Source organism: Aeromonas sp. MaB10011B (assembly GCF_017939325.1).
GTDB lineage: Bacteria > Pseudomonadota > Gammaproteobacteria > Enterobacterales > Aeromonadaceae > Aeromonas > Aeromonas caviae.
Window position 1 is genome coordinate 57,476 of sequence record NZ_JAGKRK010000002.1, and the last position, 57,671, is coordinate 115,146.

Here is a 57,671-nt window from a genome sequence, read left to right on the forward strand (position 1 = left end):
GCCAGATGAAGCTCACCAGGGTGGCACCATCCTTAATTTGTGCGATTTCGGCCTCGGTCGGCGCGTTGACCTTGAAGACAAGGTCGGCTTGCCAGACGTTCGGTACCACGCTGGCACCGGCAGCCTCGAAGGCGGCATCATCGAAGCTGGCTCGCAGGCCGGCACCGGCCTCGATGACAACCTCGAAGCCGAGCTTTTTCAGCTGCTCGACAGTGGCCGGGGTCGCTGCGACCCGGGTCTCACCGGCGAGACTCTCTCTCGGTATTCCAATCTGCATGACTATTCCCTGATGGTTAATAAACAATCATCGCCAAGTCTCTCATGTCTGAGAGGACAAGGCATGATCAAAGTGCAGGTCACGGGCCCTTTGTTATGAAAATCAGCAGGCTTCACCTCGACCTCCTGTCACGGTCAGGCCCCCGCTTTTCAGGCGCGAGGGTGATTAGTATCAAATTTTGGAGTTTTATTACAACCACGGCCCCGGGCGGGCGGGTACAGAATTCAGCCCATCCCGGACCATGATTAAAAAAAACAAACCAAATTAGGGGCTTATACCAGCAAAAAGCGCTAAAAAAAGTGATCCAACCAGTCAAAAAAAATGTTTAACCCGGCCTCTACCTTAGCGTTTTTTGTTCTTACGAAATCTGCCGTTGGCTCATCTGATGAGATGAAAAGGGAAAAAGTAACCATTTTGCAACGATCAGGGGGCCGCGTCCCCGCCTGCTGGCGGGTTCGGGCCCCCTGGTGCAACCGGGCCTTGGGCCCGGTTCAGGCGTGCTCTGCTTACCAGGCAGCCTCATAAATATGCCGGCTCTGGGCCAGGTCGATGTCGCCGTGCTCACCCAGGGCGGTCATGCCGTGCTCTTCGAGCTTGGCCAGCAGGGCGTCGATCCGGGCGTCGGCCACGTAATCCCGCAGCCGGGTCTTGATCCCCATCCGCTCGAAGAAGTCGCGGGTGGCGGCGATGGCCCCGTCGATACGCGCCTCGTCACTGCCGCTGCGCAGATCCCAGACCCGCTCGGCGTATTGCAGCAGTTTGGCGCGCTTCTGCTCGCGCTTGGCCTGCAGCAGGGCGGGCAGCACCACCGCCAGGGTCTGGGCGTGGTCCAGACCGTGCAGGGCGGTGATCTCGTGGCCCAGCATGTGGGTGGCCCAGTCCTGGGGCACGCCGGCTCCGATCAGGCCGTTCAGTGCCAGGGTGGCGCTCCACATGATGTTGGCACGCACATCGTAGTTTTCCGGCTCCACCAGCGCCTTGGGCCCCTCTTCCGCCAGGGTCAGCAGCAGCCCTTCTGCAAAGCGATCCTGCACCTTGGCATCCACCGGGTAGGTGAGGTACTGCTCCAGGGTGTGGATGAAGGCATCCACCACCCCATTGGCCACCTGACGGGCGGGCAGGGTGTAGGTGAGCACGGGGTCGAGCACGGCGAAGCGCGGCATCACGAAGGGCGAGAAGAAGTGCTGCTTGTCCCCAGTGCTCTTGCGGGTGATGACGGCGCCCATGTTCATCTCGGAACCGGTGGCCGGCAGGGTCAGCACGCTGCCCAGGGGAATGGCGGAGGCCACCTCGCCCCCGACGGTCTCGAGGATGTGCCAGGGATCCCTGGCCGGATCATAGTGAGCGGCCGCGGCGATGAACTTGGAGCCGTCCAGCACGGAGCCGCCACCCACTGCCAGCAGGAAGTCGACCTTCTCGGCGCGGGCCAGTTCGACGGCGCCCATCAGGGTCTCGTAGGTGGGGTTGGGCTCGATGCCGCCAAATTCAAACAGGGTCAGGCCGGCCAGCTCGCGGCGGATCTGGTCCAGCAGGCCGCTGCGCACCACGCTGCCACCGCCGTAGGTGACGAGGATGCGGGCGTCGCTGGGGATCTGGCCGCGCAGCTGGGCCACCTGGCCCTTGCCGAACAGCACCTTGGTGGGGGTGTGCAGGATGAAGTTGTTCATGGGATCTCCCGGGGTGGTCGTAGTCGGTAAGGTATGGGTTGCATTTTTCTCTTATAACCTCCTACCATCAAGGGAGCTTTCTGCCGATTTCTTGCCTATTTCTACTGAGCCTGGATAAATGAGTACAAATCAGCCCATCGCGGCGACCCACCAGTCCGCCCTCGCCAGCCGACTCGCCGCCCTGGCACCCCACCCGGGGATCACCGCCGCCCCCGTGCCCGGCGTGCACCTCATCTACACCACGGAGCATCACGACCGCATCCCGGTGTTCTACCGCCCGCGCATGATCATCATCCTGCAGGGGCACAAGGTGGGCTATCTCTCGGACTTCACCTTCCGCTACGACCCCGAGCACTACCTGATGATGACCCTGCCGCTGCCCTGCGAGTGCGAGTGTTTCGCCTCCCCCGAATCCCCTCTGGTGGGGCTCTCGGTGGAGATCGACGTGGCGGCGCTGCAGGCCCTGCTGCTGGAGATGGGGGACGCGGCCCCCGCCCCGGCGGAACCGGGTCGCGGCGTCGTCTCCGTGCCCCTCTCCGAGACCATGCTCTGCGCGGTGGAGCGCCTCATCGACGTGATGGACAAGCCGCTCCACGCCCGGGTGCTGGGGCCCCAGATCGTGCGCGAGATCCTGTTCCACGCCCTGCACGAAGGGGGCGCCCCCGCCCTGCTGGCCATGGCCAGCCGTCACAGCCAGGTGAGCCAGATAGCCCGGGTGCTGCGTATCATGGAGCAGCGCTTTACCGAGAACCTGACGGTGGAGGAGCTGGCCCGGGAGGCAAACATGAGCGTCTCGGCCTTCCACCACCACTTCAAGGCGGCCACCGCCACCTCGCCCCTGCAGTACATCAAGACCCTGCGCCTGCACCGGGCGCGGCTGATGATGCTGCACGACGGCCTCAAGGCCGGGGTGGCGGCGGACAAGGTAGGCTACGAGAGCGGCTCCCAGTTCAGTCGCGAATACAAACGCTTCTTTGGCAACACCCCGAGCGAACACGCGGCACGCTTCCGCTCGGGACAACTGCGTATCGTGGAGGGATGACATGCGCACACTGATCCTGCTCGTTCTGACCCTGTTGGCCACCGCCTGCACCGGCATTCCACCGGGACACCAGGTGGTCAAGCCATTCCAGCTCGAGCACTATCTCGGCACCTGGTACGAAATCGCCCGCCTCGATCACGGCTTCGAGCGCGGCCTGAACCGGGTCACCGCCAGCTACAGCCTGCGGGATGACGGCGGCGTCAGGGTGCTCAACCGGGGGCAGGACGAACAGGGGGAATGGCGCGAGGCCGAGGGGCGCGCCTACTTCGTGGGCGACAGCGACGAGGGGCGCCTCAAGGTGAGCTTCTTCGGCCCCTTCTACGGCAGCTACAACGTGCTGGCGACGGACTATGACCTCTCCCTGGTGAGCAGTTACAACCTCCAGTACCTCTGGATCCTCTCCCGCACGCCCCATCCCCCCAAAGAGAAGGTAGAGGCCCTGGTCGAGCGGGCCCGGGGGCTCGGCTTTGCCACCGACCGGCTGATCTGGGTCAGCCAGGATCCGGCGGGGAACGCCCCATGAGGATCTTCCAGGCCACCCCCGGTGACATTCCCCGGGTCACCCCCCTGTTCGTGGAATACCGGGCGTTCTACCGGCTGCCTGCCCGGCCCGAGGCCGCCGAAGCCTTCCTGCTGGAGCGCTGCACCGCCGGGGAGTCGGTGCTCTTCGTGGCCCAGAGCGAGGAGGGAGAGGTGCTGGGATTTGCCCACCTCTATCCCCTGTTCTGCTCCCTCGCCCTGAAACCCATCTGGCTGCTGTACGATCTGTTCGTGGCGCCGGCGGCCCGCCAGCAGGGGGTGGCCCAGGCGCTGCTGGCGCGGGCCGATCGCCACGGCCAGGAGACGGGCGCCGCCTTCCTGATGCTGAGCACCGCCACCGACAACCGACAGGCTCAGGCCCTCTACGAAGGGCACGGCTACCAGCGGGACAACGAGTTCTACAGCTACATCAAGCCCCTCTGAGCCTCTGCCTGCGCCCGTTGCAGGGCCAGGACCCGGCATTATTCAGCGGGTGCATGACGAATTAATATCCATACACAGGATGAATAAAGGCGACCCCGGGGTCGCCTTTGTCACATCCGGGTCGCAGCCTAGAGCCGGAAGCGCCCGATCTCCTGCTCCAGCCGCTCGGTGAGAGACTTGAGCTGGGCCGCCTGGGCAGCCTCTTCGCCAGCCTGGGCCGCCAGCGCCTGGGAAACGTGGCGGATATTCTCGGTGTTGCGGCTGATCTCGCCGGTCACCGAGGTCTGCTCCTCGGCCGCCGCCGCGATCTGGGTCGCCATGTCGCTGATGGCGCCGATGGCCTCGTTGATCCTGCCCAGGCTGAGATTCGCCGCTTCGGCGTCCTCCACGCTGGTGCCCGCCAGCTGGCGACTGGTCTCCATGCCGCCCACCGCCTTGCGGGTGGTCTGCTGCAGCGCCTCGATCATCTGCTGGATCTCGGCGGTGGAGTCGTGGGTGCGGCGCGACAGCACCCGCACCTCGTCCGCCACCACGGCAAAACCGCGCCCCTGCTCCCCGGCCCGGGCCGCCTCGATGGCGGCGTTCAGGGCCAGCAGGTTGGTCTGCTCGGCGATGCCGCTGATGGTGGCCAGAATGCCGCTGATCTGCTGGGCGTGGCCATCCAGCTCGTGGATGGTCTGGCTGGCGTCGGAGACCTCCCCCGCCAGCCCCGTGATGCTGCGCTGGCTCTGGCCGACCTGGGACTGGCCGGCCACCGCGAGGCGCACCGCATCGCCGGCGGTGTTGGCGGCAAACTCGGCGTTGCCGGCGATCTCCTGGGTGGCGGAAGCCATCTCGGTCACCGCGGTCGCCACCATGACGATCTCGTCCTGCTGCAGGCGCACCCGCTGACTGCGGGCCTCGGCCCCCGCCGCCTGGGTGCGGGACTGGGCCGCCAGCTCGACGGTGACGTCCCGCAACCGGCTGACGATGCCGTGCAGTCGCGCCACGAACTGGTTGAAGTTCTGGGCCAGCTGCCCCACCTCATCCTGGCTGCGGGTGGCGATCTGCACCGTGAGATCACCCTCCCCGTGGGCGATGTCGGCAAGCGCCCTGGAGACCCGCCCCAGATCCGCGAACAGGTAGTTGAACATGGCGATGAGCAGGGCACCGAACACCAGCAGCAGCACCAGGGTCAGCCCCACCAGTTGCCACAGCAGGGAGGCGAGCGGCGCCTCCAGCACCTCCTTGTACATCACCATGGCGAGCAGCCAGTCGGTGCCGGGCACGCCTTGCACCGAGAGCAGCACCTCGCGCCCATTCAGGTTGGCGCCGTGCAGTTCGCCATCGCGGCTCCACGCATCCAGCGCCGCCCCGGTGAGACCGGGATCCAGCTCCGCCACCTGCTTGAGCGCCAGCTCCTTGTTCGGGTGGCCGACGATGAGACCGGTGCGGTCGAGCAGCATGGCGTAGCCCTCTCCCTGCACCTTCATGGCCAGCACCTCGTCGATGAGGGCGTCGAGGGAGAGATCCGCCCCGGCCACCCCGATCACCCGGCCCTGGTGGCTCACCGGCTCGGCCAGGGTCACCACCATCTGCTGCATGGTCACGCTGACATAGGGCGGCGTGACGATGAGCTTGCCCGCCTTGTCGGCGTTCTGGTACCAGGGGCGGGCCCTGGGGTCATAGTTGGCGGTGTTGAGGGCGGGATCGTGGCGGGTCATCTCCCCCTGCGCCGAACCAAAATAGGTGAGGCCGAAACCGCCGGAGGTGCGGGTCTGCAACAGGTGGGGCACCAGGGCCGTGTCGGGGTCGCGCGCAATGACAGCGGCCAGGGCGTTGACCGCGTGCTTGCGATCCTCAAGCCAGTTGCCGATGGCCACCGAGTGGGCGTGGCCGTAGTTGACCGCATCGCTCTGGATGGCGTCAAGGGTGCGGGATTTGAGGGTGTGGAAGGCGACAATACCGAGCAGGGCTGCCATCAGCAGCACTACCCCCAGGCTGGCCGCGAGCAGCTTGCCGCGCAACGAGAGAGTCATGACAACGAATCCTTGTGGTAGCCGGGGGCCGGGAATACCCCCATCTTGGTAGTTCTATCGGCACAATGATGAACGGTCTTTAGTGAATCCTGATATTTTTTCATCTATCAACAACAGAACGCACTACCAGCAACAGACTGTTCACTATTCCATGCTGACACCCGCAGGCACCACAAGGCCGCCCTAAGGCGGCCATGAGGCGGCCATGAGGTCATATCGCGGATGACGGGCAGGCCAGGCCAGCACCCGCTGACCTGTCTCTTGAGGGCGGTTTCAGGTGCCTGCAAAGAGGGTTGGCGGGCAGGGTTGAGCATCCATCAGGAACCGAGCTGGTACTCCCCCTGTTGCTCCCCTCTCGACAACGTGGACTGTGCTAGATTGGGTATCCCGTCTTCAAGGAGAGCCCGCTGCCATGCCACGAAATATCGAGATCAAAGCCCGCATAGCCGGGGTCGATGACCTTATCCCCAAAGCCGCGGCCATCGCCGACAAGGGCCCCGTCGACATCGCCCAGGACGATACCTTCTTTCGCTGTGAATCGGGCCGCTTCAAATTGCGGACGCTCTCCCCGTCGGCAGGCCAGCTCATCTTCTACCGCAGGCCTGATCAACAGGGTCCGAAGGAGAGCTACTACCACATCACGCCAACGAACGAGCCGGACAAGCTGCGGGAAACGCTCACCCTGGCTTGCGGCCAGATTGGCAGAGTGCGAAAACAGCGGACCCTGTTTCTGGTGGGCAGAACCCGGATCCATCTCGACCGGGTTGAAGGGCTGGGTCACTTCCTCGAACTGGAAGTGGTGCTGGAAGATGACGAACCGCGCGAGGTGGGGATGCAGGAAGCTCACGACATCATGGCGCGTCTCAGTATCGAGCACTCCCGGTTGATCGAAGGCGCCTATCTGGATCTCCTGCTGCAACGACAACCCTGAGGGATTCACAACAGCGAGGCCGCCCGAAGGCGGCCTTTTACTGTCCGGCGGCTGGGTTATTTGACCCGCGCCAGCGCCGTGTTGATCCTCAGGTTGGTCGCCTCCAGCCCCGGCTGCTGGCCGTAGAAGTCGAACGCCAGCTCGACCCCGGGGCGAAACAGCAGGCAGTGGGTGGAGCCGCCGAAGTGGAACATGCCGAGCTGCTCCCCCTTCGCGATCCGCTGCCCCGGTTGCACCGTCACCTCGCAGCTCGACACCTCCGCCATGCCCACCGGCACCACGCACATCAGGCCGATTTTGGGGTTGTCCGCCTCGATGAAGATGAGTGCCCGGGTCGCCACCGCGGTCAGGAAGGGCTGGGACTGGTTCGGGGCGCTGGGTCGGGCCCCGCCGGGCTGTCGAAACCCTGGTGGCGGTTGGCCAGGTAGTAGCTGCCGTTGACCACCTTGACCGAGCGCACCGTGCCGCTCACCGGGCTGTGCCAGCGGTGATAGCTGAGGGCGCTGAGGAAGGCCTGATAGAGGGTGCCCCCCTCGAACGCGGCGGCTCGCGGGTCGAAGTCCAGCAGGTTGTCCAGGGAATAAGGCTGCCCCTTGATCCAGAAGGCGTCCTGCCGCCGTACCCCGGTCACCACCTGCAGCGGGGCCGACTCACAGGCGTTGGCGATCACGCTGTCATCGTCCGGGGCCGTCACCGGCCGCACGCCGGGGCAGAAGCGGCGGGTGAAGAAGTCGTCCCAGCTGGCGAAGCCCTCGTATTCCTCTCCCGGCGCGGTGTGGAAGATCCCCCCGAAGCGCTCTGGGGTGGGGTTGTCGCCGGCCCCGAGCGCCCCCTGCGCCACCTTGACCATCTCCTCCTTCGCCACGTCACCCAGCCAGGGGACGATCAGGGTCTGGCGATCCAGGGGGCTCACCGACTCCGTCAGCACATAACGGGACGCGGGACTTTGCAGGAAGTCGGCCCAGTAACCGAGGATCTTGCGCAATTGCTGGTTCACCAGCGCATTGGCAAAGAAGTCGTACCCGGCGGCCGTCGCCATGGGCCAGTTGAGCAGGGCATTGATGGGGAATCCGATCAGCCCGGCGGGCTCCTGGGTCTGCACATCCTGATAGGCTTCCGGGGCCGTGGTCATGATGCCGTTGAGCAGCTGCAGGAACTCATCGAAGCTGCGTACCTGGACCTGACCGAGCGGCGTGCTGTGCTCATGCTGCCACGCCTCGTCAAACATCCCCTGTGCCTGCTGATGCAGGAGAGGATCCTGCTCCACCAGCGCCTTCAATCCGGCGATCGGGGCCACCAGCGGGCGAGGCTGGCGGGTGACCGCCTGACGCAGCCGCTGTACCCAGCGCGCCACATGGGCCTGATCCCGGGGGACCCAGCCACCGGCATGGGCATGGGGGGGGCGCGTATCCACTGCCTTGTTCATCGCTCTCTCCTTGTTGAAGCGCCTTGGGCCCGCCGGATGCGATGCGCCTGAGGGCGCCATCTGGCAGGAAGCAAGGTGTAGCACAGGGGAAAAGCGGCCTCCATTGACAGAAATGGCAGCGGCGAAGCGGGGAAAAGAGGCTAACGGAGGCGGTGGCAAACGCCGGAAATGCGAAAGGCCAGCTCAATGAGCTGGCCTTTCTGAAAAATGGCAGGGGCGGCAGGACTCGAACCCGCAACCATCGGTTTTGGAGACCGCTGTTCTACCAATTGGAACTACGCCCCTGCAACAAACGAGGCGTAGTATACAAAGCGGAGGTCAAAGGTAAAGGCTTTTTTTCTCACTTTCGATGCGATCGAACAAATGACGAGCAGATCCCCGCAATTCCAACAAGGAGCGGGGGTAAGCTGCTGTATTTGCAGCCCCGACGGGGTAGGAATGGGACACAAATGGGGGTAGGGTGAAACCAGGCTCAGGGAGGCTGCCCATGCTCAATTACCGACTGCTGCAACAGCTTGCGCCCCTCAACTTCCGGGATGAGCGCAAGACGGAGACCCTGACCGACTATCTGGACAGAGTCTCTCCCCTGGTGCCCTCCATTCCTTCCAATGTGCTCGCCCAGTGGATTTACCGTCATTGGCGCGGTTTTGAATCCAACTGGAGCTTTATCGATCTCGCCAGCCACCAGTTCGAGTGCGAGCACTGGCCCACCGCCCAGATTATCGAGCAGATAGACTCCCGCCACATGGAGGTGATCGATCGCTGGGGCGAGATGCTGCGCAGCAACCGCTACGTGCGCCGCTCCTGGCTCGGCGATGACATGCTGCACCGGGGCACCTGGTCCGAGCCTGTCATCGTCCTCGCCACCGCCCCGGGAACCTGCTACCCGGACGGTCACCCCCTGCCCCATCCCTACTGCCTGCTGGAGGGGCACCACAGGCTCGGCTACCTGCGCAGCATGGCCGCCGATGGCGCTCCCTTGCAGGCGCAGCACGCACTCTGGATTTGTCGACCCGTTCGCGGCACTTAAACGTTTTTCTGGGCAAATCCTGCCTCTGAAATAAATTTTTGACAATTCAAAAACCAGCCCTATAATCGGTGCGGTTTTGAAAAAGGTCGGGACAGGACGATGCCGTTTTTGATGAAAAAAGCAGCCTTGCAGACGGGTGGAGCGCACCAGAGCGGCCCCGTTGTTTCCGGTTCCCGTCCCACAGATCCCCCGTTTTTTTTGAAAAGAGCCCCTGTTTCAGGGGCTTTTTTTTGTGCCGGAAAAACCTTCATTGATGCCAAAGGGAATGCAGACGATGACCAATCCACTCTATAACAAACACGTCATCTCCATCTCGGATCTGACCCGGTCCGACATGGAACTGGTGGTCGCCACCGCACAGCGGTTGAAGGCCGAACCCGACAGCCGCCTGCTGAAAGACAAGCTGGTCGCCAGTTGCTTCTTCGAAGCCTCCACCCGCACCCGTCTCTCCTTCGAGACCGCGGTCCAGCGCCTGGGCGGCAACATCATCGGCTTCGCCGACGGCGGCAACACCAGCGCCAAGAAGGGCGAGACTCTGGCCGACTCCATCAAGATCATCAGCTCCTACACCGATGCGGTGGTGATGCGCCACCCGAAGGAAGGGGCAGCCCGTCTGGCCTCCGAGTTCTCCCGGGTGCCGGTCATCAACGGCGGTGACGGCTCCAACCAGCATCCCACCCAGACCCTGCTCGACCTCTTCTCCATCCACGAGACCCAAGGCAAGCTGGACGGCCTCAACGTCGCCTTCGTCGGTGACCTGAAGTACGGCCGCACCGTCCACTCCCTGGCCCAGGCCCTGAGCCTGTTCAACTGCCGCTTCTTCTTCATCTCCCCGGAGGCGCTGGCCATGCCGGACTACCTCTGCGAGGAGCTGGAAGAGAAAGGCATCCGCTTCAGCGTGCACGAGACCATGGAAGAGGTGATGCCGGAGCTCGACATCCTCTACATGACCCGCGTCCAGAAGGAGCGCTTCGACGAGACCGAGTACAAGCACATGGCCGCCAAGTTCGTGCTGGAGCTGGCGACTCTGGAAGGGGCCAAGCCCACCATGAAGATCCTCCATCCCCTGCCCCGGGTTGACGAGATCGAGGTCGCCGTCGACAAGACCCCCCACGCCTACTACTTCCAGCAGGCGGAGAACGGGGTCTATGCCCGCCAGGCACTGCTGGCACTGGTACTGAACGAAACCGTCTAAGGGAAAGGGGAACATCATGTCCGAGAAGAACCAACTGCAAGTCGAAGCCATCCGTCACGGCTCCGTCATCGACCACGTCCCCGCCGGCCAGGGCATCAAGATCCTCAAGCTGTTCCAGCTGATCGAGACCCAGGAGCGGATCACCGTCGGCTTCAACCTCAAATCCGGCGCCCTCGGCAAGAAGGATCTCATCAAGATCGAGAACACCCGTCTGACCGAGCAGCAGGCCAACCAGCTTGCCCTGTTCGCCCCCAAGGCGACCGTCAACATCATCGAAGACTTCGTGGTGGTGAAGAAGCACCAGCTGGCGCTGCCGGAGTTCATCGAAGGGGTCTTCCACTGCCCCAACTCCAACTGCATCTCCCACAACGAACCGGTGGAGAGCTACTTCCGGGTGCGCGAGGTGAAAGGGGCGGTGCGGATGAAGTGCAAATACTGCGAGAAGTCCTTCACCCAGGACATCGTCAGCGAACGCTACTGATTTCCTGCCGACAAAGGATATCCATGTGGGCCCCGTCGGGCCCATTTTTGAACCCTGTCACATCACTTATTCCCCCTTTGGTTATAATTTGCCATCCCGTAATGGATATACCTCGCTCATCCCCTGCTTGAGTGCTCCTCATTAGTGTTTTTCGCTATGAAAAGCCGGAACGACAGACTGGGCGAGACCGCCATCGCTCATCGCCAAAGGAAGTCGCCATGGTCAACACCCTCAGCCGCCCAGCAGAACCAGAGTCCGACCTGGCCCAGCTAGACGCCTGCCGCCAGATCATCGGCCAGCACTGTTACAGCACCCAGGAGGAGATCCGCCGCGAGCTCTCCGCCCGCGGTTTTGCGGACATCAGCCAGTCCACCATCTCCCGCCTGCTGCGCCGTCTCGGGGTCGCCAAGGCCCAGAACGCCAACGGCAAGAAGGTCTACACCCTGGTGGACGAGCAGCTGGAGCCCGCCGGCAGCACCCGCTCCATCCACGACATGGTGCGCGCCGTGGTCCACAACCAGCAGATGGTGCTGGTGCATACCACCCCGGGGGCCGCTACCGTGGTGGCTCGCCTGCTGGATCGAAACGCCAATCCCGAGATCCTGGGGGCCGTGGCCGGCAACGACGTGGTACTGATCGCCCCGCGCCACATCAGCCGAACCCGCCAGGCTCACGCCGCCGTGGTGCGCACCCTGGAAAACGCCCGCTGACCCCTGCTGGATGCCAGAAGGCGACCCTGGGGTCGCCTTTTTGTTGCCCGCGCGGCAAGGAGCCAGACCACGGGAGAGCCCGGGCGCCCCGCCTTGCCAGCCATCAAAAACGGGAGCCCCAGGCTCCCGTTGTTGTCCCTATGTCTGTCGGCATTCATGCCAGCACGGCACCCAGGCTCAGGCAGAGCACGATCAGCACAGTCAGCATGCCGAGCAGCGGGGCCACCCACTTCAGCCAGCGCACATAGGGCACCTTGGCGATGGCCAGTCCCCCCATGACCACGGCGGAGGTCGGGGTCACCAGGTTCACCAGGCCGGAAGCGGACTGATAGGCGGTGACCACCAGCTCGCGGCCCACGTTGGCGAAGTCGGCGAGCGGCGCCATGATCGGCATAGTCAGCACCGCCAGACCGGAGGAGGACGGCACCAGGAAGGAGAGCACCACTTCCAGCACGAACATCACGTTGATGAAGACGATGGTGGAGAGGCCGGTCACGATCCCCTCTGCACTGTGCAAAATGGTGTGGGTGATCATGCCGTTATCCATCACCACCACGATACCGCGGGCGATACCGATGATGAGGGCCACGCCGAGCAGATCGCGGGCACCATCGATAAAGTTGGAGGTCAGCTCCTCCTCGCTCATGCGGGAGATGACGCCGACGATGATGGCGGCAGCCAGGAACACACCGGAGATCTGCGCCATCCACCAGCCCAGCACGGCCACCCCGTAGATCATCACGGCAAAGGCGGCGACGAAGATACCCAGCACGATCTTGCGGGTGGTGGTGAACTCCAGCATCTGGTCGCTCTTGTTGCCAAGGAACTGGGCACGGTTCTCTTCCCACTTGTCAGCCACCAGGGACTTGCTGGGATCGCTTCGCACCATCTTGGCGTAACGCATCACATAGGCCACGCAGATCAGCCAGCCGGCCACCAGCATGGCGACCCGCAACCAGATGCCGTCGGTGAAGGAGATGCCGGCCGCGTTGGCGGCGATCACGGTGGCGAACGGGTTGATGGTGGAGCCCAGGGTACCGATACCGGCTCCCAGCAGCACGGTCGCGGCAGCCACGACAGGGTCGAAGCGGGCGGCCATCATCACCGGCACCAGCAGGGTGTAGAACGGCAGGGACTCTTCCGCCATGCCGTAGATGGTACCCCCTGCGGCGAACAGCGCCATCAGGATGGGGATCATCCACTCTTCACGGCCACGCAGGCGATCGGTGACGCGCTCGATACCAGCATCGATGGCACCTGTCTTGGTCACGATGCCAAGGAAGCCACCGATGATCAAGATGAAGAGGGAGACGTCGATGGCGCCAGCCTCGTAGGTGTCGTGGTTGTAGAGACCGTCGATAGGTGCCAGCAGCACGTCGACGATCCCCTGGGGATTGGCATCCACCAGTTTGTAGGTACCGGCCACCGGCACTTCCTTGCCGAGGGCCTCGTTCATGGTCATCTCGTATTTGCCGGCCGGCACTATCCAGCTCAGGGCGGCCACCAGGGCGATCAGCACAAACAGTATCGTGTAGGCTGACGGGAACTTGAATTTGGTCATGGTCCAGCTTCCTTCTGTGGGTGTGGTATCCATGCAGGCTGCGGGTCGTAGGGTTGGAGGTATTATGCCGCTGTCACATGGTTGAAAAGCCGGGGGTCACCCCCCGGCACCACTGACGACGTCAGTCGCCCAGCGTAGCCACCATCACTGCCTTGATGGTGTGCATCCGGTTTTCCGCCTCGTCGAACACGATGCTGTGCTCGGATTCGAACACGTCCTCGGTCACTTCCAGGCCCTTCATGCCATATTTGTCGGCCACTTCCTTGCCCATGGTGGTCTCGTCGTTGTGGAACGCCGGCAGGCAGTGCATGAACTTCACATCCGGGTTCTTGGTCGCGTTGATGACGTCCATGTTGACCTGATACGGGGTCATCAGCTTCACCCGTTGATCCCAAGCTTCCTTCGCTTCACCCATGGAGACCCAGACGTCGGTGTAGAGGAAGTCGGCACCCAGCACACCCTCTTTCACGTCTTCGGTCAGGTGGATGCGCGCACCGGTCTCTTCGGCGATGAGGCGGCAGGTGGCAACCAGCTCCTCTTCCGGCCAGAAGGCTTTCGGCGCCACCAGACGGATGTCCATGCCCATCTTGGCGGCGCCCACCATCAGGGAGTTGCCCATGTTGTTGCGGGCATCACCCAGGTAGGCGAACTTGATCTGATCCAGACGTTTGCCCTTGCCGTGCTCCAGCATGGTCATGAAGTCCGCCAGGATCTGGGTCGGGTGGAATTCGTTGGTCAGGCCGTTCCAGACCGGCACACCGGCGTGGGCCCCCAGCTCTTCGACGATCTCCTGGCCGTAGCCGCGGTATTCGATGCCGTCATACATGCGGCCCAGCACCCGGGCGGTGTCCTTCATGGACTCCTTGTGACCGATTTGGGAACCGCTCGGGCCGAGGTAGGAGACTTGCGCGCCCTGGTCGAAGGCCGCCACTTCAAACGCACAACGGGTGCGGGTGGAGGTCTTCTCGAAAATCAGGGCAATGTTTTTGCCGGTCAGGTGTTTGCGCTCATAGCCACCGTATTTGGCTTTTTTCAGGTCGATGGCCAGATCGATCATGTATTGGATTTCGCGCGGGGTGAAGTCCAGCAGTTTCAGGAAGTTACGGTTACGCAGATTAAAAGCCATGATGAGTTCTCTCTATATTTGTTCAGACCAATTTGGCAGTGTTATTGACTACGCAGTTGTTCAGACCAGAGCCTTGGCTCAGGCATTGACGGTATTGGTGGCGACGATGTTGGTGCCGGCTTCCCCCTTGAGGATGGCGAGGCCATCTTCCAGGGAGCCGATGCCGACCATGCCGCCGGTCGCCTTGACGAATTCGCAGGAGGCTTCGACCTTGGGCCCCATGGAGCCGGCATCGAACTTGACGCCGGCCAGCTCGTCCGGGCTGGTGACCCGCAGCGGACGCTGGGTCGGTTTACCCCAATCCAGATAGACGGCATCGGCATCGGTCAGGATCAGCAGGGCGTCGGCCTTGATCTGCTTGGCCAGGTAGGCGGCTGACATGTCCTTGTCGATGACGGCTTCGATGCCGGTCAGGCTCTGGCCATCCCAGGTCACCGGGATGCCACCACCACCGGTACAGATGATGAGGTGACCCTGGGCGATCAGGGTTTCGATGGCGTCGCCTTCGACGATGCGCTGGGGCAGCGGGGACGGCACCACGCGGCGGAAGAACTTGCCGTCTGCCTTGACCACCCAGTGCTTCTCGGCAGCCAGGGTGTGGGCTTCCGCCTCTTCGTAGACGGGGCCGATGAACTTGGTCGGGTTGGCAAACGCCGGATCCTCGGGATCGACCTGCACCTGGGTCAGCAGGGCGGTGACGTTGCGGCTCGGCATCAGGTTCTTCAACTCCTGGATCAGCATGTAGCCGATCATGCCCTGGGACTCGGCACCCAGCACATCCAGGGGATAGGGGGAGACCTTGGTGTAGGCGCTGTTCTGCAGGGCCAGCAGGCCGACTTGCGGGCCGTTGCCGTGCACCAGCACCACGTTGTACTCCTGAGCGATCAGGGCGATGGTCTTGGCGGCAGTGGCGATGTTCTTGCGCTGGATGTCGGCTTCCAGAGGTTCACCGCGGCGGAGCAGAGCATTGCCCCCCAGGGCGACGACGACAGTTGGTTTTTTCATGGGTGTTACTCTCGAATTCGGGTGTGTGTGGCGCCAGCCTCTGCCGGCGCCACGCCGTCTTGTCAAATGCCGTCACGTTCCATCGGGCAGCTCATGCAGCGGGCGCCGCCGCGACCACGTCCCAGCTCTTCACCCGGGATGGGCAGCACAGTGATGCCGGCCTTGTCGTACTTCTCGTTGGTGTAGGTGTTGCGCTCGTAACCCACCACAACGCCGGGGCGCACGGTCAGCACGTTGTTGGCGTCGTTCCACTGCTCCCGCTCGGCCTCGAAGCTGTCGCCGCCGGTGGTGATGAGCCTGAGCTGATCCACCCCCAGCGCCTTCTCGATGGCGGTCACGAAGTAACCCTCTTCCTTGATGTTCATCCCGGTGGCACCGCCCGGGGTCAGGCTCCAGCAGTTCACATCCTTGCGGATGACTTCCGGATAGACGGAGAAGGTGTCGACATCCATGTGGGTCATGACGGTGTCGAGGTGCATGCAGCTGCGGTGTTTCGGCAGCTCCATGGCGATGACCTGCTTGGCCTGACCGTGCTTGAACAGGCTGCGGGCCAGATGCTCCACCCCTTGCGGCGTGGTGCGCTCGGACATGCCGATGAGCACGGCGCCACGGCCGATGACCAGGACGTCGCCCCCTTCGATGGTGGAGTTGTCGTAGTCGCGCTCCTCGTCACCGAAGTACTTGATGAACTCCTGACCGGCAAACTGCGGGTGCCAGCGGTAGATGGCCTTCACGTGGTTGGTCTCGCGACGACGGGCGGCCTTGGCCATGGGGTTGATGGAGACGCCGCCATAGACCCAGCAGGAGGTATCGCGGGTGAAGAGGTGGTTGGGCAGCGGTTCGATGATGAAATCGGTCGGGGCATGCATGCCGACCACCATGTTGACGCCGCTGTAGGGCATCTCGGAGTAGGTGAGGCCGCCGGAGAGGATGCGGGCCAGCTCGCGGTGAGGCATGTCCGCCAGGAAGCAGCGCACGTCGTTGGCCAGGGCAGTGCCGAGGCGATAGTCGGAGACCTGGTGTTGCAGCAGCCAGGCTTTGGCTTCCGGCACGTCCAGGGTTTCCGCCAGCAGATTGGTCAGGAGGAAGACTTCGACATTCTGATCGCGCAGTACCTGAGCGAATTTGTCGTGCTCCTGACCGGCACGTTCCACGGACAGGACGTCGTCAAACAGCAGATCCTGGCAGTTGGAAGGGGTCAGACGCTTCAGACTGAGGTTGGGGCGGTGCAACATGACACGGCGCAACTGGCCAACTTCAGAACCTACATAAAATTTGCTCATGATGATATTCCGTCTAGCAGTGGTCCCTGCGAGTGATTGAATAGATTCCTTCTATTCAGGCTCGTGGCTAAGGCGGGATATTCTTTATGTAGGGTACTCGGCTTGTGTTCTATCCTGCCCTTGCCTTTCGACGCAGAGATTAGGTCTGGCAACTCCACCAAACTTGGACATTGATCACATTCACTCGAGACTGCATAAATTCAGAAGTTAATTTATGATGGAGTTTACATATCTGACATTTCCCCTCACCCTCCATCCGGCATAAATACGCAATAAAGCCCCAATATATTCCACAAAGAACGCAATTCCATTCATCCACGATATCCACAAATGGATAGCCACAAATAAAAAACACCAAATAAATCATTACATTAAAATCAAAATGCTCGTTTTTTGAATAAAGCTCACCCAACTTTGAATTTATCCTCGCTTATCATCCCGTTTGCTCCCACATAAATAATCACCTGCCCCTTTATCGCTGAATAATCCATCTCTTGTCCCAGGTCATGGCGGCCTGCCCGGGCCAGATGGCGAGCCTCATTGCCAAGTCGTGTGCACTATCTCTTTTATATGGATATGCATTTTGCACGCATCCTGATGGCGACTTTTTCACCGACCGGAGTGCAACCGGGATTCAAAGTTTTTTCATTAGTTGAATTTTTTCAGTCACCTTGCGCCGATTTCGGGTTCGCCTTAACTCAAAAAGTGATGCTTGTCACATTCGTTCCCGTCACCAAGGAGATAACCATGAAGATCCCGTCGCTGTTTCTGCTCGTCGCCCTGGTCCTGCCCATGACACCGGCCCTGGTGCATGCCCAGGGAGCCCCCGCCATGCCGCTGGTGGTCTGTCACGTTGACCAGGCACCCCAGATGCTGGTACCCGCCTACCTATGCCAATGGTACGGTGGCAGCCAGCACCCCTGACCCTCTCGCCCAAGGGGAGGCGATCTCCTCTTGGGTCACCCCCGCTTTCCCTCCTTTATCTCCTGAATGGGATCCGGACCACGCCACCTGCATCATGCCCGTTGCCCTCCTCCACCCTCATCTGCGATCGACACTGACCGGTCTCCCCGGATTCTGAACCGCAGTTAAACACCTTGTGAGACATTCGCCATCGACTGCGTAAGCAAAGTGCCAACAAAATTCTCGCCATAGTCGGAAGATGCGCGTGAAAAAACAGCATGAGAGATCATTAAAACCATGATTTTAAAAAAGATAACTTCATTATCCTTTCGCGGGAAACCAGTTTGAATAAAACGTTTTTCAGCATGTCATTGTCGCCCTGCGCGAAATCCTTATAGTTACTCCTGCACGGACGCAATGAAGTCGGTCAGGAAGACTGGCTGCCAGGGTTGGGCAAATGGACTCACCACAGGATGTGGTAAAGGACACCTCCCAGGACGGAGAAAGTGCGACGGGAACGGATGACTCGTCAGGCCATGATGGCTAAAGGACACCCCAAAGGATTGGGAAGGGGAAACCTAAAGGAAGAGGTATAGTCAGGGATTGCAGGGAGCAACTTCGTTCAAGGATATGAGCGATAAGACTATCGGGGGCGACGCAAGTCGCCCCCATCTTTTTTGGGCCTTTTTCACGTCAGCCCGCTGATGGGTCACCCCGGCCACGATATTGCTGGCCAGGGTACCCGGGACTCGCCCAGCCGGCGCTATTCCAGCCGGAAGTGCCCCACTATCTCCCGCAGCCTGTCATAGGTGCGCTGCATGGCGTTTGAGCTGTCCACGGTGCGCTCGCCATTCCCCTTGAGCTGGGTGATCACCTCGGCGATGGCACTCATGTTGCGATTTATCTCCTCGGCGACGGCACTCTGCTCCTCCGCGGCCGTGGCGATATGGCTGATGAGATCGTTGATCTCCACCACTTCTCCCGCCATCAGATCCAGCGACGCATTCACCTTGCTGGTGTTTTCCGCCGCATCCTGGCAGCTCTGCCGGGTGTTGCCCATGGCGGCCACCACGGTCTGGGTACCCCGTTGCAGCCGGGTCAGCATGGTCTGGATCTCGGCAGTGCTCTTCTGGGTGCGTCCCGCCAGAGAGCGCACTTCGTCCGCCACCACCGCAAACCCCCGCCCCTGCTCACCAGCCCGGGCCGCCTCGATGGCGGCGTTGAGGGCCAGCAAGTTGGTCTGCTCTGCGATGCCACCGATGACCCCGAGAATCGAGCCTATCTGCTGCACATCCTGCTGCATGGCTTCGATGGAGTGTGCCGTGGCCTCCACCTCCGTCACCAGCGCAGTGACGCTGGCCATGGCCTGATCCACCACCTGACGCGACTGGTTGGCCAGTTGCTGGCTCTGGCCGGTCAGCTGGGCAGTATTGGCCGCGCTCTCCGATACCGAGACGGCAGTACGGCTCATCTCGTTGATGGCGGTGACCACCTGTTCGGTCTCCCGCACATGCTCCGCCAGCAGGCCCTGGGCCGACCCCGTCTGCCTCGCCAATGCCGATATCCCTTCATTGAGCTGGCCGCTCGCTTGTCTCACCTCCCCCATCATGCCCTGCAACTGCTCGATGAAACGGTTGATGCCCGCCGAGATCTGGCCGAGATCATCCTTGCTGGTCACCGTGAGCCGGCGGGTCAGATCCCCATTGCCCTGGGAGAGCTCCTGCACCAGGTCGCGCAGGGAGAGGATGGGTCTATAGGCCAGATTGAGGGCCACCATGGAGAGGGCCAGTACCAGCGCCGCCACTCCGAGCAGGGCCAGGGTGATCTTGCCGTTGAGCGCCTGGGTCATGGCCCGGATATAGTCGAGATCCACATAACCGGTCAGGGTCCACTCGCTGCCGCGAATATCCAGCTTGTTGGGGCGGCTCTCGCTCTCTCCCTGGGGCTTGCTGCTGTAGAGCACCTGTCCCTGACTGTCGGTGAGGGAGAAGTAACGCCCTTCCCCGCTTACCTTGGTCAGCAGCGTCTTGAACTCGCTCATGTCGAGGTAGTAGAGGTAGGCGGAGTCGGCACCGCGCGGCACCAGGATGGAGATGACGGGTTTGCCGTCCAGCTGCTCCAGCGGGCTGACGGTGATCTGGTTGTTGGCGGCGGGGATCAGCTTGCGCAGGGCGTCAACCCTGGCCTTGTCGTCGATGACCCCGTTCGCGTCGAATGCCATGTCGCCAATGAGCTTGACGATGTTGTGAAAGCCGGTTTCCTGCAGCGCCTTCTTGACGCTGGTCACCCCGAGGTTGAGGTTGGCGGCCAGCAGCACCTTCTGGTTGATGTCACCCGCCAGCTTCTCCCTGACCAGGGTGATCTGCTCGTTGATGTTCTGGGTAGCCTGGGTGCGGATGTAGCCGCTGATGAAGTGATTGACGCTGAACCAGGCGGTACCGATGGTGACCAGAATGGCGAGCAGCAACAGTACGTTGATTTTGACTTTGAATGCCATGGTATGGGTCCCTCCAAAGAGAAAGGGCCGGGATGACCCGGCCCTCCCTGCCAATGCTTACTTCTTCTTGGCGTACTTCATGGAGTCCAGGGCTACCGCCAGGATGATGATGCCGCCCTTGATGATGAACTGCCAGTAAGGGCTGACACCGATGTAGGTCAAACCATAGTTGATCAGCGTGAAGATAAGTACGCCGGTGATCACACCCGCGACAGTTCCCACACCGCCGGCAAACGAAACGCCCCCCACCACGCAGGCCGCGATGGCATCCAGCTCGTACATGAAGCCGAGGTTGTTGGTGGCACTGCCGATCCGCCCCGCTTCCAGCATGCCGCCGAAGGCGTAGAAGACACCGGCCAGGGCATAGATGACCACCAGGTTGACGGCGACGTTGACGCCGGACACCTTGGCCGCTTCCGGGTTGCCACCGATGGCGAAGATGTTCTTGCCAAAGCGGGTCTTGTTCCACAGCACCCAGACGAAGACGCTGGCGATGGCCGCATAGAAGGTCAGGTACGAGAGCTTGAACCCGCCAATCCGGATGAAGCCCTGCGCAAAGTTGGAGAAGCGAGGATCAAACCCGGCTACCGGAGAAGCCCCCACGGAGTCGAAATAGAGGGAGTTGATGCCGTAGACGATGATCATGGTGCCCAGGGTGGTGATGAAGGGCGTCACGTTCAGGTAGGCGACAATCAGGCCGTTGACCAGACCAATCAGGGCCCCCACCACGCACACCAGCAGGATCACCGCCGGAATGGGCACCTCCCCCAGGGTGGGGAAGACCTTGTTGACGTTGGTCAGGGCCTGCAGCATGGTGGCCGCGATCAGCGCCGCCAGGCCGACCTGACGACCGGCCGACAGGTCAGTACCCTGGGTGATGATGATGCCCGCCACCCCGAGGGCGATGATGACCCGTACCGAGGACTGGGTCAGGATGTTGCTGAGGTTGGTGAGGCTGAGGAAGGAGGGCTCCTTGATCACGATGATCATGAGCAACACCAGCAACACCACATAGATGCCGTTCTCTTTGAGCGCCTGCATCAGATTGAAATTTTTAGCCGACTCCATAATGTCTTCCTGTCTTTATAGGTACAGAGATGCCAGGCGCAGGATCTCGCTCTGGTCAGTTTCTTTGGTGTTGACGATCCCCGCGACCCGGCCATTGCTCATGACCATGATGCGGTCCGTGATGCCGAGCAGTTCCGGCATTTCGGAGGAGATGATGACGATGCCCCTGTCCTTCTTCGCCAGCTCCAGGATGAGCTGGTAGATCTCGAACTTGGCGCCGACGTCGATACCCCGGGTCGGTTCATCCAGCATCAGGATCTCGGGCTGGGTCAGCAGCCAGCGACCGATGATCACCTTCTGCTGGTTGCCACCGGAGAGGGAGCCGATCTGGGTCTGCTGGGTCGGTGTCTTGACCCGCATGGAGTCGATGACCCACTGGGTATCGCTCTTCATCTTGTTGTCGCTGAGCAGCCCCATGGATCCCTTGTAGTTGTCCATGTTGGCGATCAGGGAGTTGAAGGCGATGTCGAGGCGTGAATAGATCCCGGTGGAGCGGCGCTCCTCGGTCACCAGGGCGAAGCCATTCTGGATCGCCTCGTGGGCGTTGTGGTTCGCCACCTCTTTGCCGTGCAGCTTGATGGTCCCTTCGCTGCGATCGCGGATGCCGAACAGGGTCTCCACGATGTCGGTGCGCTTGGCCCCCACCAGACCGGCGATGCCGAGGATCTCCCCCTTGTGCAGGTTGAAGGTCACGTCCTTGATGGAAGGCTGGTTCTTGGCCGTCAGGTGCTCGACCTCGAGGATCACCTCTTTGGGCTGGTTGGTTTTTTCCGGGAAGCGCTGGGTGAGCTCGCGGCCGACCATCATGCCGATGATCTGATCCATGGTCATGCCCTTGAGGGGCTGGGTCGCCACCCACTGGCCATCCCGCAATATGGTGATCTCGTCACAGAGCTGGAAGATCTCTTCCATCTTGTGGGAGATGTAGACGATGCCGCACCCCTTCTCCTTGAGCTTGTTGATGATCTTGAAGAGGTGGTTGACCTCTTTCTCGGTCAGGGAGGAGGTGGGTTCGTCCATGATGACGATCTTGGCGTCATAGGAGAATGCCTTGGCAATCTCGATCATCTGCATCTGGGAAACCGACAGGGTGCCGACCTTGACCCTGGGGTCGATGTCGATGTCCAGCTCCTCGAAGATATGCTTGGTGTCCTGATACATCTTGCCGTGGTCGACAAACAGTCCCTTGGTGGGATAGCGGCCGAGCCACATGTTGTCCATCACGGTGCGTTGCAGTACCAGGTTCAACTCCTGATGCACCATGGAAACGCCATTCTCCAGCGCCTCTTTGGACGAGGTGAAGTTGATCTCCTGTCCCTTGAAGAAGATCTTGCCCTGATCCTTCTCGTAGATGCCGAACAGGCACTTGAGCAGCGTGGACTTCCCTGCGCCATTCTCGCCCATCAACGCATGCACAGAATGAGGACGGACCCGTAAATTGACATTATCGAGTGCCTTGACGCCAGGAAAGCTCTTACTGACGTCAATCATCTCCAACAGCCATTCTGATTGTTGCCGTGTTGTCATATCAGCCATCACATCTGGTTGAAAAGAGGGCAAGGGGATCTCCCTTGCCCTGAGGGGAGGAATTACTCGAATTGGGACAGGTTGTCTTTGTCTACGCCCACGTAGGCAACGCGGACGACCTTGTTGTCGATCTTCCAGTTGGTGCCTTCACCGGCCGGCTTGCCTTCGGCCAGGTTCTTGGTCAGCTCGAAGGTGGCCTTGGCCTGGTTGGCCGCATCGTTCAGCACGGTACCAGCCATGGCACCGCTCTTGACCATGGCCAGGGCTTCCGGCAGGGCGTCAACACCGAACACCGGGATGGCGGTCTTGCCCTGGGCCTTCAGGGATTCCACGGCGCCCATCGCCATGCCGTCGTTGTTGGCGATGACCACTTCGATCTTGTTGGCGTTCGGACCGGAGATCCAGGCGTCCATCTTGTCCTTGGCCATGGCGGTATCCCACATACCGGTATCCATGTGCAGCTGCTCGGTCTTGATGCCGCCATCGTTCAGGGTCTTGACGACGTAGGTGGTGCGGGCTTCCGCATCCGGGTGGCCAGGCTCACCCTTGAGCAGCACGAACTGGATGACGCCATCCTTGTTCAGATCCCACTCGGGGTGCGCTTTCCAGTGCTTGGCGATCAGCTGGCCCTGAATGATGCCGGACTCCTTGGAGTCTGTGCCAACGTAGTAGGCCTTGTCATAGCTGGCCAGGTCGGCCGCGCTCGGTTCCTTGTTGTAGAAGACCACGGGGATCTCGTCCGCACGGGCTTTCTCAATCACGACAGGGGCCGCCGCCGGGTCAACCAGGTTGATGGCCAGAGCCTTCACGCCCTTGGCCAGCAGTACGTCGATCTGGTCGTTCTGCTTGGACTGGTCGTTCTGGGAGTCGTTCATCAGCAGTTCCACACCCGGGGTGGCCGCCGCTTCTTTCTCGATGGCCTTGCGCACCACGGCCATGAAGTTGTCGTCGTACTTGTAGACGGTGACCCCGATACGGGTATCGGCCTGGGCTTGGGCTCCCGCCATCAGTCCCATCAGCAAGGTGGCAACTGTCGTGAGTTTTTTCATTGTTATGCTCCGATCTCTATCTGTTTTTTGTAGGGAATGCTGTACACCGTTTGAGCTGGCGCCAGCCTAATGTAATCAGTTTGTTGTGAGGCGGTCTGTGATCCTGGCAACAAAATGAAAACGTTTACACTCTGTTACATAGCCGTAATATTGTTAAAAATTAAATAGTTACGTGAGAAACTGCCTTTGGGTCTCGCCATCTCGCGACGGCGGGTCCGGCTAGCTCAGACGGCAGTGCCACTGATAACGCCCCGGCAACAGCCAGAACTCGGGCCGCACGCTCTGGCTCCAGGAGTCGTCGCCTCCTACCCCCATGTGGAAGCCATCGAGGCACAGGTGCGTGCCCCCCAGAGCCACCAGATCAGTCTGGTGACGGGCTTCGGCCAGCTGCTGCTGACTGTAGCGGCTGACGCTGAAGTGGAAGCGCCCCTCCACCGCCAGATCCCCCAGTTGCAGTGCGCGGGTATCGCAGCGCAGTCCGTTGTCGGTGGGGAAGACATAAGGGGTGTGCAACGCCTCGATGGGCAATTGCCAGCGACCGAGATCGGCGGCGAGCCGGCGATCCGGGTAATTCTCGTGGGGGCCAAGCCCCAGCCAGCTCACCGGGGCACCTTCGGCCGGTTCATCAGCCAGCCAGAGCCGGGCACCGATGCGCGGCAGGGAGGGCATGTCGGCGGCCACCTCCACCTCGATGGCGAGGTGCATGGCGCCCTCCCCGTCCATCCTGTGATGCCAGCGGGTCAGGATCTTCGGCTCGTCACCCACGAAGTAGCCGTGGTGCGCAGTGATAAGACCCAGCTCCGGACTCGCCTCCAGGCCGAGACAGCGGTGCTGCAGATCATTGAGTCCGGCCTCCTGCCAGCGGGCAATCCAGGCGTTGGGATCGGCGTGATCCGCCTCGCTGGTGCCGATATCGTTGTCGAGCGGCGCCCGATAGAAGTGATCGGCGATGGCGTCGCGCAGCCGCTCGCGGCCCTGCTTCTGCCAGCTGACGATGCGACCACTGGCCTTGTCGAGCTGCCACAGGGAATCTGCGGCGCCAAGCACCCAGTGATCGCGCTGCTCGGTCAGGCTGACCGCCGGGCAGGCCGACGGCAGCGCCAGGGGCGCGGGCAACAGGCATTGCTGGCGAGCCACCTCGTGACCCGCTCCGGCCCAGGCCGTGGCGGTGGGCTGCACGATGGCGAGATCCAGCCAGGCGAGCGCCCCCGGCGCAAAGGCCGGCAGTTGCTCCAGCAGGGTCAGCGTCACGCTCCCCCGGGGAGCCAGCTCGAGCGGGCATTCACCCTGGCTCACCACCACGCCGTCTTCACACAGACGCCACTGCAGAGTCTCGTTATCCGTCTCGCGGAACAGGTATTCGCTGCGGATCTCCACCGTCAGCGGCTGGCGACCCTGCAGGGTAAGAACAAAGGGCTGCTGGGCACGCCGGGCTTCAAACAGGGAGGGATGGGGGGTGCGATCGGGGAACAGCAGGCCGTTGCAGCAGAACTGGCGATCGTTGGGAGTGTCGCCGAAATCGCCACCATAGGCCCAGAAATGGCGGCCATCGTCGGCCTGCTTGTCCAGCCCCTGATCGACCCAATCCCAGACAAACCCACCCTGCAGCCGCGGATGATCGCGAAATGCCTGCCAGTAATGGGCATAGCCCCCCAGGCTGTTGCCCATGGCGTGGGCGTATTCGCACAGGATCAACGGCCGGGTCTCTTCCGGCAGGCCGATCCACTTGGCCAGCGCCCACTTGGGCACCGCCGGGAAGGGTTGATCCTGATGGGTACGGGCATACATGGGGCAGATGATGTCGGTGGCCGGGGTGTCGGCCCCGCCCCCTTCGTACTGCACCGGACGGCTGGGATCCGCCCCCTTCACCCAGCGATACATGGCGTCGTGGGCCGGGCCATAACCTGATTCGTTCCCCAGGGACCAGATGATGATGCAGGGGTGGTTGAAGTCCCTGGCCACCATGCGGGTGACCCGCTCCAGGAAGGCGTTGCTCCAGGCGGGATCCCGCGCCAGCCGCCCCATGGGGGTCATGCCGTGGGTCTCCAGGTTCGCCTCGTCCACCACATAGAGGCCGAGCCGGTCGCACAGGCGATAGAGCTCGGGGTGATTGGGATAGTGGGAGCAGCGCACCGCGTTGAAGTTGTGCCGCTTCATCAGCAGCAGATCCTGCTCCATGTCGGCCGGGGTCACCACGTGACCCGTAGCGGGATGATGTTCATGGCGATTGGCACCACGAATCAGCAGGGGTTGGCCGTTGACCCGCAGCAGGCCGCCACGGATTTCCACCGCCCGAAAGCCCACGTCATGGGCCTCGCTCTCGAGAGCGCTTCCCTGCTCGTCCAGCAGGGTCAGGGTCAGGCGATAGAGGTGCGGGGTCTCGGCGCTCCACTTGTGTGGCGCCGTTACCGTCAGCCACAACTCGGCACGATCGTCATACACCCCTTTCTCGTCGATGGCCTGGGTGCCGATCCGCTGGCGCAGGGTCGCCACCCGCTCGTCGCCATCATAGAGGTTGGCCTCCACCGACAGACCGGCCCCGTTGGCCGCCTGCAATTCAACCTTGAGGCGGGCATCCCGGTAGCAGGCGTCGAGCTCGGGCGTCACCCGGATATCCATCAAATGACGGGCCGGTTTGTGCAGCAGGCTGACGGAGCGGAAGATGCCGCTCATGCGCCACATGTCCTGATCTTCCAGATAGGAGCCGTCAGACCAGCGCAGCACCAGGACGGCGAGGCGGTTGGCCCCGGCCTGAAGGAAGGGGGTCAGATCGAATTCCGCCGGCAGCCGGCTGTCCTGGGAGTAACCGACCCAGCGGCCGTTGCAGAAGAGGTGAAACGCGCTGTCCACCCCGTCGAAGATGATCCGGGTCTGCCCCTCGGCCAGCCTGTCCGCAGCAACGGTGAACTCGCGGGAGTAGCAACCGGTGGGATTCTCGGCAGGCACCCGGGGCGGGTCGCAGGGAAAGGGGTACTTGATGTTGGTGTAGATGGGCACATCCGTGACGGGCCGCGCCCCCGGGTAGGCCGCAGCCAGTTGCCAGTTGCCCGGCACCTTGATGGGGCAGGCATCCGGCAGATCCTCCACCAGCCACTGCTCCGGCACCCGCTCCGGGGCCTCGAACCAGGAGAACTGCCACTCGCCGTCCAGCAGCAGGCGGGAAGGTGACAACCCCCCTATCCTGGCTTCCCCTTCACTGCGCCAACTGGACAAGGGGGTATGGGCTGGCAACCGGTTCACGGCGGTGATCCCCTGGGTCTGCCAATCCTGACGGGCCACTATCTCCCTGAGCATGCTTCACTTCTCCCTGCATTCACGCTGAAAACCACTGCAGTGTAGGAGAGTTTTGCCCGGTGATCGGCGATCCCGCTCACACAGATGTAAACGATTACACTCGTTTTGTTAAGTAAAACGGAGTAAAAATCGGATAAATCCGGGTAAATGACCCCAAGGGGGGAAAAGCGGACCTTCGGAAGGGCAGAAGATGCCCGGGAGTGTGAAACCGGGAGGCAATGGCCGAACCAGCGGAGCAAGCCATGGCAAAGACCCGACATCGTGCCCCCTCGCCTCAACCCGGTTCCGGGCACACAGCCCGGTCTCTCGAAGGAGTGTGCAGGGACCACGAGAGCCCCTGCCCGGCGCAGAGAAAAGCCATGGCGAGCGTCTGGCAGGATCTGGCCGGAAGTGAGGCTCGGCAGGCCGGGGGAGAGGGGCTCGTGACAGACGAGCGGGAAGAACTGGCGAGTTCGGCAGGCAGGGAGCGTGAGGGGACGGTTGTCACTCCTCAGACAGTCCTTTATGGTCTGCGCTAGCCATGCTTTCAGCTATCCATGGTCTGAGCTATCTATCGTCTGAGCTATGGGGGCGCTTTATATGCTGCAGTACGGGTTCGCCAGGTGCAGCGCTTGCGCCGACGGGGCGCAAGCGCTGCGATCAGGACCTGACGGGAGCGACCGAATGGCGGTTGATCAGGGTGGGGGTATAGATGCGGCTCTGCACCGATTCGCTCTCCCCTGCGGCGAGTTGCAGCGCCAGCTTGGCCGCCTGGGCCGCCATCAGCTCGATGGGATAGCGCATGGTGGAGAGCTTGGGTCTCAGGTATCTGGCGTAGATGATGTCATCGAAGCCTACCACCGACACCTCTTCCGGCACCTTGAGGCCGTTGTCCGCCAGCACGGAGATGGCCCCTGCCGCCATGGCGTCGTTGTAGGCCACTACCGCCGTGATGGGCAACCCCTTGGCCAGCAGGTTGAGCATGGCGCGCTCGCCCCCCTCTTCATTGGGCATGCCGCTCTCCACCAGCTCGGGATCGGCGAAGACCTCCGCCTCCGCCAGGGCATCCTGATAGCCCTGGTGGCGCAACAGCGCATCCTCGATGGCGTGATCCGAGCTCAGGAAGGCGATATGGCGGTGGCCGAGATCCAGCAGATGACGGGTGGCGGTCGCCGCACCCTGACGGTTGTTGAGAGCGATGCAGCGCCCCCTCAGACTCGGAATGTCGCGGTTGATCAGCACCATGCCGGGGGCGCGCAGGGCGTAGTCGACCAGCTCCTCGTCGCCGAGCGCCTTGCTGTGCACCACCAGTGCCTCGCAGCGTTTGCCGATGAGCAGCTCGATGGCCTCCCGCTCCTGCTGGGCGCGGTGAAAACCATTACCCATCAACAGGTGCAAGCCCTGCTCCACCGCCACTGCCGCGACCCCTTTGACCAGGGCGCCGAAGAAGGGATCCGCCACGTCCCCCACCACCACTCCCATGGTGTCACAGGTCTGGCTGACCAGGGCCCGCGCGTTGGCGTTGGGGGTATAGCCCAGCTCGGCCATGGCCTTCAGCACCACCTCGCGGGAGGCGGCACTGGCCTTGGGTGAGTTGTTCATCACCCGTGAAACCGTTGCCACTGACACATTGGCCAAACGGGCGACATCCTTGATGGTGCTCATACTGTTTTCACTTATTTCACGCTGCGACTGGCCGCATTATACCGTTCAATGTCACTGATAACAGGGGGAAAAATCAGAACTTGCCACATTGGTCGATGAAAACAAGTGTAATCGTTTACACATATTTGTTAAGCAGCTCACAGTTTGCCCGTCAGCCCCTCGGCTAGACTCCTGCTCAGGCTTTCCTGATGCGAGGAGTTGAGGGTGGAACAACGGATGAAAGTACTGGTCACCGGCGGTTGCGGCTACATCGGCAGCCACACCTGTCTGGCCTTGCAGGCCGCAGGCATGGAGCCCGTGGTGGTGGACAACCTCTGCAACAGCAAGGCGGGCGTCCTGACCCGTGTCGCCGCCATCAGCGGGCGCGAGCCCCGTTTCTACGAAGGGGACATCCGTGACCCGGCCCTACTGGATCGCATCTTCAGCGAGCAGCACATCGACGCCGTGATCCACTTCGCCGCCCTCAAGGCGGTCGGCGAGTCGACCCGCATCCCGCTGGACTACTACGAGAACAACCTGAGCGGCACCCTGGTATTGCTGCAGGCGATGAAACTGGCCGGGGTACGCAATCTGGTGTTCAGCTCGTCGGCCACCGTCTACGGCGATCCCGCCAGCACCCCGATCCGGGAAGATTTCCCCCGCAGCGCCACCAACCCCTACGGCCGATCCAAGCTGATCATCGAGGAGATCCTCGAGGATCTGCAGCGGGCCGAGCCCCACTGGAGCATGACCCTGCTGCGCTATTTCAACCCCGTCGGCGCCCACGAGTCCGGCACCCTGGGGGAGGATCCCCAGGGCATCCCCAACAATCTGATGCCGTTTTTGACCCAGGTCGCCATCGGCCGGCGCGACTGCCTCTCGGTCTTTGGTAACGATTACCCAACCGTCGACGGCACCGGGGTGCGCGACTACATCCACGTGATGGATCTCGCCGAAGGACACGTCAAGGCTCTGGAACACTGCGCCGGACGGGGCGGTGTCCACGCCTACAACCTGGGCACGGGCCAGGGCCAGAGCGTGTTGCAGATGGTCGCGGCGTTCGAGGCCGCCTGCGGTCGGCCCCTTCCCTACCGGATCGAGCCACGGCGCCCCGGCGACATCGCCGAGTGCTGGGCCGATCCCGCCAAGGCCGCTCGGGAACTGGACTGGCACGCCAGCCGGGATCTCGCCGCCATGTGCGCCGACAGCTGGCGCTGGCAGTCCGCCAACCCCAATGGTTACGAGGCGTAGGCCCTGGCCTGCGCCTTCGGATGTATTCAATTCACACACTGGAGTGATGATGTTCAACCCCGTTGATCACCCCCACCGCCGCTTCAACCCGCTCACCGGCCAGTACGTGCTGGTCTCCCCTCACAGGGCCAAGCGCCCCTGGCAAGGCCAGGTCGAGAAGGTGAGCCTGGCGCCGAGCCAGGCCCATGATCCCGACTGCTTCCTCTGTGCGGGCAACACCCGGGTGACCGGCGATATCAACCCCGACTATCAGGGCACCTTCGTCTTTACCAACGACTTCGCCGCCCTGATGCAGGACACCCCGGCCGCTGACGCGGCGCCGGATCCCCTGCTGAAGCTGGAAGCCGCCCGGGGCACCAGCCGGGTCATCTGCTTCTCGCCGGATCACGGCAAGACCCTGCCCGAGCTGCCCCTGCCTGCCATCGAGCAGGTGATCACCACCTGGATGGACCAGGTGGCCGAGCTCTCTGACCAGTGGGAATGGGTGCAAGTCTTTGAAAACAAGGGCGCCGTCATGGGCTGCTCCAACCCGCACCCTCACGGCCAGCTCTGGGGCAGCGACTTCCTGCCCAACGAGATTGCCCGGGAAGAGGCGCACCAGCGCGCCTGGCTGGCCGAACACGGCCGCCCCCTGCTGCTGGACTATGTGGAGCGGGAGCTGGCGGATCGCTCCCGCATCGTGGTGGAGACCGCTCACTGGCTGGCGGTGGTGCCCTTCTGGGCGGCCTGGCCGTTCGAGACCCTGCTGCTGCCCAAGGCCCATGTCCCCTCCATGCTGGATCTCACCCGGGAACAGCAACAGGACCTGGCCATCGCGCTCAAGGAGCTCACCAGCCGCTACGACAATCTGTTCCAGTGCAGCTTCCCCTACTCCATGGGCTGGCACTTCGCCCCGCCCCGTTCCGACTGCCCCGAGGCGTGGCAACTGCACGCCCACTTCTATCCGCCCCTGCTGCGCTCCGCCACGGTGCGCAAATTCATGGTGGGCTTCGAGATGCTGGCCGAAACCCAGCGCGATCTCACCCCGGAACAGGCGGCGGAACGGCTGCGCGCCCTCAGTCCCATCCACTACAACGACCAGAACCAGTCCAACGAGGAGGCCCTATGACCCCGAGCCAGCGCGTCAGCGCCGTGTTTGCCGAACAGTTTGAGCAACAACCCGACCTGCTGGTACGGGCTCCAGGCCGCGTCAACCTCATCGGCGAGCACACCGACTACAACGACGGCTTCGTGCTGCCCTGCGCCATCGACTACGAGACCTGCGTCGCCATCGGCCTGCGCGGCGACAACCTGGTCGAAGTGATCGCCGCCGACTACGACAACCAGCGCGACCGGTTCAGTCTCGATCACCCCATCGAGCACCACCCCAGCCAGCGCTGGAGCGACTACATCCGCGGCGTGGTGAAACACCTGCAGGCACGGGGCCACGCCCTGCGCGGCCTCAATCTGGTGGTCTCCGGCAACGTGCCCCAGGGGACGGGTCTCTCCTCCTCCGCTTCCCTGGAGGTGGCCATCGGCCAGGCCTTCAAGGAGGCCCAGGGGCTGGCCATCAGCCAGGCGGAAATCGCCCTCAACGGCCAGCAGGCGGAGAACCAGTTCGTCGGCTGCAACTGCGGCATCATGGATCAGATGATCTCCGCGAGCGGCAAGCAGGATCACGCCCTGTTGCTCGATTGCCGTTCCCTGGAGACCCGGCTCATCCCCATGCCCACCGATCTGGCGGTGCTCATCGTCAACTCCAACGTGCGCCGCGGCCTGGTGGACAGCGAATACAACACCCGTCGCCAGCAGTGCGAAACCGCCGCCCGTCACTACGGGGTCAAAGCCCTGCGCGACCTGGATCTGGCGACGCTGGAAGCGGGCAAGGCCGGTCTGGACGAGGCCTGCTATCGCCGTGCCCGCCACGTGGTCGGCGAGAACGCCCGCACTCTGGCGGCGGCCGATGCGCTGGCACAGGGCGATCTGGTGCGCCTCGGTGAGCTGATGGGCCAGTCCCACGCCGCCATGCGCGATGACTTCGAGATCACCGTGCCCTCCATCGACGGCCTGGTGGAGATCATCAAGGCCCGGATCGGCAGCGAAGGCGGTGTGCGCATGACCGGCGGCGGTTTTGGCGGCTGCGTGGTCGCCCTGCTGCGCCCCGAGAAGGTGGCCGAGGTGATCGCCGTGGTGGAGGCGGAATACCCGGCCCGTTTCGGCCTCAAGGCGGACTGCTACGTCTGCCGTGCCAGCGCAGGGGCCGGCAGACTGTAACGCACGCCTGACAACGGGTGACGCCCCCTGCCCGGCACTCGCGACGCCGGCAGGGGGCGACGGGATCACGACGGGGAACCGCAAACCATGATGAGATTCGAGCTGGAAAACGAGGAGGGACTGCGGCTGCGCGGTCTCACATACGGGGCCACCCTCACCTCCCTCACCCTGCCGGTGGCGGGAGAGCGGCGGGAGGTGCTGCTGGGCTGCGCCGACGAGGCCTACCTCACCCAGCAGGTATGGCTGGGGGCCGTGGCGGGGCGCTTTGCCAACCGCATCGGCGGCGCCCGCCTTGAGCGGGAAGGCCAGTGCTGGACGCTGGACGCCAACCAGGGGGCCAACTGCCTGCACGGCGGGCGCGACGGGTTCCATCGCCGCACCTGGCAGATCAAGGAGCAGGAGGCGGACAGGGTCAAGCTGGCGCTCCTCTCCCGGGCGGGGGATCAGGGCTTTCCCGGCAATCTGAGGGTGAGCCTGGAGTATCGGCTGGAGCAGTGCGATCTGGTGGTCGACTTCTGCGCCAGCACGGACGCCCCCAGTCCGGTCAGCCTCACCAGCCACGCCTACTTCAACCTGGATGGCGGTGGCGACATCCGCCACCACACCATCAGCCTCGACGCCGACCGCTACCTGCCCACGGATGACCAGAGCCTGCCGCTGGCCATCGCCCCGGTGGAAGGCCCCTTCGATCTGCGCGCCCCCCGCCCCATCGGCCAGGCGTGGCTGGACCACCCTCAGCAGCAGTTGGCCAAGGGGTACGATCACGCATTTCTGCTCAACAACAGCGATTTTGAGCCTGCTGATGAGCCGTTTGGTGGATCCAATCAGCCATGGGCCGCCCGGGTGATCTCGGGGGATGGCAAGCTGACCATGGCGGTCTACACCAATCAGCCCTCCCTGCAGTTCTACAGCGGCAACTGGCTGACCGGCACACCGGATCGTCAGGGCCGACCCTACCGGGATTACGACGGCTTCTGCCTGGAGGCCCAGCAATTGCCCGACAGCCCGAACCGGCCCGCCCTCGGCGATCCCTGGTTGCTGCCGGGGCAGCGTTATCGCCACCAGACCCGTTATCGCTTTATTCCTGCCCCCTGACAGCCCCGCTCGGGCAGACGAAGGGGCCCGGGCGCGCCGCCACGTCATGGCGGCCCCGATGGCACCGCCGAATCAGCCGGAGTGAGGCCCGCCGCAGGGCCCGTCGCTCCTCATTGCACACCAGCCCAAGGAACCGCACCGTGATGGATGACAACTACCTCGCCGCCCCCGACCGCTACCAGCGCCAGCCCTACCGAGCGGCGGGCCGCCACGGCCTGCGCCTGCCCGGCATCGGTCTGGGCCTTTGGCACAACTTCGGCGCCGGGAGCGATCCCGCCACCGCGAAGGCCATGGTGCACCAGGCGTTCGATCTGGGGATCACTCACTTCGATCTCGCCAACAACTACGGGCCGCCGCCGGGATCTGCCGAACTGGCCTTCGGCACGCTGCTCAAGAGGAGCCTAGCTCCCTATCGGGACGAGCTCATCATCGCCAGCAAGGCGGGCTACGTGATGTGGGACGGCCCCTACGGCGATGGCGGCAGCGCCAAGTACCTCTTCGCCAGCCTGCACCAGAGCCTGCGCCGTCTGGGCCTCGACTACGTGGACATCTTCTATCACCACAGGCCGGATCCCCGCACCCCGCTCGAGGAGACCTGCCAGGCCCTGGCCCTGATGGTGCGCCAGGGCAAGGCGCTCTACATCGGCCTATCCAACTACCCGGCCCCGCTCGCGGCCAAGGCTGCCGCCCGGCTGGCGGAGCTCGGCACCCCCTGCCTGGTCAACCAGCTCAAATACTCCCTGTTCCAACGCGATATTGAGCCCGACACCCTGCCGGCCTGCCGGGAGCACGGCATGGGGGTGGTCGCCTTCTCGCCCCTGGCGGGGGGGCTGCTGAGCGATCGCTACCTGGCGGGCATTCCCGCGGATTCCCGCGCCGCCAGTGCCAGCCCCTTCCTCACGGCGGACCAGATCACCGAGGAGAAGCTCGCCACCGTCCGCGCCCTGCATGCACTGGCCCTGCAACGGGGTCAGTCCCTGTCGCAACTCGCACTGCAATGGGTGCTGCGCGACCCCGTGGTGAGCTGCGCCCTGATCGGCGCCAGCCATCCCCAACAGATAACGAGCGCCGTCGACGCCCTGGGGCAGCCCCCCCTGGACGATGATCTTCAACAGAAAATCCTGTCCATACTGGCCTGACAGCACAAAGAGATCATAAAGCAGATGTCAACAGGCGTGACTGACCTGTCAGAACGTGACGGGGCAGTCATGGCTTCTGACAGCATGCGGCAAGCCGCGCCCTGCATGGTCCGCCAGCGCCCTTTCCCGGCCGGAACAGGGCGCTGAAATCCCCAATATTCACTGGTTGCCCGCGCGATTTTCCGCCATCATTGGCCGCCCCGACCCGTTCGGGGTTGATTTTATCCAGACCCCATAACCAAGAGATCTGCACCATGACCGAATCCTACGCCCTGTTCGTCGCCTTTGTGTTGGGCATAGTGGAAGGCCTGACCGAGTTCCTCCCCGTCTCCTCCACCGGCCACATGATCATCGTCGGCCACCTCCTCGGGTTTGAAGGACCCAAGGCCGCCACCTTCGAGGTGGTGATCCAGCTCGGCTCCATCCTGGCAGTGGTCGTCATGTTCTGGCGCCGCCTGTTCGGACTCATCGGCATTCACTTCGGTCAGAAACCGACCCCGGGCCACGCGACCCTCTCCCTAGTGCACGTCATCCTCGGCATGCTGCCCGCCGTGGTCGTCGGGCTGGCTATCCACAGCTGGATCAAGGCCAATCTGTTCGGGCCGGAAACCGTGATGTATGCCCTGGTGGCCGGTGGCATCCTGCTCATCATCGCCGAAAAGTTCCGCCCCGCCGTGACCGCGGAGACCCTGGACGACATCAGCTACAAGCAGGCCTTCGGCATCGGCCTGTTCCAGTGCCTGGCACTCTGGCCCGGTTTCTCCCGCTCCGGTGCCACCATCAGCGGCGGCATGCTGATGGGCATCAGCCGCCACGCGGCAGCGGAATTCTCCTTCATCATGGCGGTGCCCATGATGATCGCGGCCAGCGGCCTGGATCTCTACAAGAGCCGCGATTTCCTCTCCATGGCGGACTTCCCCATGTTTGCGGTGGGCTTCGTCACCGCCTTCGTGGTGGCCATGGTCGCCATCAAGACCTTCCTGGCGCTGATCCGTCGTCTCGACTTCATCCCGTTCGCCATCTACCGCTTCCTGCTGGCCTTCGTCGTCTACCTGGTCTTCGTGGCCTGATGGGCTTCGCCCCCAAGCAACACAAAAGGGACCCGAGGGTCCCTTTTTTCATGCCGTGATACCGCCTCAGTCGCGCGGCAGCCCGCTATCGCCGAGCAGCCGTGAGCCCGACTCAATAGAGGTGCTGACTGATGCCGTTGAGCAACCGTGACAACCCCTTGGTGAACTGCACGGGGGCATCTTGCACCGTGTAGCAGAGGCAGCCGTCCGGGGTGTGGGGGCTGTGGGCGTGGCTGGCGTCGCGCCAGATGAAATCCCCCGCCTGATAGCGGGTGTCGCCATCCTCGATGGTGCCCGCCAGCAGCAGGGTCAGCTCATATCCCTTGTGGGTGTGCTCGGGGATCCGGCCCCCCGCCTCGATGTGGAGCAGGTTGGCCCGCGCCCCCATCTCGTCCAGCGGCAGGCTGACCTGACGGATGGCCCCGAGATGACGCCACCTGGGGGCATGATGCCGTGCCAATGCCCGCGGCAGCCGGTAACTGTGACCCGCCACCCTGAGCTCTGGCCTCGGGCTCTCGGCAAGGGCGAGCGCCGCCTCCGTCGCCACCGGCTGTTGCAGTATGCCCGCCAGCATGGCATCGAATCCGGCGGGCAGCGCCTCATCCGGCGCGTCAGGGGCGAGATGCTGGCACGCCAGCGCCTCTTCAAATTCCTTCACCCGGGCGGCGCACTCGGGGCAGAACTCGCAATGGGCGGAGACACCGACGGCCAGCGGCAGAGGCAGCTCGTCGGCGGCGAAGGCGCGCAGCATGGGTTCAGTCGGATGGGTCTTAATCATGGCCTTGCTCCACTTGTTCCTTCAGTTTCTGTAGTGCCAGCCGCAGCCGGGACTTGATGGTGCCAAGGGGCACGCCGAGCCGGTCGGCCAGCTCCTGCTGGGAGAGCTCCTGCAGGTAGATGCCGCGCACCACCTGCTGCTGCGGCTCCGGCAGCGTGGCGACATAGTGGGCCATCTGGCGGGTCAGCACCGCGTCTTCACCGCCGCTCAGGTGCTCCTCTTCGGCCCGGAACTCCAGCAACGGCCAGATCTCCTCGGCGCAGAGCTCCTCCTTGCTGGCGCGGCGGCGGCGCAGCATGTCAAAGCTCTGGTTGCGCATCACTGTGTAGATCCAGGTGGTGGCGGCGCCCTTGTCGGGGTGATAGAGCCGTGCCTTCTGCCAGACCAGCAGCATGGTCTCCTGCACCAGTTCCATGGCGTTGGCTTCGCTGCCGAGGTGGCGCAGCCCGTAGCTGCGGATGCGCGGCGCGAAGTGGTGGAACAGGGTGGCGAAGGCAGCCTTGTCGGCACGCTCGGCCACCCGGACCAGCAAAGATGTGAGGTCGCCGTCTGGGTTGTCCATGGGGGGCGATGTCCTGCGTGGAGCCGATTGTGGTTGGCCAGTATATGCCATTGCGCCATCCCTCGCGTGTGGTGTTCACCCCCAATACGGTGAGCGAGGAAAAAGGATCACCGGGAAGGGGAATTCAATGGCTCGCGACCAGCAGACCGCTCAGCAGGGAGAGGGTGGGCTGGTTGTCCTTGGCCGCCACCAGCCACTGTTTTTGTTCCACCGGGATGGGCAGCACCTCCAGCCAGCGCTGGGCGACCCAGCTCGCATCCTCCCAGTCCGGCTCCGGATAGAGGGCCGCGTACTCCGGATAGTCGTTGAACACGTCCTGCAACGCCTTGGCCAGGGAGTGCTGATCCGCCTGGAGCCTGCCGCTCTGCCAGGGGGGCAGGGGCTCCACCTCGCCGACCCGCAGACCGTCCTCTTCCTGCCAGAGATCCGTGATACGCACCCGCTCCACCCCGAGTACCGTGATGCCGAGCAAACCATCGGGCAGCAGATCGAAATCGATGATGCGCACCCGAGTGGCGATGGGGTACATGTTGCGCAGCGCGTCGGGCTGGCGGGGGTCCAGCATGCAGAGCGCGAACTCCCGCTCCCGGGACTCGGCGATCATGCGCTGGTATCTGGGCTCGAAGATGCGCAGCGGCATGATGCCGCCCGGCAGCAGGTGAGCGGAGAGTGGAAACAGTACCAGTGTCATGGGAATCATCCTCCAACGGCGTCCTCAAAGGATACGACCGCCACGGGAAGCGGGATCATTCAGATCGAATCGCTATAAATAACCCTGCCATAATCAGGGGAAAATAGCCTGGACAAGCCGTTTCGTTATGCAGTAGAAATGGATAACCACCACTTATCCAAATCAATATCCTGCAATGTGGTGGAAAACGCAGTGAAATATCCGCCACACCTACGGGTGCGGGCCGTTCCTATAGTTTTCTCGGCCCGATGCGGGTAAAATTCACGCCCTTATCCAGTCAGTCACTTTTCGACGCGCAACCTCGGTGGTCAGTTATGAAAGAGCATATTCATCATCTACTTGAACAAACGGTAGCCAATCTCAAGTCCGCAGGCGTCTTGCCGGCCGACCTGGAAGCCCGGGTGCAAGTAGACCGATGCAAGGAGAAGGCTCACGGCGACCTGGCCACCAACCTGGCCATGCTGCTGGCCAAACCGGCCCGCAAGAATCCCCGCGAGCTGGCCGCTGCCATCATCGAGCACCTGCCCGCCTCCGATCTGATCGCCAAGGTCGAGATCGCCGGCCCCGGCTTCATCAACTTCTTCTTCGACCCGTGCTGGCTGGCCGGTCAGGTGAAAGCCATGGTGACCTCCGACAACGCCAACGTGAAGCTGCCGGCGCCGCAGACCGTGGTGGTGGACTACTCCGCCCCCAACGTGGCCAAGGAGATGGCGGTGCACCACATCCGCTCCACCGTGCTCGGTGACGTGGCCGCCCGCGCCCTCGAATTCCTGGGCCACAAGGTGGTGCGTGCCAACCACATCGGCGACTGGGGCACCCAGTTCGGCATGCTGATCGCCTATCTGGAGAAGATGGCCAACGAGCACGCCTCCGACATGGAGCTCAAGGACCTGGAAGCCTTCTACACCCAGGCCAAGCGTCACTATGACGAAGACGAAGCCTTCGCCGAGCGCGCCCGCAACTACGTGGTGAAACTGCAAGGTGGCGATGAGTACTGCCGCACCATGTGGAAGAAGCTGGTCGACATGACCATGGAGCAGAACCAGCGCAACTACGACCGTCTGAACATCTCCCTGTCCAACAAGGACATCATGGGCGAGTCCATGTACAACGACATGCTGCCGGAGATCGTTGCCGACCTGAAAGCCAAGGGGCTGGCGGTCGAGAGCGAAGGGGCTACCGTGGTCTTCCTGGACGAGTTCAAGAACAAGGATGGCGAGCCCATGGGCGTCATCATCCAGAAGAGCGACGGCGGTTTCCTCTACACCACCACCGACATCGCCTGCGCCAAATACCGTTACGAGAACCTGGGCGCCGACCGGGTCATGTACTTCATCGACTCCCGTCAGCACCAGCACCTGATGCAGGCCTGGACCATCACCCGCAAGGCGGGCTATGTACCGGAGTCCGTGCCCCTCGAGCACCACGCCTTCGGCATGATGCTGGGCAAGGACGGTCGTCCCTACAAGACCCGCTCCGGCGGCACCGTCAAGCTGGTCGACCTGCTGAACGAAGCGGAAGAGCGCGCCAGCGCCCTGCTGGAGAGCCGCAACAGCGACCTCTCTGCCGAAGAGAAGGCCCAGGTGGTGCACGCCATCGCCATGGGCGCGGTCAAGTATGCGGATCTCTCCAAGAACCGCACCACCGACTACATCTTCGACTGGGATCTGATGCTCTCCTTTGAAGGCAACACGGCGCCGTACCTGCAATACGCCTACACCCGTATCCAGTCCATCTTCCGCAAGGCCGGCGTCGATGCCGACACCCTGAGCGGCAAGGTGGTCCTGAGCGAAGATGCCGAAGAGACCCTGGCCCAGAAGCTGATCCAGTTCTCCGACGCGGTCAACGGCGTGGCGGACAAGGGGATGCCGCACCTGCTCTGTACCTATCTGTACGAGCTCTCCGGCAACTTCATGACCTTCTACGAAGCCTGCCCGATCAACAAGGACGGCGTGGACGAGGCGACCCGCCAGAGCCGTCTGCTGCTGTGCGCCGCCACCGCCAGGGTGCTCAAGCTGGGCCTGGGCGTGCTGGGCATCCACACCCTGGAGCGCATGTAATAGATGGCGACCCGGGATTACGTCGGCAACAGCCCGAGACGACGGGCGGGTGGCCGTAACATCAAGAAAGCGGCCCCTCGCCGCTTTCCTGTTATCCCGGCACTGCTGGCCGGGGCCCTGGTCGTCGGTTTCGGCGCCTTCCTCTACCTCATCAACGGCAAGGGCGCCGATGCCCCCACCATCGAAGAGCAGGTGAAGGCCAACAAACCCAAGGCACAGGGCAATACCCTGCCCCAGGAGAAGTGGAGCTACATCGAGCGGCTGGAGAACAAGCAGGTGGACATCATAGAGCCGCCGCCCCAGCCGGGCGTGCTGCCGCCCCCGCCTGCCGAGACCATGACCCTGCAACCGGAGAAGCTGCCCAAGCCGGTCGCGACCGACATTCCCCAGCCGGGAACCCCCATCGGTCAGGTGAAGCCCTATCAGCCGCAACCGGTGCAACCGGCCAAGCCGGCCACCGGTGCCCCGGTCGCCAGCGCCCGGGAGCAGGTGATCGATCAGAAGGCCGAGCGTGAGCGGATGGAGCGGGAGATCCGCGCCGAACTGGAGCGGGAGCGTGCCGAGGCCGCCAGGGCCAAGGCGGCGACCCAGACTGCACAGACCGCAGCCGCCGACGGTGGTCGCTACATGATGCAGTGTGCCGCCCTGCGCTCCCAGGATTCCGCGGAATCCCTCAAGGCGCGCATCGCCTTCACCGCCGGGCTCTCCTCCAGCCTGCAGGTAGTGAACGGGGCTGGTGGCGCCGTCTACAAGGTGATGGTCGGTCCCTTCAACGGCAAGGCGGCGGCCGATGCGGCCAACCGCAAGCTGCAGGGCTCGGGCATCAGCGGCTGCATCCCCAAGAAGGGGTGATCGCCGCGTCCATGCACAGGGCCGGGTGGCAACACCCGGCCCTGTTTCTTTTGGCGCCATCCCGCGCCCACCCGATCCCTCCCCCGCGATCCGTGCTCGGCACAGGCTTGAAAAGCCGTTTTGCCATCCCCATCTTTTCCTCCATGCACAGTCAGGCCGTCATTCGGCTCAAGCGAGGTAAGTAAAGTGACTACCATAGTTTCAGTTCGCCGCAACGGTCAGGTCGTCATCGGTGGCGATGGCCAGGTTTCTCTTGGCAACACCGTCATGAAGGGCAACGCCCGCAAGGTTCATCGCCTCTACAACGGCAAGGTACTGGCTGGTTTCGCCGGCGGCACCGCCGACGCCTTCACCCTGCTCGAGCGCTTCGAAGCCAAACTGCAGGCCCATCAGGGCAACCTGGAGCGCGCCGCCGTGGCGCTGGCCAAGGACTGGCGCACCGATCGCGCCCTGCGCCGCCTCGAAGCCCTGCTGGCCGTCGCCGACGAGCACAAATCCTTCATCATCACCGGCAACGGTGACGTGGTGCAGCCGGAGCACGATCTCATCGCCATCGGCAGCGGCGGCAACTTCGCCCAGTCCGCCGCCATCGCCCTGCTGGAGAACACCGAGCTCGACGCCAGGACCATCGTCGAGAAGTCCCTCAAGATTGCGGGCGACATCTGCGTCTTCACCAACGGCAACCACACCATCGAAGTGCTGGATTATTCAGCCAAATAAGCCGGCGAAATAGGGCTGCCAAATAAGGCCGCCAGCCAAACCCCATTTTCCAAGGGGTGGGCCCTGCCCGCCCCGGATACAGGAACGCCATCATGTCCGAGATGACCCCGAGAGAAATCGTCCACGAGCTGGACAGACACATCATTGGTCAAGCCGACGCCAAGCGCGCGGTCGCCGTCGCCCTGCGCAACCGCTGGCGCCGGATGCAGCTCTCCGAGGAGATGCGCCACGAGGTGACCCCTAAGAACATCCTGATGATAGGCCCCACCGGCGTCGGCAAGACCGAGATCGCCCGTCGCCTGGCCAAGCTGGCCAACGCCCCCTTCATCAAGGTGGAAGCGACCAAGTTCACCGAAGTGGGCTATGTGGGCAAGGAAGTGGACAGCATCATCCGCGATCTGACCGATGTCGCCATCAAGCTGGTGCGCGAGACCGAGATGGAGAAGATGAAATACCGCGCCGAGGAAGCCGCCGAAGAGCGCATCCTCGACGCCCTGCTGCCCAACCCGCGCAACAGCTGGGGTGAGGAAGAGAAAGCCGACAACTCCAACACCCGCCAGATTTTCCGCAAGAAACTGCGGGAAGGTCAGCTGGATGACAAAGAGATCGAGCTGGATCTGGCCGCCTCCCCCATAGGTGTCGAAATCATGACCCCGCCGGGCATGGAAGAGATGGCCAACCAGTTGCAGGGGCTGTTCCAGAACCTGGGCCAGAACCAGAAGAAGAAGCGCAAGATCAAGGTCAAGGAGGCCATGAAGGCGCTGATCGAAGAAGAAGCAGCCCGCCTGGTCAACCCGGAAGAGCTGAAGCAGAAGGCCATCGCCTCCGTCGAGAACAATGGCATCGTCTTCCTCGACGAGATCGACAAGATCTGCAAGCGCGGCGAGAGCTCGGGCCCGGACGTTTCCCGTGAAGGGGTTCAGCGCGACCTGCTGCCGCTGGTCGAGGGCTGCACCGTCAACACCAAGCACGGCATGGTCAAGACCGATCACATCCTGTTTGTCGCCTCCGGTGCCTTCCAGATCGCCAAGCCGTCCGACCTCATCCCCGAGCTGCAGGGCCGTCTGCCGATCCGGGTCGAGCTGACCGCCCTGACCACCGAAGACTTCGAGCGCATCCTGACCGAGCCGAACGCCTCCCTGACCGATCAGTACAAGGCCCTGATGGCCACCGAAGGGGTCAACATCGAGTTCACCCAGGATGGTATCCGCCGTCTGGCCGAAGCGGCCTGGCAGGTCAACGAGCGCACCGAGAACATCGGCGCCCGTCGTCTGCACACCGTGATGGAGCGGCTGATGGAAGACATCTCCTATGACGCCTCCGAGAAGTCAGGCGAGACCTTCGTCATCAACACCGACTACGTCAACGCCCACCTCGGCAAGCTGATTGAAGACGAGGATCTGAGCCGCTTCATTCTGTAACCGGTTGATCGATAACGAGGAGCTGAGCGGTTTACTATCCTGCTCAATCCCATAGCAAGACGCCTCCCCTGTGGAGGCGTCTTCGTTTTCAGCGTTCTCCCGACTCGCAGCCGTCCCGGGCCACATCACCCTGCACGGCACGCTCCCCCCTTCCCGCCAGCCAGAGCGCACTCATCAGCAGCAAGCCCGTCAGGGCGAAGGTGGCCCGTGTGGCAAACGCCAGCTCGTCCGCCGTCGCGAGGGCGAGATCGGGCCGCCCTACCAGGGCGGCGAACAGGCCCCCCAGCCCCGCCGCCCCCGTCAGCTGACCCAGGTTGCGCGACAGGGTCAGCAGCCCGGCCACGGCGCCACGGCTCGCCCCCTCCGCCTCCCCCACCACGGCGCTGTTGTTGGCGGTCTGGAACAGGGCATAACCGGCGGTGAGCAGCAGGATGGGCAGCAGGTAGCCGAGGGGCCCGAGCGCCCTGTCAAGCAAGGCCAGCAAGACGGCGGCCACCACCATGAGCCCCAGGCCGAGGCGCACCACAGGGGTCGCCCCCACCCTGTCCACCAGCCAGCCGGCGGGCATGCCGGACAGCGCCGCCAGCAGGGGCCCCATGGAGATCATCAGCCCCACCGTCCCCATGTCGAGGGCAAAGGCGCCGTGCAGGTAGAAAGGACCGATCAGCATCGTCGCCACCATGACGCTGGCCACCAGCGCACTGGCGATGATCCCGCCTCTTCGCCTGGATGCCCCCAACAGCGCCAGGGGCAGCAGGGGGCGACGGGCGCCCGAGTCGGCACGCACGAAGAGCACCATGGCGGCGAGCGCCCCTATCCCCGGCCAGACCCCGAGTGGGCTGCCCCGGGTCAGTGCCAGCCCGTAGCAGAGCAGCGCCGTCACCAGCAGCAACAGACTGGTGAGCGGGAGGCCTCCCTCGGCAGAGCCCGCCTCATCCCGGGGCAGATCCCGCCAGGCACACCCCAGCGCAAGCAACGTCAGGGGGAGCAGCAGCAGGAAGGGAGCCTGCCAGCCAAATCCGCCGATCAACAGGCCGCCAAAGGAGGGGCCGAGCGCCGTGCCGCAGGCCGACAGGGTGCCGAGCAATCCCATGCTCCAGCCCCGTCGGGCTGGCGGCACCAGCTCTCCTGCCATGGCCAGGGAGAGCACCAGCATGCAGGCCGCACCGGCCCCTTGCAGGGTGCGAGCGGCAATGAGCCAGCCAATGGAAGGGGCCAAGGCGCACAGCAGGGAAGCCAGCGCAAAGACCCCGGTCCCCCAGAGCAGCAAGCGACGCCGCCCCAGACGATCCCCGAGCCGGCCCGCCACCACCGTCAGACTGGTGATCCCAAGCAGGTAGGCCACCAGCACCCATTGCAGGCTGGCGAAGGGTACGCCGAAGTCCTGCCCCAGGGCAGGCAGCACCAGGTTGGCCATGCTGCCCGCCAGCATGGGCAGCAGGGTGGCGAGCCCGAGCCCCACGAGGCCAAGACGGCGCGTCACAGGAGGGGAAACAAGAAGTGGTGTGGACATGGCAGTCTCTCCGGCAAGTGATGATGCACTCAGGCTAGCGGGGGAGATGACAAGGCGGAAGACGCACGGATTGCAGCTTATAGTTGCATCAGACGCCATATGAAGAGACGGCAACTCGCGTATCATGAAGGGGTCGGCCCGTCAGGCGCCGCCTGCGAGGAGACGACCATGACCCCGGATTTCAACCTGCTGATCACCCTGGATGCCCTGCTGGAAGAGGGCAGTGTGGCGGGCGCCGCCAGACGGCTAGGCCTGAGTGCTTCCGCCATGAGCCGGGCCCTGGCAAGGCTGCGGGAGACCACGGGGGATCCGCTGCTGGTGCGGGCGGGACGCGGCCTGATCCCCACCCCCCGGGCGCAGACCCTGCGGGATGAGGTCGCCCGCCTGGTTCAGGAGACCCGGGCCGTGCTGCGCCCCCAGCAGGAAGTAGACCCGGCGAGCCTGGAGCGCACTTTCCGCCTGCGATCCAGTGACGGCTTCGTGGAGGCGGTGGGCCCCGCCCTGCTGGCGCGCCTCGCCGTCGAGGCCCCAGGGGTGCGGCTCCACTTTCTGGCCAAACCCGACAAGGAGAGCGGCCCCCTGCGCCGTGGCGAGCTGGACTTCGAGACCGGGGTGATCGGCGCCACCACGGCCCCCGAGCTGCGCACCCAGGCCCTGTTCCAGGACCACTTCGTCGCCGTGGTGCACCCGGACCACCCCCTCTGCGACGGCACCCTGACCGTGGCGCGCTATGCCGCCGCGCGCCACGTGCTGGTCTCCCGCCGGGGGCAGCCTCACAGCCCCATCGACGAGATCCTCGCAGGCCAGGGGAAGAGACGCACCATCACCACCCTGGTTCCCGGGTTTGCGACGGCGCTGGCCCTGGTCAGGGAGAGCAATCTGGTGGCGACGGTGCCGCACCTGCACTGCGCCAGCCTGCTCGGCGATCTGGTCACCCTGCCCCTGCCCTTCGCTCTGCCAGGGATCCGGGTCGCCCTGCTCTGGCACCCCAGTCAGGATGCCGATCCGGGCCACCGCTGGCTGCGCGCCCTGATACGGGACACCTGTGCCCGGCCCCCCTATCACACCGGGGCCACCGACACCCCCTGATCCGGGTCAGGCAGCTCCCGGCTCCATCACCAGCCTCTTGTGGCCCGGGCACCCGCACCCGGGGCCTGAAGCGCCTGTCACCACCCCGTCACACCGACATGTCTGTGGCTTGGGCACAAGTGGTGGATCCTTCCCCCTGCCGGACGGGGATCACGGCCCCTCAGAGCGGGGCGGATCACATTGCGGGCAAAAAGATCCTGCCGCCCGCTTCCGCATTTTTTATACGGTCGTATAATTGCGTACAAAATGCATACACCAGGAGCGCCAGCCAGATGCACCCCACCCGTCAGAAACTGCTCGATACCGGCCTCGCCATCGCCACCGAGAAAGGGCTGCGCGGCCTGACGGTGCGCGAGCTGGCGGCGGCGGCCGAGGTGAACCTCGGCTCCTTCGTCTACCACTTCGGCAACCGCGACGCCTTTATCGACGAGTTGGTGGAGCTCTGGTACGCCCCCCTCTATGACGAGCTCAAGGCCGTGGCAGCCAAAGGCTCCTACCCCTCTGCCATCGCCATGTTCGAGGCCACCATGGAGGCGCTGATCGGGCTGGTGGCGCGCCAGCGCGGCTTCATTAACCACCTGTTTGGCGATGCCCTGGCGGGTGAAGGGGCGGCCCAGCGCTTTCTGCTCAGTCTGCCGCGCCGTCATCCCCTGCTGCTGATCGAGCAGGTACGGATGGCACAGGCGGAAGGGTCGCTGGTCGCGGGTCACCCGCTCCAGCTGATGATCTTCATCATGGGGTCGGTCGGCCTGCCGCTGGTGATCGCCGGCAGCGGTCGCCAGCTCGGCTGGCTGCCCGAACAGGCCGCCCCCTTTCTCAGCCAGATAGACAACTCCGAGGCCGCCAGACAACGGCTGATATGGGCCCTGCGCGGCCTGCGCCCCACCGACATGAAAGAAGGAGAAACGGCATGAAACAACGCATCGCGATGCTAGCTCTGCTGCTGGCCGTTCTCGGTGGTGACCTCTGGCTGCAGAGCCATCCTCAAGGAGAAGCAGCATGAAACAACGCATTGCAATCCTGGCCCTGCTGCTAACTGTTATCGGTGGCTACCTCTGGTGGCAGGGGCGCCCGGCCGACGGCTCCATCCTCTACGGCAACGTCGATATTCGCGACGTCAATCTGGCCTTTCGGGTCGGCGGCCGCGTCGATCAGGTGCTGGTCGATGAGGGAGATAGCGTGAAAGCCGGTCAACTGCTGGCCCGCCTCGATCCGGCTCCCCTCACCCACAGCCGCGACAGCGCCCGCGCCAATCTGGCTGCACTCACTGCCGCCAACGCCCTGATGCACAAAGGCTATCGCAGCGAAGAGACCGACCGCGCCCGGGCCGCACTGGCCGCCGCCGAGGCCGCTGCGCTGGAGGCCGACCAGCAGTGGCGCCGCCAGAGCGCATTGGCCGCCACCGGCGCCATCTCCCGCGGTCAGCTCGATACTGCCCGCTCCCAGCGGGATCAGACCCAGGCGCAGGTGCGCTCGGCACGCGAACAGCTCGCCCAGCTCGAAACCGGCTACCGCCCGGAGGAAATCGCCCAGTCCGATGCCCAGCTGGAAGGGGCCAAAGCGGCGCTCGCCAGTGCCGAGCTGGCGCTGGCGGATGCCAGCCTGACCGCCCCCAGCGACGGCATCATCATCAGCCGCGCCATCGAGAACGGCAGCATGGTGCAGAGCGGAGCGACCGCCTTCAACCTCTCCCTGACCGCGCCGGTCTGGGTGCGCGCCTATGTGGAGGAGCCCTGGCTCGGCCACTTCCCGAGCGGCGCCAGGGTGACCCTCACCACCGACTCGCGGCCGGACAAGCCCTATCACGGAGTAGTGGGATTTGTCTCGCCCACCGCCGAGTTCACTCCGAAATCGGTGGAAACGCCGGATCTTCGCACCCACCTCGTCTACCGGCTGCGCATCGTGGTACAGGATCCCGACCCGGCCCTGCGCCAAGGGATGCCGGTCACCGTCAGGCTGGCCCCATGAGCTGCGCCATCTCCCTCGAGGGGCTCACCAAACGCTTTGGCGATCGGGTCGCCCTCAACGCCATCTCGGCCACCATTCCGGCTGGCGGCATCACCGGGCTGGTCGGCCCCGACGGCGCGGGCAAGAGCACTTTGCTGCGCCTGCTGGCCGGTCTGCTGATCCCCGAAGCGGGCACCATCCGGGTGCTGGGGCTGGACCCGGTGAGCGAGGGGGATCTGCTGCGTCAGCGCCTCGGCTACATGCCCCAGCAGTTCGGCCTCTACGAGGATCTCAGCGTGCTGGAGAACCTCACCCTCTACGCTGACTTGCGCGGCGTACTGGAGCCCGAACGCACGCCCACCTTCGCGCGGCTGCTCGCTTTCACCGATCTCGCCCGCTTCACCGCAAGGCCGGCGGGCAAGCTCTCTGGCGGGATGAAGCAGAAACTCGGGCTGGCCTGCGCCCTGCTCGGCACCCCGGATGTGCTGCTGCTGGACGAACCGGGGGTCGGGGTCGATCCCATCTCTCGCCGCGCCCTCTGGCAGATGGTGCGCGAGCTGGCCAAGGGGGGAATGACGGTGCTCTGGAGTACCGCCTATCTCGATGAGGCGGAGCTGTGCGACCACGTGCTGCTGATGGCGGATGGCGAGGTGCGCACCAGCGGCACGCCAGCCGATCTGATGGGGGCCATGGCCAGCCGCTGCTGGCTGCTGGAGGCGGGGCAACTGGATGGCCGCGAGCGGCGCGCCCTGCTGCGCCGGGCACTGGCTCACCAGGCGGTGATGGATGGCGCGGTGGCGGGGGAGCGGGTTCGCCTGCTGCTGCACCCGGGCATGACGCCCCCACCGCTGGCAGAGCTGCATCTCGCCAACGGCGCCTTTCAACCGGCCCAGCCCCGGTTGGAGGATGCCTTTATCGACCTGCTCGGCGGCGGCCCCGGCGGTGAGTCGAGTCTGGCAACCGGGATGCGCGAAGCGGAACTGCCGCAGGGGGTCTCCCCCGAGGCGGTGATCGAGGCGCGCCACCTCACCAAGCGCTTCGGCGATTTTTCCGCCACCGATGATGTCAGCTTTGCGGTGCGCCGCGGCGAGATCTTCGGCCTGCTCGGCCCCAACGGGGCGGGCAAGTCCACCACCTTCAAGATGGAGTGCGGCCTGCTGCGCCCGAGCGAGGGACAGGCGCTGGTAACCGGCATCGATCTGGCTCACAGCCCCTCGGCGGCACGCCAGCGCCTCGGTTACATGGCGCAGAAGTTCTCCCTCTACAAGCAGCTTACCGTGGCGCAGAACCTCTCCTTCTTCGCCGGTATCTACGGCCTGTTCGGCCGCCACCAGCAGACGCGGATCGATGCCATGGTGACGGCCTTTGCCCTCGCCCCCTGGCTCGATCAGAAGGCGGAATCCCTGCCGCTCGGCCTGCGCCAGCGCTTATCGCTCGCCTGCGCCCTGCTGCACGAGCCGCCGCTGCTGTTCCTCGACGAGCCCACCTCCGGGGTCGATCCGGTGACCCGGCGCGAGTTCTGGTCGCACATCAACGCGCTGGCCGATCACGGCGTCACCGTGCTGGTCACCACCCACTTTATGGATGAGGCGGAGTATTGCGACCGCATTGCCCTCATCTATCGCGGCAAGCTGCTGGCGCTCGGCACTCCGGACGATCTCAAGGGGCTGGCCGCCAAAGAGGCGGCGACCTCTTTGCCAACCGGCTCCTTGCCGACCTGTTCTTTGCCAACAATGGAAGAGGCCTTTATCACCCTGGTCGAGCGGGCCAGCGAGGAGGACGCATGAGCATCAACCGTCGACGACTGCTGGCCCTCTGCCGCAAGGAGTCGCTGCAAATCGTCCGTGACCCGAGCAGCATCCTCATTGCCTTCATCATGCCGGTGGTACTGCTGGTGGTGATGGGTTACGCCATCAATCTGGATGTGGACCACCTGCGCCTCGGCATCTGGCGTACCGATAGCGGCGCCCCGGCGGTGCGGCTGGAGCAGGCCCTGCGCGGCTCAACCGCGCTGGAGATCCACAGCGGCCCGAGCAAGGAGTCCCTGCTCGCCAGTCTGGCCCGTGGCGAGATCCGCGGCCTGCTGGTGATCGATGACGGCTTCTCCCGCGCGCTGGCCGGTCAGGGTAATGGCACGCCGCAGGCGCTGCTGCTGACCGACGGCTCCGAGCCCAACACCGCCAACTTCGTCACCAACTATGTGCAGGGGATCTGGCAGGGGTGGCTCGCTGGCGAGGGGGTCGCCATGCCGGTGTCGATAGAGAGCCGCGCCTGGTTCAACCCGGCGCTGGTGAGCCGCAACTTTCTGGTGCCGGGCTCCATTGCGGTGGTGATGACCATCATAGGGGCCCTGCTCACCTCGCTGGTGGTGGCGCGGGAGTGGGAGCGCGGCACCATGGAGGCGCTGCTCGCCACCCCGGTCACCAAGGGGGAGCTGCTGCTCTCCAAGCTGTTGCCCTACTACGGCCTTGGCATCATCGCCATGCTGCTCTGCCTGCTCTTCTCGATGGCGGTGATGGCGGTGCCGTGGCGCGGCTCCCTGCTGCTGCTCTTTCTGGTCACCAGCGTCTTTCTCGGCAGCGCCCTCGGGCTCGGGCTGTTCCTCTCCACCGTGATGCGCAGCCAGTTCAATGCCGCACAGGCGGCGCTGATCGCTGCGTTTCTGCCCGCGGTGATGCTGTCGGGCTTCGTGTTCGAGATCGCCAGCATGCCACCGCTGCTTCGGGCCATCACCCACCTCATTCCGGCCCGTTACTTCGCAAGCTCCCTGCAGACCCTCTATCAGGCGGGCAGCGTCTTCTCGATCCTGCTGGTCAACGGTTTCTGTCTGCTGCTGCTGGCCGGTTTCTGGCTGGCCCTGACCGCCCGCAAGACGCGGCGCACTCTGGAGTAACCCATGCTGATCCGACTCTGGTGGCTGATCCGAAAAGAGCTGCAGGCCCTGATGGGCAACACCCAGGGGCGCTTTCTGCTCATCATGCCGGTGCTGCTGCAAACCGCCCTCTTCCCGTTCGCCGCCACCCTGGAGGTGACCGGCAACACGCTGGCCATCTACAACCAGGATGGCGGAGCCCAGAGCCGCGAGCTGCTGGAGCGCCTCACCCATATGCCCGCCTTCACCACCATCATCCCGGTGCAGGGCGAGGCGGGCATGACCGAGGCCATCACCGAGCAACAGGCACTGCTCGGGCTGATTATTCCGGGGGATTTCTCGCGCCGGCTGGCGCGGGGCGAACCGGCCAAGGTGCAGTTGATCATCGACGGACGCCGCTCCAACGGCGGTCAGGTAGCGGCGGGCTACATCAGTCAGGTGATCGCCCGCTGGCAAAGTGAAGGCAAGGGCCAACCCGAGCTGGCGGTACGCAACCTCTACAACCCCAACGTCGAATTCCACTGGCATATCCTGCCGGCCCTGGTGGCCATCATCACCACCACCGGCTGTCTGATTGTCACCGCCCTCTCGGTCGCGCGGGAGCGGGAGGAGGGCACCTTCGATCAGCTGCTGGTTTCCCCCCTCACCGCAGGCTGGATCATGGCGGGCAAGGCGGTGCCCGGCATCCTGGTGGCGGTGGGACAAGGGTGCATAGTCGCGCTGGCCGCCCGTTTTGTCTTTCACCTCCCCTTCGCAGGGAGCCTCAGTCTGCTGCTGGCGGGCATGGTCTGCTACGGGCTGGCACTGGCCGGGATCGGGCTCTTCATCTCGTCGTTCTGCTCGACCCAGCAACAGGCCTTTCTCGGGGTCTTCTCCTTCACCGTGCCGGCGGTGATCCTCTCGGGCTATATCTCGCCGGTGGAGAACATGCCCCAGGTGTTCCAATGGCTGGCGGCCATCGACCCCCTCACCCACTTCATCGTGCTGCTCAAGGGGGTCTTTTTGAAGGGGCTCGGCTGGTCGGCGGCCTGGCCCCTGATCTGGCCGCTGCTCGCCATCGCCGGCGTCACCCTGTCGCTGGCGCTCGCCATGTTCCGCCGCCATATCGTCTGACTCGCCACCTTGCTCAGCTGATGCCCATTGATACCGGTCTCGCCAGTGCGAGACCGGTCTTTTTCCGACAGAAGTTTTCACTCCCCGGTAGTTGGTAAACCGGGCTTTCCCTCCACCATTCCTCACCCCGAGCCAGCCCAGAAATCATCAACTGGTATACCTATTTTTGTATAGTATTGAATTTTCTCGAATTACCCCTTAGGAGATATATAAATAGACACTTGATTTGCATCAATCGCCCACACCTGCCGACTGGGTAGCCTAGCCCCAGAATGATGTTTTATTACTCCAAACTTGAGGCAACTATGAGCAAAGTCAGACTGGTCGTTGTGGGCAACGGCATGGTGGGGCACCGCTTCATCGAAGAGCTGATCGAGCGGGCCGATCCGGGCCGCTACGAGATCACCGTCTTCGGTGCAGAACCCCGTCCCGCCTACGATCGCGTCCATCTCTCCTCCTACTTCTCCCATCACACCAGCGAAGATCTCTCCCTCGTCAAACCCGGCTTCTACGACAAGCACGGCATCCGCCTGCTGCTCGGCGAAGCGGTGAAAAAAATCGACAGGGCCAACCGCGAAGTGCACTCCAACAAGGGCACTGTGGTCGAGTACGACAAGCTGGTGCTGGCCACCGGCTCCTACCCCTGGGTGCCGCCCATCCAGGGCAGTCAGCACCATGAGTGCTTTGTCTATCGCACCATCGAGGATCTGAAAGCCATCCGCAGCGCCGCCAAGAGCGGCAAGAGCGGGGTGGTGATCGGGGGCGGTCTGCTTGGCCTCGAAGCCGCCGGCGCCCTCAAGGCGCTGGGTCTCGAGACCCACGTGGTGGAGTTTGCTCCTGTGCTGATGGCCGAGCAGCTCGACGGTCAGGGCGGCCAGCTGCTGCGCCGCAAGATTGAATCCATGGGCGTGCAGGTACACACCAGCAAGAGCACCAGCGAGATCCTGATGCATGGCGGCGAGCAGGCGAAACACCGCCTCGCCTTTGCCGACGGCAGCCAGCTTGAAGTGGACGTGGTGGTCTTCTCCACCGGTATTCGACCGCAAGATACGTTGGGCCGCTACGGTGATCTCGCCATCGCCGAGCGCGGCGGCATCGTCATCGACGATCACTGCCTCACCTCCGACCCCGACATCTACGCCATCGGCGAGTGCGCCGCCTGGCAGGGCCGCTTCTTCGGGCTGGTGGCACCGGGCTACAAGATGGCCCAGATCACCGTCGACCACCTGCAGGGCGGCGACAGCCGCTTCGAAGGGGCGGACATGAGCGCCAAGCTCAAGCTGCTCGGCGTCTCCGTCGGCTCCATCGGTGATGCCCACGGCCGCACCCCGGGCAGCCACAGCTATGTGTTCCAGGACGATCAGGCCGGCGTCTACAAGAAGATCGTGGTGAGCGAGGACAACAGCCGATTGCTCGGCGCCGTGCTGGTGGGTGACGTGGAAGATTACGGCAACCTGCTGCAGATGATGCTCAACGCCCTGCCGCTGCCGAGCCACCCGGATACCCTGATCCTGCCCGCCTACGCCGGAGCCAAACCGACCCTGGGGGTGGATGCCCTGCCGGAGAGCGCCCAGATCTGCTCCTGCTTCGACGTCTCCAAGGGCGACATCGCCAAGGCGGTGGCCGAGGGGCACACCACGCTGGCCGCCATCAAGCAGCACACCAAGGCCGGCACCGGCTGCGGCGGCTGTGTGCCGCTCATCAGCCAGGTGCTCAACGCCGAGCTGGTGAAGCAGGGCATCGAGGTCAACAACCACCTCTGCGCCCACTTCCCCCACTCCCGTCAGGAGCTGTTCCACCTGGTCAAGGTGGAGGGGATCAAGAGCTTCGACGAGCTGCTGGCCAAACACGGTCAGGGCTATGGCTGCGAGGTGTGCAAACCGACCGTCGGCTCCATCCTCGCCTCCTGCTGGAACGAGCATGTGCTGAGCCCGCGCAATATCCCGCTGCAGGACACCAACGACATCTTCCTCGGCAACATGCAGAAGGACGGCAGCTACTCCGTCATCCCGCGCATGGCCGGCGGCGAAGTGACCCCGGAAGGGCTGCTGGCGGTGGCCGAAGTGGCCCGCGACTACAAGCTCTACACCAAGATCACCGGCGCCCAGCGCATCGGTCTGTTCGGGGCCCAGAAGGATGATCTGCCCGCCATCTGGCGCAAGCTGCTGGCGGCCGGATTCGAGACCGGTCAGGCCTACGCCAAGGCACTGCGCATGGCCAAAACCTGCGTCGGCAGCACCTGGTGCCGCTTCGGCGTGCAGGACAGCGTTGGCCTCGGGGTCTTCCTCGAGAACCGCTACAAGGGGATTCGCACCCCGCACAAGATGAAGTTCGGCGTCTCCGGCTGTACCCGCGAATGTGCGGAGGCCCAGGGCAAAGACGTCGGCATCATCGCCACCGATGCGGGTTGGAACCTCTATGTGGGCGGCAACGGCGGCATGAAGCCGCGCCACGCCGACCTGCTGGCGTCTGACCTCGACCGCGAGACCCTCATCAAGCTGATCGACCGCTTTATGATGTTCTACGTCACCAGCGCCGACAAACTGCAGCGCACCTCGGTCTGGCTCGGCAACCTGGAAGGGGGCGTCGACTACCTGCGCGAAGTGATCGTCGACGACAAGCTGGGGCTGGCCGAGACGCTGGAGCGCGATATCCAGACCCTCATCGACAGCTACGAGTGCGAATGGTCGCGCACCCTCAACGAAGAGGAGGCGCTCAAGCGCTTCAGCCACTTCATCAACAGCGACAAGCGCGATCCGGACGTGCAGTTCGTCAGTGAGCGCGACCAGCACAGACCCGCCACTCCGGCCGAGCGCATCCCCGTCTACCAGATCGAGGTGGAGACCAAATGATGAAATTAGCCTGCCAACTCAACGGCATCCTGATGGGCTGCATGGACGTTTGCGCCCTGCTCGATAGCCAGTCCATCCAACTCGAGGTGGAGATTAAGCGATGAAACTTGCCTGCCAACTCAACGACATCCTGCCGGGCACCGGCGTCTGCGCTCTGATCGAGGGTCGTCAGATCGCTCTGTTCCGCCCGAGCGCGGCGGCCGAGGTGTTCGCCATCGACAACCGGGATCCCTTCTTCGCCGCCAACGTGCTGTCGCGGGGCCTGATTTGCGAACACGACGGCGAGCTCTGGGTGGCCAGCCCGCTCAAGAAGCAGCGCTTTCGCCTGAGCGACGGCCACTGTTTCGACAACCCTGCGATGTCGGTGCAGAGCTACCCCGTTGAAGTGCGCGACCAGCAGGTCTGGGTCGCCGTCTAACACCAGACCCCACCCCGGCCCTCCCCTTCACAGGTGAGGGAGCAAAAAGCCCCTCCCCCTGAACAAGGGGGAGGCTGGGAGGGGGTTGAAGAAACAGTCAGGGTTGCCCGCGGGCGGCCCTCTTGAAGGAAACAAAGATGTATACCGAAACCATCAACAAGTGCGCCGCCAACGCGGCCCGCATCAACCGCTTCGAGCGCAGCGACAAGCTCGGCTTCTGGCTCAGCTCCGCCATGGCGGGGACCTATGTGGGCCTTGGCATCATTCTCATCTTCACCCTGGGCAACCTGGTGGACCCGAGCATCCGTCCGCTGGTGATGGGGGCCACCTTTGGCATCGCCCTGACCCTGGTGATCATCGCCGGCTCCGAGCTGTTTACCGGCCACACCATGTTCCTCACCTTCGGGGTGAAGACCGGCAAAATCACCATGGCCGACCTGCTGCGTATCCTGCCGCAGACCTGGGCGGGCAACCTGATTGGCTCCATCCTGGTGGCGCTCATCTACTCCTACGGCGGCAGCCTGCTGCCGGACGCGGGCAGTCTGGCCCACAAGGTGGCGCTGGCCAAAACCCAGGCACCTGCCCTGACCCTGTTTATGAAGGGGATCCTCTGCAACTGGCTGGTCTGCCTCGCCATCTGGATGGCGCTGCGCACCGAGGGTGCCGCCAAGTTCATCGCCATCTGGTGGTGCCTGCTGGCCTTTATCGCCTCCGGCTACGAGCACTCCATCGCCAACATGACCCTGTTTGCCCTCTCCTGGTTTGGTGCCCACTCGGATGCCTACACCCTGGGCGGCATCGGCCACAACCTGCTGTGGGTGACCCTGGGCAACACCGTCTCCGGCATCCTCTTTATGGGCCTCGGCTACTGGTATGCCACCCCGAAAGCTGAGCGCCCGGTCGCGGTGAGCGAAACCACCAGCACCGCCAACCAGACCCGAACCGCCTGATCCGGAGGCCCCATGGACTACTTGCCCATCTTTTGCCGACTCGACAACAAACCCGTGCTGCTGGTCGGCGGCGGCGAGGTAGCAGAGCGCAAGGCGCGCCTGCTGCTGGATGCCGGTGCCCAGCTCACCGTGGTCGCGCCCGATCTCGACCCCGAGCTGGCGGAGCTGGCTGCCAACGGGAACATCGAGTGGCTGGCCGGTGAATTCGCGCCGCAGCAACTGGCGGGCAAGTGGCTGGTGGTGGCCGCCACCGATCGGCGCGAGGTGAATGCCCTGGTCTACCAGAGCGCCAATCAGGCGCGGATCTTTGCCAACGTGGTGGATGACCCGAAACGCTCCAGCTTCATCATGCCGTCGATCATCGACCGCTCGCCGCTGATGGTGGCCATCTCCTCCGGCGGCAAGGCCCCGGTGCTGGCCCGCTTGCTGCGGGAAAAACTGGAGGCCCTGCTGCCGCAACATCTGGGCGCCGTCGCGGCCTTCGCCGGCAGCCTGCGGGAGCGGGTCAAGGCCCGCTTCGCCACCATGGGCGAGCGGCGCCGCTTCTGGGAACGGCTGCTCGGGACGGATCGGCTCGGGCAGGCGCTGGCACGGGGCGATAGCGCCTCTGCCCACCAGCTGGCCGACAGCCTGTTTGCCGACGAAAGCCAGAGCGCTGGCGAGGTGGTGCTGGTCGGTGCCGGCCCCGGCGATCCGGGTCTGCTCACCCTGCACGCCCTGCGCCAGATGCAGCAGGCGGACGTGGTGGTCTATGACCGGCTGGTCTCCGACGAGGTGATGGCGCTGGTGCGCCGCGACGCCAAACGCATCTTCGTCGGCAAGCAGGCGGGCAACCACTGCGTACCGCAGGAGGGGATCAACCAGCTCTTGCTGGAAGAGGCCAAGAAGGGGCAGCGGGTGGTGCGGCTGAAGGGGGGCGACCCCTTCATCTTCGGCCGTGGCGGCGAGGAGCTGGAGACGCTGGTCGGCAGCGGCATCGGTTTTCAGGTGGTGCCGGGGATCACGGCGGCCAGCGGCTGCGCGGCCTACGCCGGTATTCCGCTGACCCACCGCGATCACGCCCAGAGCGTGCGTTTCGTCACCGCCCACGGCAAGGGGGGCGCCCGGGATCTCGACTGGCCGCTGCTGGCCAAGGACAAGCAGACGCTGGTGTTCTATATGGGGCTCTCATCCTGCGCCACCATCCGCGAGCAGCTGCTGGCCCACGGCAAGGCGAGCAACACCCCGGTGGCGCTCATCGAGCGCGGCACCCAGCCCTGCCAGCGGGTCATTCGTGGCACCCTCGATCAGTTGCCCGCGCTGGCGGTGGGGGTCGAAAGCCCGGCGCTGATCATGGTGGGATCCGTGGTGACCCTGGCCGACCAGCTTGCCTGGTTCGGGCAAGGATGCACCGCCGACGCGGCCCTGGCCTCGGCCTGATCGCTGCATCCATTCCAACGCCACCCTCGGGTGGCGTTTCTTTTTCTGCATTTACTGTCATAACCTCTTGTTTTGAGTCTGGTATCCTATGGGGACTGTCCGCCGGATCACCGAATTCAGGAATTCTGCTTCATGTCCCTCCCCCCCAAGAACAGCGCCAAACAGCGTGAACACGACAGAGCCCGCATCCTCACGCTGCTGCTGGCCGATGACGCCCTCACCGAGAGCCTGCTCGACCCGCAAGGGGAGCAGGACGCAGAGCTTCGGAACCAGACCAGCGAGCTGACCCGGCTGGTCAACAGCCTGCCCGCCGCCGATATCGCCGATGCGCTGGAGTCCCTGCCGCCGGACGAGCGCCACGTGCTGTGGCAGCAGGTGGATGCAGACAAGCACGGCCAGATCCTGGTGGAAGCGTCGGAGACGGTGTGGGACAGCCTCATCAGCGGCATGAGCGACAAGGAGCTGCTGCACGCCCTGAGCACCCTCGACATCGACGACCAGATCTACCTGGGCCAGCACCTGCCCCGCAACCTGATGGGGCGGCTGCTCACCTCCATGGCGCCGGTGGACAGGGACAAGGTGCGGGAGGTGATCCGCTACGGCAAGCACACGGTCGGCGCCATGATGGACTTCGAGCTCATCACGGTGCGGCCCGACGTGACCCTGGCCACCGTCCAGCGCTATCTGCGCCTGCGCGGCCAGATCCCCGAGAACACCGACAAGCTGTTCGTCACCGATCGGCGCAACCGGCTGCAGGGGGAGCTGCCCCTCACCGCCGTGCTGCTGCACAAGCCCGAAACCCTGGTGAGCGACGCGATGGAGAAGGATCCGGTCACCTTCGATCCGGAAGACAACGACGAGGCCGCCGCCCGCACCTTCGAGCGGGACGACCTGGTCTCCGCCGCCGTGGTGGATGCTAGGGGCAAGCTG

The 57,671-nt window shown here is 63.8% G+C and carries 49 protein-coding genes and 1 tRNA gene (2 of these 50 running past the window's edge); 30 read left to right on the forward strand and 20 right to left on the reverse strand.

What is annotated here, in order from left to right:
* Together J9893_RS01040 and yqhD are read right to left on the reverse strand one after the other, a co-directional pair.
* Positions 1-277 carry the 5' end (the start) of a Re/Si-specific NAD(P)(+) transhydrogenase subunit alpha gene (locus J9893_RS01040; RefSeq protein ID WP_210600523.1) on the reverse strand. The gene continues 1,250 nt to the left of window position 1, outside the view, so the window shows 277 of its 1,527 coding nt (coding positions 1-277); its start codon is at positions 275-277; its stop codon lies beyond the left edge, outside the window.
* A 506-nt stretch (positions 278-783) separates the two neighbouring features.
* Positions 784-1,944, reverse strand: a complete 1,161-nt coding sequence (gene yqhD, locus J9893_RS01045) for an alcohol dehydrogenase (RefSeq protein ID WP_041214265.1) — start codon at positions 1,942-1,944, stop codon at positions 784-786.
* Positions 1,945-2,062: 118 nt separating this feature from the next.
* Between yqhD and J9893_RS01050 the strand changes: the two genes are divergently transcribed.
* Genes J9893_RS01050 through J9893_RS01060 form a run of 3 tightly spaced genes read left to right on the forward strand, consistent with a single transcriptional unit; the run spans position 2,063 to position 3,949 of the window.
* The gene (locus tag J9893_RS01050; RefSeq protein WP_210600521.1) at positions 2,063-2,986 is read left to right on the forward strand and encodes an AraC family transcriptional regulator; all 924 of its coding nucleotides are present in this window, start codon (positions 2,063-2,065) and stop codon (positions 2,984-2,986) included.
* Between the two features lies 1 nt (position 2,987).
* Entirely contained in the window at positions 2,988-3,509 is a 522-nt protein-coding gene (locus J9893_RS01055; protein WP_210600519.1) for a lipocalin family protein, read from the forward strand.
* Entirely contained in the window at positions 3,506-3,949 is a 444-nt protein-coding gene (locus J9893_RS01060; RefSeq protein WP_045522818.1) for a GNAT family N-acetyltransferase, read from the forward strand. Before J9893_RS01055 ends, J9893_RS01060 begins: the two co-directional genes overlap by 4 nt.
* 128 nt (positions 3,950-4,077) lie before the next feature.
* On the opposite strand, the gene J9893_RS01065 is transcribed toward J9893_RS01060, so the two are convergent.
* On the reverse strand, positions 4,078-5,967 hold the full coding sequence (locus tag J9893_RS01065; protein WP_210600517.1) for a methyl-accepting chemotaxis protein: 1,890 nt from the start codon (positions 5,965-5,967) through the stop codon (positions 4,078-4,080).
* A gap of 412 nt (positions 5,968-6,379) precedes the next feature.
* On the opposite strand from J9893_RS01065, the gene J9893_RS01070 reads away from it, so the two are divergent.
* Entirely contained in the window at positions 6,380-6,898 is a 519-nt protein-coding gene (locus J9893_RS01070) for a class IV adenylate cyclase (RefSeq protein WP_041211940.1), read from the forward strand.
* Between the two features lie 56 nt (positions 6,899-6,954).
* Here the strand turns inward: J9893_RS01070 and J9893_RS21890 are convergent, their stop codons facing one another.
* From J9893_RS21890 to J9893_RS01080, 3 genes are all read right to left on the reverse strand, one after another.
* On the reverse strand, positions 6,955-7,239 hold the full coding sequence (locus J9893_RS21890; protein ID WP_328222096.1) for a phosphatidylserine decarboxylase: 285 nt from the start codon (positions 7,237-7,239) through the stop codon (positions 6,955-6,957).
* 5 nt (positions 7,240-7,244) lie between these two features.
* The gene (locus tag J9893_RS01075) at positions 7,245-8,324 is read right to left on the reverse strand and encodes a phosphatidylserine decarboxylase family protein (protein WP_282597900.1); all 1,080 of its coding nucleotides are present in this window, start codon (positions 8,322-8,324) and stop codon (positions 7,245-7,247) included.
* A gap of 208 nt (positions 8,325-8,532) precedes the next feature.
* Positions 8,533-8,609 (reverse strand) — tRNA-Trp (locus J9893_RS01080).
* Between the two features lie 202 nt (positions 8,610-8,811).
* Here J9893_RS01080 and J9893_RS01085 point away from each other — a divergent pair.
* From J9893_RS01085 to J9893_RS01100, 4 genes are all read left to right on the forward strand, one after another.
* Complete coding sequence (locus J9893_RS01085) at positions 8,812-9,354, forward strand: hypothetical protein (protein WP_210600516.1); 543 nt, start codon at positions 8,812-8,814, stop codon at positions 9,352-9,354.
* A gap of 274 nt (positions 9,355-9,628) precedes the next feature.
* Positions 9,629-10,549 carry an aspartate carbamoyltransferase gene (pyrB, locus tag J9893_RS01090; protein ID WP_010676005.1) on the forward strand — a complete coding sequence of 307 codons (921 nt, stop codon included), beginning with the start codon at positions 9,629-9,631 and terminating at the stop codon, positions 10,547-10,549.
* A 16-nt stretch (positions 10,550-10,565) separates the two neighbouring features.
* Positions 10,566-11,030 (forward strand): aspartate carbamoyltransferase regulatory subunit, encoded by a 465-nt coding sequence (pyrI, locus tag J9893_RS01095; protein ID WP_010676006.1) that lies wholly within the window; start codon positions 10,566-10,568, stop codon positions 11,028-11,030.
* Between the two features lie 218 nt (positions 11,031-11,248).
* Positions 11,249-11,740 (forward strand): ArgR family transcriptional regulator, encoded by a 492-nt coding sequence (locus tag J9893_RS01100; RefSeq protein ID WP_039039633.1) that lies wholly within the window; start codon positions 11,249-11,251, stop codon positions 11,738-11,740.
* Between the two features lie 154 nt (positions 11,741-11,894).
* Here J9893_RS01100 and J9893_RS01105 read toward each other — a convergent pair whose 3' ends face one another.
* The 4 genes from J9893_RS01105 to arcA form a co-directional block, all read right to left on the reverse strand.
* Positions 11,895-13,301, reverse strand: coding sequence for a YfcC family protein (locus tag J9893_RS01105; protein WP_053288030.1), 1,407 nt, complete (start codon positions 13,299-13,301; stop codon positions 11,895-11,897).
* A 121-nt stretch (positions 13,302-13,422) separates the two neighbouring features.
* Positions 13,423-14,427, reverse strand: a complete 1,005-nt coding sequence (gene argF / locus J9893_RS01110) for an ornithine carbamoyltransferase (protein ID WP_041211943.1) — start codon at positions 14,425-14,427, stop codon at positions 13,423-13,425.
* Between the two features lie 78 nt (positions 14,428-14,505).
* Positions 14,506-15,432, reverse strand: coding sequence for a carbamate kinase (gene arcC, locus J9893_RS01115; RefSeq protein WP_210600514.1), 927 nt, complete (start codon positions 15,430-15,432; stop codon positions 14,506-14,508).
* Between the two features lie 62 nt (positions 15,433-15,494).
* Positions 15,495-16,715 (reverse strand): arginine deiminase, encoded by a 1,221-nt coding sequence (arcA, locus tag J9893_RS01120; protein ID WP_010676011.1) that lies wholly within the window; start codon positions 16,713-16,715, stop codon positions 15,495-15,497.
* A gap of 747 nt (positions 16,716-17,462) precedes the next feature.
* On the opposite strand from arcA, the gene J9893_RS01125 reads away from it, so the two are divergent.
* Complete coding sequence (locus J9893_RS01125) at positions 17,463-17,639, forward strand: hypothetical protein (protein WP_010676012.1); 177 nt, start codon at positions 17,463-17,465, stop codon at positions 17,637-17,639.
* 742 nt (positions 17,640-18,381) lie between these two features.
* Here the strand turns inward: J9893_RS01125 and J9893_RS01130 are convergent.
* From J9893_RS01130 to J9893_RS01155, 6 genes are all read right to left on the reverse strand, one after another.
* A complete protein-coding gene (locus J9893_RS01130; RefSeq protein WP_039039635.1) occupies positions 18,382-20,115 on the reverse strand; it encodes a methyl-accepting chemotaxis protein in 1,734 nt (577 codons plus the stop codon).
* Positions 20,116-20,172: 57 nt separating this feature from the next.
* Positions 20,173-21,183, reverse strand: coding sequence for a galactose/methyl galactoside ABC transporter permease MglC (mglC, locus tag J9893_RS01135; RefSeq protein ID WP_010676014.1), 1,011 nt, complete (start codon positions 21,181-21,183; stop codon positions 20,173-20,175).
* A 15-nt stretch (positions 21,184-21,198) separates the two neighbouring features.
* Positions 21,199-22,719: a galactose/methyl galactoside ABC transporter ATP-binding protein MglA gene (gene mglA, locus J9893_RS01140; protein ID WP_210600512.1), complete on the reverse strand. Its 1,521-nt coding sequence runs from the start codon at positions 22,717-22,719 to the stop codon at positions 21,199-21,201.
* A 53-nt stretch (positions 22,720-22,772) separates the two neighbouring features.
* Positions 22,773-23,759: a galactose/glucose ABC transporter substrate-binding protein MglB gene (mglB, locus tag J9893_RS01145; protein ID WP_010676016.1), complete on the reverse strand. Its 987-nt coding sequence runs from the start codon at positions 23,757-23,759 to the stop codon at positions 22,773-22,775.
* A 219-nt stretch (positions 23,760-23,978) separates the two neighbouring features.
* Positions 23,979-27,053, reverse strand: coding sequence for a beta-galactosidase (locus tag J9893_RS01150; protein WP_210600510.1), 3,075 nt, complete (start codon positions 27,051-27,053; stop codon positions 23,979-23,981).
* Positions 27,054-27,692: 639 nt separating this feature from the next.
* Entirely contained in the window at positions 27,693-28,697 is a 1,005-nt protein-coding gene (locus J9893_RS01155) for a substrate-binding domain-containing protein (protein WP_010676018.1), read from the reverse strand.
* 216 nt (positions 28,698-28,913) lie between these two features.
* On the opposite strand from J9893_RS01155, the gene galE reads away from it, so the two are divergent.
* The 6 genes from galE to bacA all read left to right on the forward strand — a co-directional run bounded on the left by galE (position 28,914) and on the right by bacA (position 35,484).
* Entirely contained in the window at positions 28,914-29,927 is a 1,014-nt protein-coding gene (galE, locus tag J9893_RS01160; protein ID WP_143236930.1) for a UDP-glucose 4-epimerase GalE, read from the forward strand.
* A 49-nt stretch (positions 29,928-29,976) separates the two neighbouring features.
* Positions 29,977-31,035 carry a UDP-glucose--hexose-1-phosphate uridylyltransferase gene (locus tag J9893_RS01165; protein WP_143236929.1) on the forward strand — a complete coding sequence of 353 codons (1,059 nt, stop codon included), beginning with the start codon at positions 29,977-29,979 and terminating at the stop codon, positions 31,033-31,035.
* On the forward strand, positions 31,032-32,180 hold the full coding sequence (gene galK / locus J9893_RS01170) for a galactokinase (RefSeq protein ID WP_143236928.1): 1,149 nt from the start codon (positions 31,032-31,034) through the stop codon (positions 32,178-32,180). The genes J9893_RS01165 and galK overlap by 4 nt, the downstream gene beginning before the upstream one ends.
* Positions 32,181-32,207: 27 nt before the next feature.
* Complete coding sequence (gene galM / locus J9893_RS01175; RefSeq protein WP_223933650.1) at positions 32,208-33,275, forward strand: galactose-1-epimerase; 1,068 nt, start codon at positions 32,208-32,210, stop codon at positions 33,273-33,275.
* 143 nt (positions 33,276-33,418) lie between these two features.
* Positions 33,419-34,414: an aldo/keto reductase gene (locus tag J9893_RS01180; protein ID WP_143236927.1), complete on the forward strand. Its 996-nt coding sequence runs from the start codon at positions 33,419-33,421 to the stop codon at positions 34,412-34,414.
* Positions 34,415-34,668: 254 nt separating this feature from the next.
* On the forward strand, positions 34,669-35,484 hold the full coding sequence (gene bacA / locus J9893_RS01185; protein WP_010676024.1) for an undecaprenyl-diphosphate phosphatase: 816 nt from the start codon (positions 34,669-34,671) through the stop codon (positions 35,482-35,484).
* 112 nt (positions 35,485-35,596) lie between these two features.
* Here bacA and J9893_RS01190 read toward each other — a convergent pair whose 3' ends face one another.
* The 3 genes from J9893_RS01190 to J9893_RS01200 form a co-directional block, all read right to left on the reverse strand.
* A complete protein-coding gene (locus tag J9893_RS01190; RefSeq protein WP_053288019.1) occupies positions 35,597-36,262 on the reverse strand; it encodes a ChrR family anti-sigma-E factor in 666 nt (221 codons plus the stop codon).
* Positions 36,255-36,824: a sigma-70 family RNA polymerase sigma factor gene (locus tag J9893_RS01195; RefSeq protein ID WP_010676026.1), complete on the reverse strand. Its 570-nt coding sequence runs from the start codon at positions 36,822-36,824 to the stop codon at positions 36,255-36,257. Before J9893_RS01195 ends, J9893_RS01190 begins: the two co-directional genes overlap by 8 nt.
* 124 nt (positions 36,825-36,948) lie before the next feature.
* Positions 36,949-37,515 (reverse strand): LON peptidase substrate-binding domain-containing protein, encoded by a 567-nt coding sequence (locus J9893_RS01200; RefSeq protein ID WP_010676027.1) that lies wholly within the window; start codon positions 37,513-37,515, stop codon positions 36,949-36,951.
* A 314-nt stretch (positions 37,516-37,829) separates the two neighbouring features.
* Between J9893_RS01200 and argS the strand changes: the two genes are divergently transcribed.
* The 4 genes from argS to hslU all read left to right on the forward strand — a co-directional run bounded on the left by argS (position 37,830) and on the right by hslU (position 42,568).
* Positions 37,830-39,575, forward strand: coding sequence for an arginine--tRNA ligase (argS, locus tag J9893_RS01205; RefSeq protein ID WP_143236926.1), 1,746 nt, complete (start codon positions 37,830-37,832; stop codon positions 39,573-39,575).
* A 3-nt stretch (positions 39,576-39,578) separates the two neighbouring features.
* Complete coding sequence (locus J9893_RS01210) at positions 39,579-40,427, forward strand: SPOR domain-containing protein (protein WP_069784953.1); 849 nt, start codon at positions 39,579-39,581, stop codon at positions 40,425-40,427.
* A gap of 186 nt (positions 40,428-40,613) precedes the next feature.
* Entirely contained in the window at positions 40,614-41,147 is a 534-nt protein-coding gene (gene hslV, locus J9893_RS01215; protein ID WP_005340772.1) for an ATP-dependent protease subunit HslV, read from the forward strand.
* A gap of 92 nt (positions 41,148-41,239) precedes the next feature.
* Complete coding sequence (gene hslU / locus J9893_RS01220) at positions 41,240-42,568, forward strand: HslU--HslV peptidase ATPase subunit (protein ID WP_143236925.1); 1,329 nt, start codon at positions 41,240-41,242, stop codon at positions 42,566-42,568.
* Between the two features lie 88 nt (positions 42,569-42,656).
* Here the strand turns inward: hslU and J9893_RS01225 are convergent, their stop codons facing one another.
* Positions 42,657-44,081: an MFS transporter gene (locus J9893_RS01225; RefSeq protein WP_210600508.1), complete on the reverse strand. Its 1,425-nt coding sequence runs from the start codon at positions 44,079-44,081 to the stop codon at positions 42,657-42,659.
* Between the two features lie 168 nt (positions 44,082-44,249).
* Here J9893_RS01225 and J9893_RS01230 point away from each other — a divergent pair, with 168 nt between their 5' ends.
* From J9893_RS01230 to mgtE, 11 genes are all read left to right on the forward strand, one after another.
* Positions 44,250-45,170: a LysR family transcriptional regulator gene (locus J9893_RS01230; protein ID WP_143236924.1), complete on the forward strand. Its 921-nt coding sequence runs from the start codon at positions 44,250-44,252 to the stop codon at positions 45,168-45,170.
* Between the two features lie 272 nt (positions 45,171-45,442).
* On the forward strand, positions 45,443-46,084 hold the full coding sequence (locus tag J9893_RS01235) for a TetR/AcrR family transcriptional regulator (protein WP_210600500.1): 642 nt from the start codon (positions 45,443-45,445) through the stop codon (positions 46,082-46,084).
* An 85-nt stretch (positions 46,085-46,169) separates the two neighbouring features.
* On the forward strand, positions 46,170-47,138 hold the full coding sequence (hlyD, locus tag J9893_RS01240; protein ID WP_143236922.1) for a secretion protein HlyD: 969 nt from the start codon (positions 46,170-46,172) through the stop codon (positions 47,136-47,138).
* Positions 47,135-48,904 (forward strand): ATP-binding cassette domain-containing protein, encoded by a 1,770-nt coding sequence (locus J9893_RS01245; protein ID WP_143236921.1) that lies wholly within the window; start codon positions 47,135-47,137, stop codon positions 48,902-48,904. The genes hlyD and J9893_RS01245 overlap by 4 nt, the downstream gene beginning before the upstream one ends.
* Entirely contained in the window at positions 48,901-50,010 is a 1,110-nt protein-coding gene (locus tag J9893_RS01250; RefSeq protein ID WP_143236920.1) for an ABC transporter permease, read from the forward strand. The genes J9893_RS01245 and J9893_RS01250 overlap by 4 nt, the downstream gene beginning before the upstream one ends.
* A 3-nt stretch (positions 50,011-50,013) precedes the next feature.
* Positions 50,014-51,102 (forward strand): ABC transporter permease, encoded by a 1,089-nt coding sequence (locus J9893_RS01255; protein ID WP_143236919.1) that lies wholly within the window; start codon positions 50,014-50,016, stop codon positions 51,100-51,102.
* 305 nt (positions 51,103-51,407) lie between these two features.
* Entirely contained in the window at positions 51,408-53,954 is a 2,547-nt protein-coding gene (gene nirB / locus J9893_RS01260; RefSeq protein WP_185975497.1) for a nitrite reductase large subunit NirB, read from the forward strand.
* A gap of 100 nt (positions 53,955-54,054) precedes the next feature.
* Positions 54,055-54,372, forward strand: a complete 318-nt coding sequence (nirD, locus tag J9893_RS01265; protein WP_041202829.1) for a nitrite reductase small subunit NirD — start codon at positions 54,055-54,057, stop codon at positions 54,370-54,372.
* A 137-nt stretch (positions 54,373-54,509) separates the two neighbouring features.
* Positions 54,510-55,322, forward strand: coding sequence for a nitrite transporter NirC (gene nirC, locus J9893_RS01270; RefSeq protein ID WP_143236917.1), 813 nt, complete (start codon positions 54,510-54,512; stop codon positions 55,320-55,322).
* Positions 55,323-55,334: 12 nt separating this feature from the next.
* Positions 55,335-56,741: a siroheme synthase CysG gene (gene cysG, locus J9893_RS01275; protein ID WP_143236916.1), complete on the forward strand. Its 1,407-nt coding sequence runs from the start codon at positions 55,335-55,337 to the stop codon at positions 56,739-56,741.
* Positions 56,742-56,873: 132 nt separating this feature from the next.
* On the forward strand, positions 56,874-57,671 hold the 5' portion of the coding sequence (mgtE, locus tag J9893_RS01280) for a magnesium transporter (RefSeq protein ID WP_185975496.1). It continues 627 nt past the right edge of the window; the window shows 798 of its 1,425 coding nt (coding positions 1-798); it begins with the start codon at positions 56,874-56,876; its stop codon lies off the right edge, out of view.

Bases quoted from the DNA above. Each gene is read 5' to 3' on its own strand.
- cysG (WP_143236916.1), top strand. From the start codon at position 55,335: ATGGACTACTTGCCCATCTTTTGCCGACTCGACAACAAACCCGTGCTG.
- mglB (WP_010676016.1), bottom strand. From the start codon at position 23,759: ATGAAAAAACTCACGACAGTTGCCACCTTGCTGATGGGACTGATGGCG.
- bacA (WP_010676024.1), top strand. From the start codon at position 34,669: ATGACCGAATCCTACGCCCTGTTCGTCGCCTTTGTGTTGGGCATAGTG.
- J9893_RS01200 (WP_010676027.1), bottom strand. From the start codon at position 37,515: ATGACACTGGTACTGTTTCCACTCTCCGCTCACCTGCTGCCGGGCGGC.
- J9893_RS01100 (WP_039039633.1), top strand. From the start codon at position 11,249: ATGGTCAACACCCTCAGCCGCCCAGCAGAACCAGAGTCCGACCTGGCC.
- J9893_RS01055 (WP_210600519.1), top strand. From the start codon at position 2,988: ATGCGCACACTGATCCTGCTCGTTCTGACCCTGTTGGCCACCGCCTGC.
- mglA (WP_210600512.1), bottom strand. From the start codon at position 22,719: ATGGCTGATATGACAACACGGCAACAATCAGAATGGCTGTTGGAGATG.
- hlyD (WP_143236922.1), top strand. From the start codon at position 46,170: ATGAAACAACGCATTGCAATCCTGGCCCTGCTGCTAACTGTTATCGGT.
- J9893_RS01190 (WP_053288019.1), bottom strand. From the start codon at position 36,262: ATGATTAAGACCCATCCGACTGAACCCATGCTGCGCGCCTTCGCCGCC.
- nirD (WP_041202829.1), top strand. From the start codon at position 54,055: ATGAAACTTGCCTGCCAACTCAACGACATCCTGCCGGGCACCGGCGTC.
- J9893_RS01130 (WP_039039635.1), bottom strand. From the start codon at position 20,115: ATGGCATTCAAAGTCAAAATCAACGTACTGTTGCTGCTCGCCATTCTG.
- J9893_RS01165 (WP_143236929.1), top strand. From the start codon at position 29,977: ATGTTCAACCCCGTTGATCACCCCCACCGCCGCTTCAACCCGCTCACC.
- J9893_RS01245 (WP_143236921.1), top strand. From the start codon at position 47,135: ATGAGCTGCGCCATCTCCCTCGAGGGGCTCACCAAACGCTTTGGCGAT.
- J9893_RS01105 (WP_053288030.1), bottom strand. From the start codon at position 13,301: ATGACCAAATTCAAGTTCCCGTCAGCCTACACGATACTGTTTGTGCTG.
- J9893_RS01155 (WP_010676018.1), bottom strand. From the start codon at position 28,697: ATGAGCACCATCAAGGATGTCGCCCGTTTGGCCAATGTGTCAGTGGCA.
- argF (WP_041211943.1), bottom strand. From the start codon at position 14,427: ATGGCTTTTAATCTGCGTAACCGTAACTTCCTGAAACTGCTGGACTTC.
- arcA (WP_010676011.1), bottom strand. From the start codon at position 16,715: ATGAGCAAATTTTATGTAGGTTCTGAAGTTGGCCAGTTGCGCCGTGTC.
- J9893_RS01210 (WP_069784953.1), top strand. From the start codon at position 39,579: ATGGCGACCCGGGATTACGTCGGCAACAGCCCGAGACGACGGGCGGGT.
- J9893_RS01250 (WP_143236920.1), top strand. From the start codon at position 48,901: ATGAGCATCAACCGTCGACGACTGCTGGCCCTCTGCCGCAAGGAGTCG.
- hslU (WP_143236925.1), top strand. From the start codon at position 41,240: ATGTCCGAGATGACCCCGAGAGAAATCGTCCACGAGCTGGACAGACAC.
- mglC (WP_010676014.1), bottom strand. From the start codon at position 21,183: ATGGAGTCGGCTAAAAATTTCAATCTGATGCAGGCGCTCAAAGAGAAC.
- J9893_RS01230 (WP_143236924.1), top strand. From the start codon at position 44,250: ATGACCCCGGATTTCAACCTGCTGATCACCCTGGATGCCCTGCTGGAA.
- J9893_RS01085 (WP_210600516.1), top strand. From the start codon at position 8,812: ATGCTCAATTACCGACTGCTGCAACAGCTTGCGCCCCTCAACTTCCGG.
- galK (WP_143236928.1), top strand. From the start codon at position 31,032: ATGACCCCGAGCCAGCGCGTCAGCGCCGTGTTTGCCGAACAGTTTGAG.
- argS (WP_143236926.1), top strand. From the start codon at position 37,830: ATGAAAGAGCATATTCATCATCTACTTGAACAAACGGTAGCCAATCTC.
- nirC (WP_143236917.1), top strand. From the start codon at position 54,510: ATGTATACCGAAACCATCAACAAGTGCGCCGCCAACGCGGCCCGCATC.
- J9893_RS01225 (WP_210600508.1), bottom strand. From the start codon at position 44,081: ATGTCCACACCACTTCTTGTTTCCCCTCCTGTGACGCGCCGTCTTGGC.
- J9893_RS01150 (WP_210600510.1), bottom strand. From the start codon at position 27,053: ATGCTCAGGGAGATAGTGGCCCGTCAGGATTGGCAGACCCAGGGGATC.
- J9893_RS01060 (WP_045522818.1), top strand. From the start codon at position 3,506: ATGAGGATCTTCCAGGCCACCCCCGGTGACATTCCCCGGGTCACCCCC.
- J9893_RS01050 (WP_210600521.1), top strand. From the start codon at position 2,063: ATGAGTACAAATCAGCCCATCGCGGCGACCCACCAGTCCGCCCTCGCC.
- J9893_RS01065 (WP_210600517.1), bottom strand. From the start codon at position 5,967: ATGACTCTCTCGTTGCGCGGCAAGCTGCTCGCGGCCAGCCTGGGGGTA.
- galE (WP_143236930.1), top strand. From the start codon at position 28,914: ATGAAAGTACTGGTCACCGGCGGTTGCGGCTACATCGGCAGCCACACC.
- J9893_RS01125 (WP_010676012.1), top strand. From the start codon at position 17,463: ATGAAGATCCCGTCGCTGTTTCTGCTCGTCGCCCTGGTCCTGCCCATG.
- J9893_RS01070 (WP_041211940.1), top strand. From the start codon at position 6,380: ATGCCACGAAATATCGAGATCAAAGCCCGCATAGCCGGGGTCGATGAC.
- arcC (WP_210600514.1), bottom strand. From the start codon at position 15,432: ATGAAAAAACCAACTGTCGTCGTCGCCCTGGGGGGCAATGCTCTGCTC.
- J9893_RS01180 (WP_143236927.1), top strand. From the start codon at position 33,419: ATGGATGACAACTACCTCGCCGCCCCCGACCGCTACCAGCGCCAGCCC.
- J9893_RS01255 (WP_143236919.1), top strand. From the start codon at position 50,014: ATGCTGATCCGACTCTGGTGGCTGATCCGAAAAGAGCTGCAGGCCCTG.
- J9893_RS01195 (WP_010676026.1), bottom strand. From the start codon at position 36,824: ATGGACAACCCAGACGGCGACCTCACATCTTTGCTGGTCCGGGTGGCC.
- yqhD (WP_041214265.1), bottom strand. From the start codon at position 1,944: ATGAACAACTTCATCCTGCACACCCCCACCAAGGTGCTGTTCGGCAAG.
- pyrB (WP_010676005.1), top strand. From the start codon at position 9,629: ATGACCAATCCACTCTATAACAAACACGTCATCTCCATCTCGGATCTG.
- nirB (WP_185975497.1), top strand. From the start codon at position 51,408: ATGAGCAAAGTCAGACTGGTCGTTGTGGGCAACGGCATGGTGGGGCAC.
- J9893_RS01075 (WP_282597900.1), bottom strand. From the start codon at position 8,324: ATGAACAAGGCAGTGGATACGCGCCCCCCCCATGCCCATGCCGGTGGC.
- pyrI (WP_010676006.1), top strand. From the start codon at position 10,566: ATGTCCGAGAAGAACCAACTGCAAGTCGAAGCCATCCGTCACGGCTCC.
- J9893_RS01235 (WP_210600500.1), top strand. From the start codon at position 45,443: ATGCACCCCACCCGTCAGAAACTGCTCGATACCGGCCTCGCCATCGCC.